The 57671-nt window shown below is 29.9% G+C and carries 53 protein-coding genes, 1 pseudogene and 2 riboswitches (2 of these 56 cut by a window edge); of the genes and pseudogenes, 46 read left to right on the top strand and 8 right to left on the bottom strand.

Going from position 1 to position 57671, the window contains the following annotated elements; all coding sequences use genetic code 11:
* The 7 genes from nagE to M2214_RS13565 all read left to right on the top strand — a co-directional run.
* Positions 1-656, top strand: the 3' portion of a protein-coding gene (gene nagE, locus M2214_RS13595) for an N-acetylglucosamine-specific PTS transporter subunit IIBC (protein WP_248479663.1). The gene continues 712 nt to the left of window position 1, outside the view; only the last 656 of its 1368 coding nucleotides appear in the window; its start codon lies off the left edge, out of view; the stop codon is at positions 654-656.
* Positions 657-705: 49 nt separating this feature from the next.
* Positions 706-1845 (top strand): N-acetylglucosamine-6-phosphate deacetylase, encoded by a 1140-nt coding sequence (nagA, locus tag M2214_RS13590; RefSeq protein WP_248479661.1) that lies wholly within the window; start codon positions 706-708, stop codon positions 1843-1845.
* Complete coding sequence (gene nagB / locus M2214_RS13585) at positions 1846-2601, top strand: glucosamine-6-phosphate deaminase (protein ID WP_248479659.1); 756 nt, start codon at positions 1846-1848, stop codon at positions 2599-2601.
* 11 nt (positions 2602-2612) lie between these two features.
* Positions 2613-3089 carry a PTS sugar transporter subunit IIA gene (locus M2214_RS13580; RefSeq protein ID WP_248479657.1) on the top strand — a complete coding sequence of 159 codons (477 nt, stop codon included), beginning with the start codon at positions 2613-2615 and terminating at the stop codon, positions 3087-3089.
* Positions 3090-3222: 133 nt separating this feature from the next.
* Positions 3223-4155 (top strand): DMT family transporter, encoded by a 933-nt coding sequence (locus tag M2214_RS13575; RefSeq protein WP_248479655.1) that lies wholly within the window; start codon positions 3223-3225, stop codon positions 4153-4155.
* Between the two features lie 264 nt (positions 4156-4419).
* Positions 4420-5430, top strand: a complete 1011-nt coding sequence (locus M2214_RS13570; RefSeq protein ID WP_248479653.1) for a ketoacyl-ACP synthase III — start codon at positions 4420-4422, stop codon at positions 5428-5430.
* A 52-nt stretch (positions 5431-5482) separates the two neighbouring features.
* Positions 5483-7273 carry a methyl-accepting chemotaxis protein gene (locus tag M2214_RS13565; protein WP_248479651.1) on the top strand — a complete coding sequence of 597 codons (1791 nt, stop codon included), beginning with the start codon at positions 5483-5485 and terminating at the stop codon, positions 7271-7273.
* 106 nt (positions 7274-7379) lie between these two features.
* Here the strand turns inward: M2214_RS13565 and M2214_RS13560 are convergent, their stop codons facing one another.
* Complete coding sequence (locus M2214_RS13560) at positions 7380-8429, bottom strand: YkvI family membrane protein (protein ID WP_248479648.1); 1050 nt, start codon at positions 8427-8429, stop codon at positions 7380-7382.
* A 542-nt stretch (positions 8430-8971) separates the two neighbouring features.
* Between M2214_RS13560 and M2214_RS13555 the strand changes: the two genes are divergently transcribed.
* The 13 genes from M2214_RS13555 to bioA all read left to right on the top strand — a co-directional run bounded on the left by M2214_RS13555 (position 8972) and on the right by bioA (position 22928).
* Positions 8972-9742 (top strand): LamB/YcsF family protein, encoded by a 771-nt coding sequence (locus M2214_RS13555; RefSeq protein ID WP_248479646.1) that lies wholly within the window; start codon positions 8972-8974, stop codon positions 9740-9742.
* Positions 9743-9755: 13 nt separating this feature from the next.
* The gene (locus M2214_RS13550; RefSeq protein ID WP_248479644.1) at positions 9756-10979 is read left to right on the top strand and encodes an NRAMP family divalent metal transporter; all 1224 of its coding nucleotides are present in this window, start codon (positions 9756-9758) and stop codon (positions 10977-10979) included.
* Between the two features lie 11 nt (positions 10980-10990).
* Positions 10991-11731 (top strand): 5-oxoprolinase subunit PxpB, encoded by a 741-nt coding sequence (gene pxpB, locus M2214_RS13545; protein WP_248479642.1) that lies wholly within the window; start codon positions 10991-10993, stop codon positions 11729-11731.
* A gap of 2 nt (positions 11732-11733) precedes the next feature.
* Positions 11734-12654: a 5-oxoprolinase subunit C family protein gene (locus M2214_RS13540; RefSeq protein WP_248479639.1), complete on the top strand. Its 921-nt coding sequence runs from the start codon at positions 11734-11736 to the stop codon at positions 12652-12654.
* Positions 12655-12795: 141 nt separating this feature from the next.
* A complete protein-coding gene (locus M2214_RS13535; RefSeq protein ID WP_248479638.1) occupies positions 12796-13473 on the top strand; it encodes a response regulator transcription factor in 678 nt (225 codons plus the stop codon).
* Positions 13473-14909 (top strand): sensor histidine kinase, encoded by a 1437-nt coding sequence (locus M2214_RS13530; protein WP_248479636.1) that lies wholly within the window; start codon positions 13473-13475, stop codon positions 14907-14909. The genes M2214_RS13535 and M2214_RS13530 overlap by 1 nt, the downstream gene beginning before the upstream one ends.
* 200 nt (positions 14910-15109) lie before the next feature.
* On the top strand, positions 15110-16327 hold the full coding sequence (locus M2214_RS13525; protein WP_330651502.1) for a DEAD/DEAH box helicase: 1218 nt from the start codon (positions 15110-15112) through the stop codon (positions 16325-16327).
* An 81-nt stretch (positions 16328-16408) separates the two neighbouring features.
* Positions 16409-17230: a L,D-transpeptidase gene (locus M2214_RS13520; protein ID WP_248479634.1), complete on the top strand. Its 822-nt coding sequence runs from the start codon at positions 16409-16411 to the stop codon at positions 17228-17230.
* 396 nt (positions 17231-17626) lie between these two features.
* Positions 17627-18955: a hypothetical protein gene (locus M2214_RS13515; protein ID WP_248479632.1), complete on the top strand. Its 1329-nt coding sequence runs from the start codon at positions 17627-17629 to the stop codon at positions 18953-18955.
* Positions 18956-19215: 260 nt separating this feature from the next.
* Positions 19216-19809, top strand: coding sequence for a biotin transporter BioY (locus M2214_RS13510; RefSeq protein ID WP_248479624.1), 594 nt, complete (start codon positions 19216-19218; stop codon positions 19807-19809).
* 35 nt (positions 19810-19844) lie between these two features.
* Entirely contained in the window at positions 19845-20825 is a 981-nt protein-coding gene (bioB, locus tag M2214_RS13505; protein WP_248479617.1) for a biotin synthase BioB, read from the top strand.
* 20 nt (positions 20826-20845) lie between these two features.
* On the top strand, positions 20846-21586 hold the full coding sequence (gene bioD / locus M2214_RS13500; RefSeq protein WP_248479615.1) for a dethiobiotin synthase: 741 nt from the start codon (positions 20846-20848) through the stop codon (positions 21584-21586).
* Between the two features lies 1 nt (position 21587).
* Positions 21588-22928 (top strand): adenosylmethionine--8-amino-7-oxononanoate transaminase, encoded by a 1341-nt coding sequence (bioA, locus tag M2214_RS13495; protein WP_248484874.1) that lies wholly within the window; start codon positions 21588-21590, stop codon positions 22926-22928.
* Positions 22929-22980: 52 nt separating this feature from the next.
* Here the strand turns inward: bioA and M2214_RS13490 are convergent, their stop codons facing one another.
* Positions 22981-24177 (bottom strand): alanyl-tRNA editing protein, encoded by a 1197-nt coding sequence (locus M2214_RS13490; protein WP_248479613.1) that lies wholly within the window; start codon positions 24175-24177, stop codon positions 22981-22983.
* A gap of 231 nt (positions 24178-24408) precedes the next feature.
* On the opposite strand from M2214_RS13490, the gene M2214_RS13485 reads away from it, so the two are divergent.
* Complete coding sequence (locus M2214_RS13485) at positions 24409-26073, top strand: ribonuclease J (protein WP_248479611.1); 1665 nt, start codon at positions 24409-24411, stop codon at positions 26071-26073.
* Positions 26074-26095: 22 nt separating this feature from the next.
* Here the strand turns inward: M2214_RS13485 and M2214_RS13480 are convergent, their stop codons facing one another.
* Positions 26096-26590: a GNAT family N-acetyltransferase gene (locus M2214_RS13480; protein ID WP_248479609.1), complete on the bottom strand. Its 495-nt coding sequence runs from the start codon at positions 26588-26590 to the stop codon at positions 26096-26098.
* A gap of 142 nt (positions 26591-26732) precedes the next feature.
* Between M2214_RS13480 and M2214_RS13475 the strand changes: the two genes are divergently transcribed.
* The 13 genes from M2214_RS13475 (at position 26733) to M2214_RS13415 (ending at position 43001) form a co-directional block, all read left to right on the top strand.
* Complete coding sequence (locus M2214_RS13475) at positions 26733-28070, top strand: muramidase family protein (protein ID WP_248479607.1); 1338 nt, start codon at positions 26733-26735, stop codon at positions 28068-28070.
* Positions 28071-28468: 398 nt separating this feature from the next.
* Positions 28469-29536 carry a leucine-rich repeat domain-containing protein gene (locus M2214_RS13470; RefSeq protein ID WP_248479605.1) on the top strand — a complete coding sequence of 356 codons (1068 nt, stop codon included), beginning with the start codon at positions 28469-28471 and terminating at the stop codon, positions 29534-29536.
* Between the two features lie 257 nt (positions 29537-29793).
* Positions 29794-30714 (top strand): aspartate carbamoyltransferase, encoded by a 921-nt coding sequence (pyrB, locus tag M2214_RS13465; protein ID WP_248479603.1) that lies wholly within the window; start codon positions 29794-29796, stop codon positions 30712-30714.
* Complete coding sequence (locus tag M2214_RS13460) at positions 30707-31129, top strand: aspartate carbamoyltransferase regulatory subunit (RefSeq protein ID WP_248479601.1); 423 nt, start codon at positions 30707-30709, stop codon at positions 31127-31129. Before pyrB ends, M2214_RS13460 begins: the two co-directional genes overlap by 8 nt.
* 507 nt (positions 31130-31636) lie before the next feature.
* The gene (locus tag M2214_RS13455) at positions 31637-32749 is read left to right on the top strand and encodes an ABC transporter ATP-binding protein (RefSeq protein ID WP_248479599.1); all 1113 of its coding nucleotides are present in this window, start codon (positions 31637-31639) and stop codon (positions 32747-32749) included.
* A gap of 41 nt (positions 32750-32790) precedes the next feature.
* Complete coding sequence (locus M2214_RS13450; RefSeq protein ID WP_248479597.1) at positions 32791-34317, top strand: glycine betaine ABC transporter substrate-binding protein; 1527 nt, start codon at positions 32791-32793, stop codon at positions 34315-34317.
* A gap of 540 nt (positions 34318-34857) precedes the next feature.
* On the top strand, positions 34858-35397 hold the full coding sequence (locus M2214_RS13445; protein WP_248479595.1) for a DUF5698 domain-containing protein: 540 nt from the start codon (positions 34858-34860) through the stop codon (positions 35395-35397).
* An 89-nt stretch (positions 35398-35486) separates the two neighbouring features.
* Entirely contained in the window at positions 35487-36104 is a 618-nt protein-coding gene (locus M2214_RS13440) for a HutD/Ves family protein (RefSeq protein ID WP_248479587.1), read from the top strand.
* 160 nt (positions 36105-36264) lie between these two features.
* Entirely contained in the window at positions 36265-37356 is a 1092-nt protein-coding gene (locus M2214_RS13435; protein WP_248479585.1) for a GerAB/ArcD/ProY family transporter, read from the top strand.
* 196 nt (positions 37357-37552) lie between these two features.
* Positions 37553-38644, top strand: coding sequence for a GerAB/ArcD/ProY family transporter (locus M2214_RS13430; protein WP_248479583.1), 1092 nt, complete (start codon positions 37553-37555; stop codon positions 38642-38644).
* Between the two features lie 274 nt (positions 38645-38918).
* Complete coding sequence (locus M2214_RS13425) at positions 38919-40409, top strand: histidine kinase (RefSeq protein ID WP_248479581.1); 1491 nt, start codon at positions 38919-38921, stop codon at positions 40407-40409.
* 35 nt (positions 40410-40444) lie between these two features.
* The gene (locus M2214_RS13420; protein ID WP_248479573.1) at positions 40445-41137 is read left to right on the top strand and encodes a response regulator transcription factor; all 693 of its coding nucleotides are present in this window, start codon (positions 40445-40447) and stop codon (positions 41135-41137) included.
* Positions 41138-41618: 481 nt separating this feature from the next.
* The gene (locus M2214_RS13415; RefSeq protein WP_248479571.1) at positions 41619-43001 is read left to right on the top strand and encodes a peptide MFS transporter; all 1383 of its coding nucleotides are present in this window, start codon (positions 41619-41621) and stop codon (positions 42999-43001) included.
* 182 nt (positions 43002-43183) lie between these two features.
* Here M2214_RS13415 and M2214_RS13410 read toward each other — a convergent pair whose 3' ends face one another.
* Both M2214_RS13410 and M2214_RS13405 read right to left on the bottom strand, forming a co-directional pair.
* Positions 43184-43897, bottom strand: a complete 714-nt coding sequence (locus M2214_RS13410) for an ABC transporter permease (RefSeq protein WP_248479569.1) — start codon at positions 43895-43897, stop codon at positions 43184-43186.
* Complete coding sequence (locus tag M2214_RS13405) at positions 43875-44318, bottom strand: lipoyl synthase (protein WP_326521600.1); 444 nt, start codon at positions 44316-44318, stop codon at positions 43875-43877. Before M2214_RS13405 ends, M2214_RS13410 begins: the two co-directional genes overlap by 23 nt.
* Positions 44319-44821: 503 nt before the next feature.
* Here M2214_RS13405 and M2214_RS18370 point away from each other — a divergent pair.
* From M2214_RS18370 to M2214_RS13360, 9 genes and pseudogenes are all read left to right on the top strand, one after another.
* Positions 44822-45196, top strand: a pseudogene (locus M2214_RS18370) (pyridoxal-phosphate dependent enzyme); the annotation flags it as partial.
* Positions 45197-45253: 57 nt separating this feature from the next.
* Positions 45254-45371: riboswitch (SAM riboswitch) on the top strand.
* A 66-nt stretch (positions 45372-45437) separates the two neighbouring features.
* Positions 45438-47084, top strand: a complete 1647-nt coding sequence (locus tag M2214_RS13395) for a nitrite/sulfite reductase (protein WP_248479567.1) — start codon at positions 45438-45440, stop codon at positions 47082-47084.
* 73 nt (positions 47085-47157) lie between these two features.
* Positions 47158-47754, top strand: a complete 597-nt coding sequence (gene cysC, locus M2214_RS13390) for an adenylyl-sulfate kinase (RefSeq protein ID WP_256466683.1) — start codon at positions 47158-47160, stop codon at positions 47752-47754.
* Positions 47755-47783: 29 nt separating this feature from the next.
* On the top strand, positions 47784-49475 hold the full coding sequence (locus M2214_RS13385) for an adenylyl-sulfate reductase subunit alpha (RefSeq protein WP_248479565.1): 1692 nt from the start codon (positions 47784-47786) through the stop codon (positions 49473-49475).
* Positions 49459-49773 carry a 4Fe-4S dicluster domain-containing protein gene (locus M2214_RS13380; protein WP_248479556.1) on the top strand — a complete coding sequence of 105 codons (315 nt, stop codon included), beginning with the start codon at positions 49459-49461 and terminating at the stop codon, positions 49771-49773. Before M2214_RS13385 ends, M2214_RS13380 begins: the two co-directional genes overlap by 17 nt.
* Before the next feature lie 22 nt (positions 49774-49795).
* Positions 49796-50584, top strand: a complete 789-nt coding sequence (cysQ, locus tag M2214_RS13375; protein WP_248479548.1) for a 3'(2'),5'-bisphosphate nucleotidase CysQ — start codon at positions 49796-49798, stop codon at positions 50582-50584.
* Positions 50581-51462, top strand: a complete 882-nt coding sequence (cysD, locus tag M2214_RS13370) for a sulfate adenylyltransferase subunit CysD (RefSeq protein ID WP_248479545.1) — start codon at positions 50581-50583, stop codon at positions 51460-51462. Before cysQ ends, cysD begins: the two co-directional genes overlap by 4 nt.
* Before the next feature lie 9 nt (positions 51463-51471).
* Positions 51472-53223, top strand: coding sequence for a sulfate adenylyltransferase subunit 1 (locus tag M2214_RS13365; RefSeq protein WP_248479543.1), 1752 nt, complete (start codon positions 51472-51474; stop codon positions 53221-53223).
* An 8-nt stretch (positions 53224-53231) separates the two neighbouring features.
* Entirely contained in the window at positions 53232-53447 is a 216-nt protein-coding gene (locus tag M2214_RS13360; protein ID WP_248479541.1) for a DUF2061 domain-containing protein, read from the top strand.
* Positions 53448-53622: 175 nt separating this feature from the next.
* Positions 53623-53737, top strand: a riboswitch (SAM riboswitch).
* Between the two features lie 532 nt (positions 53738-54269).
* On the opposite strand, the gene M2214_RS13355 is transcribed toward M2214_RS13360, so the two are convergent.
* The 3 genes from M2214_RS13355 to M2214_RS13345 form a co-directional block, all read right to left on the bottom strand.
* The gene (locus tag M2214_RS13355; RefSeq protein ID WP_248479539.1) at positions 54270-55070 is read right to left on the bottom strand and encodes an ABC transporter permease; all 801 of its coding nucleotides are present in this window, start codon (positions 55068-55070) and stop codon (positions 54270-54272) included.
* The gene (locus M2214_RS13350; protein ID WP_248479532.1) at positions 55048-55809 is read right to left on the bottom strand and encodes an ABC transporter ATP-binding protein; all 762 of its coding nucleotides are present in this window, start codon (positions 55807-55809) and stop codon (positions 55048-55050) included. The genes M2214_RS13355 and M2214_RS13350 overlap by 23 nt, the downstream gene beginning before the upstream one ends.
* A 321-nt stretch (positions 55810-56130) precedes the next feature.
* Positions 56131-56310 carry a hypothetical protein gene (locus M2214_RS13345; protein ID WP_248479530.1) on the bottom strand — a complete coding sequence of 60 codons (180 nt, stop codon included), beginning with the start codon at positions 56308-56310 and terminating at the stop codon, positions 56131-56133.
* A 2-nt stretch (positions 56311-56312) separates the two neighbouring features.
* Between M2214_RS13345 and M2214_RS13340 the strand changes: the two genes are divergently transcribed.
* From M2214_RS13340 to M2214_RS13330, 3 genes are all read left to right on the top strand, one after another.
* Positions 56313-56630: an aminotransferase class I/II-fold pyridoxal phosphate-dependent enzyme gene (locus M2214_RS13340; protein WP_248479522.1), complete on the top strand. Its 318-nt coding sequence runs from the start codon at positions 56313-56315 to the stop codon at positions 56628-56630.
* Positions 56631-56799: 169 nt separating this feature from the next.
* The gene (locus M2214_RS13335) at positions 56800-57012 is read left to right on the top strand and encodes a hypothetical protein (RefSeq protein ID WP_248479520.1); all 213 of its coding nucleotides are present in this window, start codon (positions 56800-56802) and stop codon (positions 57010-57012) included.
* Positions 57013-57369: 357 nt separating this feature from the next.
* Positions 57370-57671, top strand: partial view of a trimethylamine methyltransferase family protein gene (locus tag M2214_RS13330; protein ID WP_248479518.1) — the beginning only. The gene runs 1129 nt beyond the window's last position; 302 of the gene's 1431 nt are visible here — the first part of the coding sequence; it begins with the start codon at positions 57370-57372; the stop codon falls past the right edge of the window.

Raw genomic sequence — 57671 nt, 5'->3', positions numbered from 1 at the left:
CAGCTCTTGCTATGTATACTTGTGCTAAAAAGGAAAATAAAAAGGCTGTAGGAGGAATGTTATTATCAGTAGGATTTACTTCTTTCTTAACGGGAATAACAGAGCCGCTTGAATTTATGTTTATGTTTATAGCACCTGTTTTATATGTAATACATGCTGTTTTAACAGGTTTATCTATGGCGGTAACTTATATGTTTGGAATTCGTCATGGATTTGGATTCTCAGCTGGAGCAATAGACTATTTTGTAAATATGAACTTAGCTACTAATGGATGGTTGTTAATACCTTTAGGGATAGCATTCTTCGTATTATACTATGTTATATTTGTATTTGCTATAAAGAAATTCGATATTAAAACTCCAGGTAGAGAGGATGTATCAGAAGATAGAGACTCTAATGTTTCTAATAAAAACAGTGATATGGATGAGTTAGCAGTTGAATATTTAAAAGCATTAGGTGGAAAAGAAAATATAGTTGAGCTAGACTCTTGTATAACACGACTTAGGCTTGTTGTTGACGATGCTTCTAAAGTAGATGAAAATAAATTAAAGTCATTAGGAGCATCGGGAGTTATAAAGGTTAACAATAAGAGTATGCAAGTCGTAGTGGGAACTAAGGTTGAACTTTTATCTTCAAGAATGAAGAAGCTTATATAAGCTTCTTCATTCTTATTAAAATAAAAAGCTAAAACAGGAGATGGTTATAGTGAGAGCTATTATAAACTCAAAAATAATACTAGAAGATGAAGTTTTAGAAGATAGTGTTATTGTTTATAACGATAAGATAGTAGATATAGTTAAGAGTAATGAGTTTGAAAATGTAAAAGTCGACAGCATTATAGATGCTAAAGGGAATTATGTAAGTGCAGGCTTTATAGATCTTCATATACATGGGTCTGGCGGATATGATACTATGGATGCTACAAAAGAAGCCTTAAATACTATATCTAAGACTATAATCCAAAATGGTGTCACATCTTATTTGCCAACCACTATGAGCATGTCAAAATCAGATATAAAAAATGCACTGGATAATATAAGAAACACAAAAATTACAGGTGGGGCAAAGTCTGTTGGAGTCCATCTTGAAGGTCCATTTATAAATCCTAAATACAAAGGTGCGCAAAATGAAAAATATATAATAAATCCTGATTACGAGTTTATAAAGAATTATCTAGATATAATAAGAATAATAACATTTGCACCAGAGAAAGATGAAAACTTTGAGTTTATTAACAAAGTGAAACAACATAAAAATGTAGTTTTATCTATGGGACATACTGATGCAACATTTGAACAAGCAATAGAAGCTATTCAAAATGGAGTAACCTATGTGACTCACGCTTTCAATGCTATGACTGGGCTGCACCATAGAAATCCAGGTGTTATAGGAGCTTTATTTGCAAATGATATATACTGTGAGCTAATAGCTGATACTATACATGTTCACAAAGGAATATTTCAATCATTCATAGACATGAATAAAAAGGAAAAAGTAATACTTATAACTGACTCTATGAGAGCTGGGTGCATGAAATGTGGAGAGTATGAACTTGGAGGACAAAGGGTAATAGTAGATGAAATAAGTGCAAGACTTGAGGATAACACATTAGCTGGAAGTATATTGAAATTAAACGATGCAGTTAAGAACATAAGAGACAATACGAAATACAAAATAAATGACATTATTAATATGGTAACAGTTAACCCTGCTAGAGCAATAGGCCTATATGATGAAATAGGAAGTATAGAAAAAGGAAAAGCAGCAGATTTGGTAATATTTGATGAAAATATAAAAATTTTAACAACAATAATAAATGGAGATACTTTATACGAGGTGATATAGATGAGAATTATATGTGTTGACAATTACGATGATATGAGCAAAAAAGCTGCTAATATAGTCGCAAGTCAGATAATATTAAAGCCAAATAGTGTATTGGGACTAGCTACTGGATCAACTCCAATAGGTATGTATAAACAGCTTACAAAAGCTTATGAAGATGGGCATATAGATTTTGAAAAAATAACTACATTCAATTTGGATGAATACTTTAATCTAGACAAAAAAAATGAACAAAGCTATTACCACTATATGAAAAAGAAATTATTTGAAAAAGTAAACATAAATATGGAAAACATCAACATACCAAACGGTATGGCTGATAATATAGATGAAGAATGCTTGGAATATGAAAAGAAGATAAGAAACAAAGGTGGAGTAGATATTCAAGTGCTAGGTATAGGAAGGAATGGGCACATAGGGTTTAATGAACCAGATATTAAATTCGAAGCATTAACTCATATGGTAAAATTGGATGAGCAAACTATAGAGGATAACTCGAGATTTTTTGATTCAATAGAGGAAGTTCCAACGAAGGCTATAAGCATGGGAATTAAGACTATTATGAGAGCTAAAAAAATAGTACTTCTCGCAAGTGGAAAAGAAAAAGCAGAATGTATATATGAGGCAATATACGGGAATATAACACCTAGTATACCAGCATCGGTACTTCAGCTTCATCCAGATGTTATATTCGTAATAGACAAGGAAGCAGGTTCAAAATTAAATTTAGAAGAAATAGATAAACAGTATTTATAGGAGGGGACTAGATGTTAAATTTTTTTAAGAAAAAGAATAACCAAATTATCATAAAATCTCCATTTGAAGGAGAAATTGTAGATATAACAAATGTAAATGACCAGATGTTTTCTGGTAAAATGCTTGGAGATGGAGTTGCTGTAATCCCATCTAGCAATAAAGCAGTGGCACCTTGTGATGGAGAGATTACTCAAATATTTCCTACAAATCACGCTTTTGGAATAACTACTAAAGAAGGATTAGAAATACTAGTTCATATAGGCATCGATACTGTGAATTTAAAGGGAGAAGGTTTTAAAAGAATATTAGAAGCAGGAACATCTGTTAAAAAAGGAGACACTGTTGTAGAAGCTGATTTAGACTATATAAAAAATAAAGGAAAAGACACTATAACTCCTATAATAATAACTAACATGGATAAAGTAGAATGTTTAGATAAAAATCTTAAAAATATAGAAAATGTTATGGATATAACTTTGAAAAAATAATAAAGATAATATAAAAGCCTATACTATTCATATAAATAGTATAGGCTTTTGTATTTTGTGAAAACATTTTCCACAAAATACCTTAATGGTGTTATAATCATAGTGCATAAAAACACAATTTGAGGTGGGAAGTATGGATAATATAGATAAGCAAAAAGGATTTATATTAGTTATTATAGCTGCTGCATTTTGGGGATATATGGGTGTTCCTACTAGAAATTTAGGAAATTTAAATTTTGATCCGTTTGAAATTTCTTTTTTTAGAACTTTAATTGCATCAGTATTTTATTTTTTATATTGTTTAAAGAAAAAACCGAATAGCCTGAAGGTTGATTATAAAGGAATAATATTTTTTATGATTTATGGAATAAGTGCATTTACATTAACCTTTATATCCTACAATATATCCATAAATTATGTTTCTGTATCTATAGCGACTGTTTTAATGTTTACATGCCCAGTTTGGGTAGTGGTTTTATCTCACTTTTTATTTAATGAAGAGATAAATAAAAATAAATCAATAGCTATAATACTGAACTTATTTGGTTGCTTTATGATATCGAAGGGATACGAATTCAGTAATTTTTCAATTAGTATAAAGGGAATAATATTTGGACTTATATCTGGATTTTCATTTGCACTTCAAGGAGTACTTGCTAAGATAGTTGATGAAAAATATGATAAGGACTGTCTTTTAGCATATTCATTTTTATTTGGAACTTTATTTTTAATATTTTTCGTAGATTTTAAAAATACTGTAAATATATTCAAAGGTACAAATGACATGTACTTTATAATAAAAAACATTATAGGAGTAGGTCTTTTTAATACTGTAATAGCTAATGGATCTTATGTAAAGGCAGTCGAGTACTTAGAGGCGAGTGTTTGCAGTATAATAGTGTCGCTAGAACTTGTAGTAGCTGCAATTGTAGCATATTTTGTATTTAACGAAGCTCTTGAGGTTCTTCAAATAATAGGTATGATTATGGTTATATTATCTATAGTTGTGATTAATGTTAAGAAAAAAGAAAAGATAGATGAAGATGTCGAAAATGCAGAAATATAAAGTTAAACTTAATTCAGTTGGAGTTTTTAATCCAACTGAATTTTTTGCGTAAGTGCTCCTTTCGGATAAACTATTAAATATATTAGTGTTTAGCAAAAAAATAGATTCATTAAAATACCGATACTTAATCAAACTTTTGATATAGTACTTTGGTCACTTTGATTTAATTGTTTTTTGTATTATAATGTAATAAAAAGTAATATAAAACCAAATGAACTAACATATGGGTTCGAATTTTGTCTAAAATTGATAGGAGGATTTAAAGTGGGGTACACAAATGTAAAAATTAAAGGAATAGGAGCTTATCAGCCGTGTAACATTATAAGCAATAAATACTATATACAAGCTTTTAAAGAAATAGCTGTAGATGTAGAAAATATATTGCAAAAAACAGGGAAAAATAAAAGAGGAATAATAAATAACGTAAATGAAAATTCATTAACAATGGCAATAAAATCTGCAGAAAAAGCATTAAAAAATGCAAATATTTCTGCTGAACAGCTAGATATGATAGTATTTGTATCTGATACTCCTGAGTATTTGAGCCCTTCCAATGCTCTAATTATTGCTAATAAAATTAATGCAAAAAATGCAAATGTTGTTTATGATATGAATGCTAATTGTCTTGGTATGCTCGTAGCATTAGATCAAATAAGCTGTGTAATGAAAATGAAAGAAGATATAAAATATTCTTTAATAGTAAGTGGTATATATGCATCTTCAATATCAAGAGAAGATTGTTTAGTTACTTATCCTATGGTAGGTGATGCAGCTGCAGCAATAATTCTAGAAAAAAAAGAAGAGGAGATTCAAAGAGGAATTATTGAATCTAAATATTTGACATTTTCCAAATACTATGAAAATGCTATGTCTCCTGCTTGTGGAATGACTAAAGCAAGAAAAGATGAAGTTACTGAATACGATAGAAAAATGAAGTGGATACCTTTTTCTATGGATTTCTGTCCAGATGTATGGGCAAAAATGATAAAGGAATTTGCAGATAAATATAAATTTCAAATTAGCGATATAGATAATTTCTTTTTATCTCAACTTACAGTTAATTATTTAAAGAAAACAGCTAAACTACTAGACATTGAAAAATATGAGGATAAGTTTCCTTATATAGGAGATGTATATGGTTATACTGGAGCTACAAGTCCAATTATTGCTCTACATTATGCTTTACAAACAAAAAATATAAAAGAAGGAAGTAAAGCTATTTTTGCTTCAGTTGGAACGGGATTAATTCTAAACTCTATCTTGTATATATTCTAAAGTAACGTTTTAAGTAAAAATATATATTTAACTTATGAAAGGATATTATATTATGAAAGCTAAAAACTTATATTGGAAATTAACACTTAATTTAGAAGCAACTACATACTTGGTTTTGCTTCCTTTTGCAATATACAATATATATGTATTAGGAGGATTTTGGGGTGATAATTTATATTATCATTGTTTTTCATTGTCTTTAGCAGTTGGTTTAAACTTGTTAGTTGGATTAGGTCTTAGAAAAAAGTTTATATATAATGATTTAAAATCACTTTATGAACTAAAAGATTTAAACGGTGAAGACGTAGTTGCTATTAAAAGAAGTTTATTAAAACTTCCTCTTAAAGAAGGTATTACTATGTTTTTTAGAGGTATGTTTGGTCTATTTAGTATTATGATTATTACTAATTTTTTTATTTCTGTAACTAAAATTCAATACATAGCATCATTAATATTGGGTACCATTTTTGGCTTAACTGGCTTTGTCCTAAATTATATAAATTCCGAAAAATTTATTATGAATATTTTTATTGATAATAAATTAGAAAATACTGAAGATGTAAACGATGCATACATAAAATTTGGACTATCAACAAAAATATTTATAGGCATTTTATCTGTAGTATTTTTAGGCATCAGTACATACTCGTACTTAATTTACGAGATCAATACCGGTATAATAAATCCTGATAAATATGCTGTTCATTTATTAATTTCTGCTTGCTGTATAATTTATGTTACAATGACTTTTTCATATGTTTTTATTAATAATATTAAAAATAATATAATGCATATGGAAAATGCAATAAATAATATTGCTAAAAATAATTTAGATATAGACATAGTTAGTGTTTCATCGGATGAGATTGGAAATATGAGTAGAAAACTTCATCAAATGAAAGAAAACTTAAAAAAACTCATTATAAATATTTCAAAGGAATCTGAAAATATATATACATATTCAGTGAATTTAACAGAGACCATTAATGAAACTGTAAAATCTATTAGTGAAGTTTCTTATGTTATAAATGAGTTGTCAAGTGGAGCAACTAATCAAGCTCAAGATTCACAAATAGGAGTATCTAAGCTATGTGATTTAGGAAAAAAAATTAATAATACTACAGAAAATTCTAATATAGTGAAAAATAGTGCAGAACAAGTAGACAAAGCTAGCAAAGAGGGCTTTGAGTCAATGATAGTTTTAAAGGATAAATTTAATATCAATGCTAACTTATCAACAGAAATGTCTAATGATATAAAATTATTAGCAGCAAAATCATCTGAAATAGTACATATAGTTGATACTATTAAATCTATAGCTAGTCAAACTAACTTATTAGCTTTAAATGCATCAATAGAAGCCGCTAGAGCAGGTAAACATGGTCAGGGATTTTCAGTAGTAGCTGAAGAAATTAGAAAACTTGCTACAGAATCAGATAATGCTACAAAAGAAGTTGAAACTATTATTGATGAAATGCAGAAACAAATGCAAATCACAGAATCAAGTATTCAAAAATCAAATATATTAGTACAGGAAACAAGTAATTCTGTTGAAAATGTAGCCAAATCATTTAATAAAATTGAAGAAATGATACTAATTTCAGTAAAACAAGTTAATGATTTATCTAACAATATTTTGCAGATTAATGAATATAAAGAGACTGTTTTTGGTTCAATTGAAAACATAGCATCAATAGCTCAAGAATCTGCTGCATCTACTGAAGAAGTAAGTTCTAGTATGGAACAACAAAGATACACTGTAGAAGAAGTATCAATAATATCTAGTAACTTAGAAAAAACAGCTCATTATTTAAAAGAAGAAGTTAATAAGTTTAGATTTTAATTAAATTATATTACTTTCCCAAAAAAGTAGAATGGCCTCACCTTTTAGGATGAGGCCATATATTATACAAATTTTACAAGTGAAGATTTTTGATTATCTACAAAAATCATCTCACTATACTACCTTTAAATACAAGCTTTAAGAAAGCACATATTATTATCAAAAAGCTTATATATCCGAATATAGGGTATAGAATCATTATTAAATTTGAAAATCCAAATTTAGCTAAGAATATAGATATTACACAAAATAAAAAGCATAATTTCTTTTGATCTATATTAAATATCGGTTTTATCCTAGTTATAATTCCAAATCCATTTCCTATTGCGGTTGTAAACATTGCAAACCAAAGTATTATAGAGTATAAATATTTTCCCCTGTAATTTGAGTAACTCGATATATTTAGCATTGGAAGTTCTAAGGTAGATATATCGTTATAAAGTATAAGTGATGGCATTAGTATGAATAAAGCTAGTATTCCAAGAAATAATCCTCCAAGTATACCTCCCTTTATAGCATTTTTTTTGCTGTCAACTAAAGACCCAACTGATGTAAGTATGACTAAAGCTGGTATCATATTATACCCAACATAAGTTACAGATGATATTATGAATTTGTAATCATTAGATGTATTAATGTGGTTTAGGACATTTATATTTATACCTTCATGTAAAATAACATTTGATCCTATATACACTATTGAAATTAATAAGAAAGGAACTATTACCGTGTTTACGGTGGATAATCCTTTTACACTGAAAATAAATGTTATAAATGTGGCTATTGCCATAAATAATATACCTATATTAGCATCTATATTGTATTGCTCCTGAAATATAGCGCCGCTTCCTGCGAGCATTATACAATAGCCAGCTATTAGGAATAGTATAATTAAAAAATCTATTACTTTGCTTATACTCTTACCGAATATCTTTTCTAAGAGTTGATTGTAGCTATATATATTATTTGTATGAGCTGCTGAAAGGATTATACTTCCTATCAAGCAGAATAAAGATGTTGCGATTATTATACCTATTAGACCATTTACTCCGAACTTTCCAAAAAAGTTCATAATTTCTTGTCCTGAAGCAAATCCTGCACCTATTATGGTGCCTACATAGATACTTGCTATTTTGATATATGAGTTATCTTTCATATTAAATCCCCCTTAAAAACATAATCATTATTTAATTTTATGTAGATATAAAATAATAATTACACTATTAACAAGTGTTGTAATCAAAAATATATATGTAACTATTTTTCGATAATGAGTAGGAAATTATATTCCTAATTTAAAAATCTTGTATAAAATTGGATATTAATGAAAATATACTAAAAATGCAATGTTATAACTAGGTATATTCAATTGTTGAATAGGAGTTATATATATGTTTGGAGAAAAATGAAAAAAATATAATTTGAAATATTATTAATTCTTGAATTATGAATGGCAAGAAAAATGAAGATGAACTTTTTAACGTTGAAAAATCAAAGGGTTTGGGTGGGTAAAGTGAAGGCGTGAAAAAATGTAGGAAAACACAAGAATGCCATAAAATGAAATTTATATATAAAAAATTGCAAAATCACATGAAAAAGTGTTTGCAGAATTATGAAATTATGATAGTATAATAAACAAGAATTGCAATGTAAGAAAAAGGAATGGTTGAATCGGCATGGAATTGGGGGGGGATTTGATTGAGAAAAGTAGATCTAAATAGTGATATAGGAGAAAGTTTTGGATCTTATAAGATCGGATTAGATGAAGAAGTAGCAAAATATATTACCTCTTCAAATATTGCATGTGGATGGCACGCGGGTGATCCTATCATAATGGATAAAACTATTGATATATCAAAAAAAGAAGGTGTTAAAGTAGGAGCACATCCAGGCTTTTTTGATTTGATGGGATTTGGAAGAAGAAATATATCTGTTACAAGTGAAGAATTAAAAGCTTATATTAAATATCAATTAGGAGCAATTATGGCAATTGCAAAATCAAAAGGAGAAAAAATACAACATATAAAACCTCATGGGGCAATGTATAATATGGCGGCTAAAGATAGTGGATTAGCCATGGCAATAGCTGAAGCTGTATTTGAAGTAGACAAAAATATTATATTGGTAGGTCTTTCAGGTAGTGAAATAATTAAAGCTGGGGAAAACGTTGGCATTAAAGTTGCTAATGAGGTATTTGCAGATAGAGCATACAATTTTGATGGGACCTTAGTGTCCAGAAAATTAGAAGGTGCATGTATACATGATACAAATGTAGCTATAAGTAGAGCATTAAGAATGGTAAAGGAAGGGAAGGTAACAGCTGTTAATGGAGAGGACATTGAAATAAAAGCAGAGACTATATGTGTTCATGGAGATAATCCTAAAGCTATAGAATTTGTAAAAAAAATTAAGGAAAGACTTGAAAGTGAAGGAATTACAGTAACTTCAATGTCAAACTTTATTAAATAAGGGGGTTGTGAAAATGAATGGGGTTAAAGCATCTTCAAAAACAAATATGGTAAAAAGAAATTTAGGCAGTATTATTGGGGCAGCTTTCATAATGGCAACATCAGCTATTGGACCAGGTTTTTTAACACAAACAGCTGTATTCACTGAGCAATTTAAAGCAAGCTTTGGTTTTGTAATACTTGTATCAATTATTCTTGATATTGGGGCTCAAATGAATGTATGGAGAGTAATTGGTATATCTGGCATGAGAGGTCAAGATATTGCTAATAAAGTAGTACCGGGTCTTGGGTATTTTGTTGCAGTAATTGTTGCTTTAGGAGGACTTGCATTTAATATTGGAAACATTGGAGGGGCAGCACTTGGATTAAATGCTCTTACAGGAATTAATATAAACATGGGAGCAGTAATTAGTTGTATTATAGGTATTATTATTTTCTTATCAAAAGATGCAGGAAGTTTAGTTGATAGATTTACAAAAGTATTAGGTATTTTAATGATTTGTATAGTTGTTTATGTAGCTTTTGTTACAGACCCTCCTGCTGGTGATGCACTTGTTAAAAGTGTTAATCCAGAAAATCCAAAAGCATTAATTTTTCCAATTATTACTCTTTTAGGAGGAACAGTAGGTGGATATATTACTTTTGCAGGAGGACATAGATTAATAGATGCAGGAATTACAGGAGAAGAAAATGTAAAAGAAATTACAAAAGGTTCTGTGATTGGAATTGTAATAGCATCTATAATGCGTGTATTTTTATTTTTAGCAGTACTTGGCGTAGTTAGCAAGGGATTAGCTCTTGACCCTTCAAATCCAGCGGCTTCAGCATTTAAACATGGAGCAGGAATGATTGGATATAAATTTTTTGGAATAGTACTTTGGTGTGCAGGGATTACATCTGTTGTAGGGGCTGCATATACTTCTGTATCATTTTTAAAAACTTTGCATCCATCAATAAATAAGAATGAAAAATATTTTATTATAGCTTTTATTATAATATCTACATGTATATTAACATTAATAGGAAAACCAGCAAAACTATTAGTATTAGCAGGTGCATTAAATGGATTAATACTTCCGATTACAGTAGGAGTTATGTTATTTGCTTCAAAACAAAAAAGTATTGTTGGAGATTATAAACATCCTACATGGCTTTTAGTGTTTGGAATATTTATAGTTATTTTAGCTTCATATGTAGGAGTAAAATCTTTACAAAACATACAACTGTTGATGCATTAGGGGGAGATATTATGTATTTAAAGCCAAAATATTCATTTGCAGGGGATAGAGCTTTAGTAATAGAGTACGGGGAAGAAATATCACCAAAAATAAATTCAAGAATAAAAGTAATGACAAGCGCTATAGAATCATCTAAATTAAAAGGAATAATTGAAGTGGTGCCTACTTATTGTTCGTTAATAGTACACTATAATCCTTTTGATATAGACTATTATACTTTAATGGATAAATTGGATAAATTAGAAAATAGAATTAATAATATTGATTTTTGTGAATCAAGGATTATAGAGATTCCAACTGTATATGGTGGAAAATATGGAGTTGATATTGAAGAGGTAGCAAAAACTAATGGATTATCATTAGAAGAAGTGATAAACGTTCACACATCTAAAGAGTATTTAGTATATATGTTAGGATTTACACCAGGATTTGCTTATTTAGGAGGAATGGATAAAAAAATAGAAACTCCAAGACTTAAAACACCTAGAATAAAAATAGATGCAGGATCTGTTGGTATAGCAGGAAGTCAAACTGGAATATATCCAATAGACAGTCCGGGAGGATGGCAGTTAATAGGAAGAACCCCTTTAAAATTATATGATCCATATAATGAAAATCCTATTTTATTAAAGTCAGGAGATTATATTAAATTTACAAAAATTAGTGAAGAAGAATACTTAAAAATAAAAGAAGAAATAGAAAATGGAACGTATGAATATAAAATATATACAAAACAAAAAAGGAGTGCTTAAGTTTGGGAAGTATAAAAATAATAAAACCTGGACTATTGACTACAGTACAAGATAAAGGTAGATACAGCTACCAAAAGTTTGGCGTTCCTGTATCGGGTGTTATGGATTCTTTTTCTCATAGAGTTTCTAATTTATTGGTTGGAAATGATTTGTTTGAAGCTGTTTTAGAAGTTACTCTTTTGGGACCTGAAATTGAGTTTTTAGATGATTGTGTTATTTCTATTACAGGAGGAGATTTATCTCCTATGATAAACAAAAAAAGCATATATATGTGGAAAAGTATGTATGTTAAAAAAGGAGATATATTATCTTTTGGTCAAATAAAAAGTGGATGCAGAAGTTATATTTCTTTTGCTGGAGGAATTGATGTACCTTTAGTTATGGGAAGTAAATCAACATATATAAAAGGAAAAATAGGTGGTTATGAAGGAAGATCGTTAATGTCTAACGATATATTAAAGATTGGCAGTATAAAAGATAATTTTAAAAACTTAAAAGGAAGAACTATACATTCAAATCACAAACCTGTGTATACTAATGAGTTTGAAGTTAGAGTTATTTTAGGTCCTCAAGATAATTACTTTACAGATAAAGGAATAAATTCTTTTCTTTCCAATCAATATGTTGTTACAAATGAATGTGATAGAATGGGATATAGATTGGATGGAGAAAAAATAGAACATATAAAAGGTGCAGATATTATTTCTGATGGAATAGCTTTTGGAGCCATACAAGTCCCTGATAATGGAAAACCTATAATAATGATGGCTGATAGACAAACAACAGGTGGATATACTAAAATTGCACATATTATCAGTTATGATTTATCCAAAATAGCGCAGGCTAAACCAGGTGATAAAATAAATTTCAAGTCAATAAGTATTGAAGAAGCTCATAAAATACTGAAAAGCAGCTTTTATTAAAAAAGACATGAAAATCTATAATTCTAAGATTTTTATGTCTTTTTTTTGTGTTTATATCCATAAAAATAAAAGATAGGTTATAATAATTGTTATAGAATAGACTATAATTTACATCTTACTAAATAAAAAGGAGATTGAGATATGTCTGTAAAAAAGATATTAATAGCTGATGATGAAAAGAGAATGAGAAAGTTAGTATCAGATTTTTTGAAAAAAGAAGGATACTTTATAATAGAAGCTAATGATGGAGAGCAAGCTCTTGATATATTTGAACAAGAAAATGATATAGATTTAGTAATACTAGACGTTATGATGCCAAAATACGATGGGTGGATGGTTTGTAGAAAGATAAGAAATAAATCTAGTGTACCTATAATAATGCTTACAGCTAGAAGTGAAGAGTTTGACGAATTATTTGGATTTGAAATGGGAGCTGATGAATATGTAAAAAAACCATTTAGTCCTAAAATATTGGTAGCAAGGGTAAATGCACTTCTTAGAAGAAGCAAAGAAGTTGAAAAAGAGATTCAAGAGTTTGGAAAGTTAAAAATCGATGATAATGCTAAAGTAGTATATTTGGAAGATGAAGTGACAGAGCTAAGCCCTAAAGAATATGAACTATTGTTATATATGATAAATAATAAAGGGGTTGCACTTAGCAGAGAGCAAATACTTAATAATGTATGGGGGTATGATTATTTTGGTGAACTTAGAACTGTTGATACTCATATAAACAGACTTAGAATAAAGCTTGAAAATCAAAGTGATTTGATTCATACGGTAAGAGGTATAGGATACAGATTTGAGGTTGAGAAATAATGAAAAAATCTATAAGGACAAGATTATTTATAGGCATAACTAGTATAGTGGTTATATTTGTAGTTCTTTTATGGGGACTTAATTCTACTTTACTTGAAAAATACTATATAAACCAAAAGAAGAATATATTAATGAATGCAAGTGAAGAGATAGACTCTATATATACAGGAAATATAGATGATATATATATAGACCTTGAAATTATTCGAAACACAATAGGTGCAAGTATAATGATAATAAGTCCAAATAGGCATGTTAAGTATACATCGGCTGGAATGTATGCAAAGAGGGCATTTAATCCTATGTATTCAAACCGTATGATGAATATTAATAATAAGTATGTATTTGCATTAGAATCTGATAAAAAGCTAAATATCGATTTTTTAGCACTTAGAACTATATTAAAAAATAAAGATATATTAATACTTAAAATTCCTATGCCAGCTATATCTGAAAGTGCAAGCATAGCTAATAAGTTTATGATATTTACTGGACTATTAGCAATAATAATAGGAATAATATGGGCTTTAATTTTTTCTAAAAAATTTACTAATCCTGTGCTATATATAAATGATATAACTAAAAATATTGCAAACCTTAATTTTTCTGAGAAATGTGTAGTAGATACAGACGATGAGCTTGGTCAGCTTGCCAATAACATAAACTATCTATCAGGTGAACTAGATAAGGCTATATCAAATCTGTATCAAGAAAATCAAAAACTGGAAGAAGATATAGAAAGAAAAAGAAAGGTAGACAATATGAGAAAAGAGTTTATATCTAGTGTCTCACATGAGCTCAAAACCCCAATATCTTTAATACAAGGATATTCAGAAGGATTAAAGGAGAATGTTATAGAAAGTGAAGAGGACAAAGAGTTCTACTGTGATGTAATAATAGATGAGGCTAAAAAGATGGATGTATTAGTTAAAGACCTTTTAAATCTTTCTCAGATAGAGTCTGGATATTTTAAACTAGAAAAGACAAAATTTAATATATGTGATTTAATAGACCAAACTATTACTAAGTATAAGAATATATTCGATAAAAAAAATGTGGATTTAAGATTGGATAAAAACTATATAGGAAATGTTTTTGCAGATAATATTAGAATAGAACAGATTTTAGTCAATTTTATTAATAATGCAATAGATCATGTTGATGACAACAATATTATAAAAATAATTGTAAATGAAGATAATAAAAAAATAAGAGTAAGTGTATTTAATTCAGGAAAACATATATTAAACGAGGATATAGATAATATATGGACTAGCTTTTACAAGGCAGATAAGGCCAGAACTAGGGAATATGGAGGATATGGGCTTGGATTATCGATAGTAAGGGCTATTCAAGAACTTCACAAAAATGAATATGGTGTTTCGAATGTCGAAAATGGAGTTATATTTTGGTTTGATGCAGATAAATGTTTATAAAGTAGGTAAATTTGTGTTAAAATAAAATTTGGCATTGAAAACATATATGGGGTTTATGACTACACTAAAGTAGATTCATTTGATATCGGTGATAAGATGAAGACTTTAGGATGTCTTCATAAATCCTATATACAAACGATTGGGATATTAGCGTGAATTAAAGAATTTAAATATAAATTAAAAGAGGAATGATATTTATTATGAAATTTTCAAATCTTGGGATAAGTAAAGCGTTAGAAAATGTATTACAAGAAAATAGAATAACAGAGCCTACACCTATTCAGGAGCAGAGTATACCTGTGATATTAAAAGGTAAGGATGTAATGGCGCAAGCTCAAACGGGAACGGGAAAAACACTTGCCTTTTTACTTCCTATATTAGAAAAGATTGATCCTAATAAAGGTGTAGTACAAGCCTTAATAGTTACACCTACAAGAGAGCTTGCTATTCAGATTACTAATGAAGCTAAAAAATTACAAGAAGCTAAGGAAATTAATATACTTGCAGCTTATGGTGGTCAAGACGTTGAAAAACAGATTAACAAGCTAAAGGGAGGAGTTCACTTAGTAATAGGTACTCCTGGAAGGTTAGAAGATCATCTTAGAAGAAAGACTATAAACTTTAAAAACTTAAAAACACTTGTACTTGATGAGGCAGATCAAATACTTGATATGGGATTCATACATGAGATTGAAGAAATAATTAATAACAGTAATAAGTCAAGACAGACATTGTTTTTCTCTGCAACTTTAACTAAAAAAGTAAAATCTTTATCAGGAAGATATATGAGAAAACCTGAATTTATAAAGGTTGAAAGTAAAAAGGTAACTTTAGATGAAATACAACAAATAGTTATTGAAACTACTGATAGATTAAAACAAGATGCACTTTGTCATGCTATAGATGAGCACAGACCTTTTATGGCTATAATATTCTGTCGTACAAAGCTTCGTGCGCAAAAGCTTAATGAAGCTTTAAATGAAAGAGGATATGACTGCGATGAACTTCATGGTGATTTAAGTCAACCTAAGCGTCAAAGAGTAATGAAGAAATTTAGAGATCTTAAGCTACAATTTTTAGTAGCAACTGATATAGCTGCTAGAGGACTTGATATAGAAGGTATGAGTTATGTATTTAATTACGATGTGCCAGAAGATGCAGAAAGTTATATACATCGTATAGGAAGAACTGGTCGTGCTGGTAAAGATGGAGTAGCTATTACTTTCGTTGCTCCTAAGGATCAAAGAACACTTGCTGATATAGAGCAGGGAATAGAGATGAAAATACAAAAACAAAGATATGAAAAAGAAGGTAGTGAAAATTCTTTCGTAGAGGTTAAAAAATCATCTAAGTCTAAGAAAAGAGATTTTTCTAAAAAAAGTAATGGATTTAATAAAAATAGAAGAGGTAGAAGATAGTTAAAATAATATATTAGTTATAAAAAAATATAAACATCATATATTTACAATATAGATTTTTTCACGAAAGGGAGAAATGAAATGATTAAATTTAAATCATGTGTATTGTATTTATTGGTGTTTATATTTTTTTTGTCTTCAACATCTTATGCTGAACCTATTATGAGTGCTCAAATTGTTACTGAAAAGGAGACAGAGCTTACAGGAAATTTACTGAAATTTAAGGCTTTTAGTAAGGGAAGTAAGTTGACATATAAGTGGAGTATATTAAAGGATTCATATGTTATTTATACAAAAGAGTATAGTAACAGTAATGCATTTGAATATCCTGTTACATGTGAAGGAGTTTATTATGTGGGGGTTAGTATTAAAGATAGGAATGGAAATATTGTAACTTGTGAATCTAAAAAAGTGAATGTGGTGAATAAAATAAAAGTAGAGCCTGCTAAGGTTAAAACAGCAGAGGAAATAGAGATAGAAAGTTTACAGAAATATGTAAATAAAACCAAGAATTTGACTAGTCAAACTGATAGACTTATATGGGTGAATACTGAGAAAAATATGGTATATGTATTCAAAGGTAAGGCTAAAGAGTGGAAGCTTGAGAAAAAGATGGTTTGTACAGATGGGAAAGCATCTACTCCTACTGTTAAGGGGAATTTTACTGTTAAGAGTAGGGCTCCATGGCTCATTTCATACAGCGGAAAGGTAAGAGCTAAATACAAGGTCAACTTCTACGGGAATTATTATTTTCATTCAATATTATTTGATTCAAAAGGGAAAAAAATAGTAGATTCAAGACTTGGAAAATCTTTATCGCATGGATGTATAAGACTTAGTGTTGAGAATGCGAAGTGGATATATGATAATGTAGCTGATAAAACTGCTGTTCATGTAAATTAATGTGTCTAATCGAAAAATGAAGCTTATTGAAATAACTCTACTTAGTCAATATTTTAATAAAACTAAAGATTGAGTCTTATTAAATATTCTAAAACTTCTTAAACTCCCTATGGTCAAACAAAGAAGTTTCTTAACGAATATTTAAATGCCTCTATCTAAGTTTTATAGAAAAATATTAACCAAAAGTAGCTAACATTTCAATAAGCTTCATTTTTAAGTTTGGATGGTTATAAATTGAGTAGATTTAGAAAATAACTCTCTTATCAAATCTATAAATATATATCAAAAATACAAAGAAACACTTATATACATAACTTAGAATTAGATATGAAATTTTTAATGTTTGTAAAAATATGGTATAATAATTCTGCTGAAAACTACAAGGGGGATTATCGTATGAAGTTGAGTAAGAAAAAAATATGTATAATTATAATAGATTTAATGGTATTACTTTCAATTTATTGTTCTAATAAATACTTTGATATGAAAAATGCTGTTAATGAAGATATATATTATAATTTTGAAGAATTTAAGGAAGAAGTTCAGGCTCTAAATGAAAATATATCTTGCGTTTTAACAGTTAAAGATAATTACAAGAATAAAGAGTTTATAAACAAAGATAAAATTTGGAATTATCATAGATCTAATTGGATGGTAGAAGATATAAAGGGAAATTTACATATGTATAAATATATATGGAATGTATATTTATATGTAGATGAAAATATAGAAGTTATATTAAGTGATAATAATATAAACGATAAAGAAAGAGAGTATTTAACAACACTTGAAGATTATAACAACGAGCTTTTAAAAGAATGTAAAAAAATAATGGGTAAACTATACGATGAAGAGGTTTTTGATATTGACTATGAAGGGAAGATAGAGAAAAAAATAATTAAAAAACAACATGAATTTTCTAAAAAAGCAGATGAAATTTTAGAACAAGAAAAGTATAAGATACTTATAGATTATAAATTAAAAAACAAAGTAGCTGAAAATATAAATATAGAAGATGATTTTGGACAAATAAAGAGTTATTGTGAAGGTGTGTTCTCAAAGGTTGTACCAGATACTACTCTTAATTATAATAATAAAGATGAAAATAAAAATGAGTATGTATTTAAAAATTATAAGGAACGTAATTATCTGGAAAAGAATATATATGATGAAACTGAATATGAACTAACGTATGATAGAACTATTAAAGATATTAAAATAAATGCAGTTAGTTACACAACACATCAAAAGGATAAGGTATATAATGAGCAGGAATTAGATAAAATAGCTCAAAATATAGTAAATAAATTTAGTAATAAGGTTTATTTGTATGACAAAGAAATAAGATATGACAAAGAATCAGAATTAGCAAATGTTATAGATGAAATAACATATAGATATATACAAAAAAACGATGACAGATATCTTGAAGGAAGTAAGATATCTATAACTATCAAAAAAAATAAAAAAATAACTGATTTTTATCTAGGAAATTCAAACAAGAATATAATTCCCGCATCTATAACTAAAAAAGATATTGAAAGCAAAGTAGATGGGGAGATATTAGATATTATAACTATTGTAAATACAAAAGGAAAAGTAGAGTACGAGGCTCATATAAAATATAATGGCATAATATATGCAGCAGTATTTGATGGATATGATGGAAGTCTTAAATACTATGGAACTGATATTAGAGATTACGGAAAGATTAATAATTATTAAAATTTATTTTAATTAAATTCGAAAATAATACCATCTTTTTATAAAGTAATTATTTTATAAAAAGATGGTATTATTTTTTTGCATAAAATTTAATCGTATTATATAAGGTTTGTTACTATACAAGATACTATTACTTATATCGTGTAAAATATTACCATATAATAATTGTAAACTTAAACTTAAATTGGGTTGACAATGTGAACTGAACTATGTAAAATAACATCATAAACAAATATTTGGTAAAAGGAGAGAGTAATAAGATGAAAATTAAGACGAGAGATATGATTTTGATTTCAATGTTTGCTGCTTTAACAGCAATAGGGGCATTTATAAAAATTCCTACACCAATAGTTCCATTTACTCTGCAATATTTATTTTGTGCATACTCAGGAGTTCTCTTAGGAGCTAAGCATGGTTTATATTCACAGTTATTATACGTTGGAATTGGATTGATGGGAATCCCTATCTTTGCTAATGGTGGAGGACCTACATATATTTTTCAGCCTACATTTGGATATTTATTAGGATTTATATTATGTGCTTATGTAATTGGCAAATCAACGGAGAAATTAAAAAAAATTACTTTTATGAAAATTATTAAGCCAGTTTTACTAGGGCTATTTTGGGTTTACTTAATAGGAGTTTCTTACCTGTACATGATTGTTAATGTTTATCTGGGAAAAGCAATGACAGTAAAGGCGGCAATAGCAGCAGGATTTACACCATATATAATTTCAGATTTAATTCTTAGTGTAATAATAGCATACTCAGCTGTTCGTGTAATACCAGCATTAAGAAGAACGACTTCGATTGAAAATCAAACATTAAAAAATAAAACAGAACAGTTACTTTAGCTTTTAAAATTATATTTTGAGGTGATTAAGATAATATGAAAAAATTTATGGAAGAAGTAATACAGAAAGTTTTAGATGGTAAGGAAATAACATACGATGAAGCATTAAAAATAATCAATATTGATGAAAAAGATATAGAAATTCTAGATTTACTTTTTTTGGGAGCTAATAAAATAAGAGAAAAATATGTAGGTAACAAAGTTGATTTATGTACAATAATGAATGCGAAGTCAGGTAGATGCTCTGAGGATTGCAAATATTGCGCTCAATCAGCTCATTACAATACAGGTATTACAGAATATAGTTTATTAAATTATGATGAGATTTTAGAAAGAGCTTTAGAAGTTCAAGATTCAGGAGCTCACAGATTTTCACTAGTTACTAGTGGTAGAGAGATAAGTTGTAACGAAGAAATAAATAAACTAGTAGATATATACAGAAGACTAAAAGTAGACACCGATCTTAAGTTATGTGCATCACATGGGATAGCAACATTTGAACAATTATTAAAGCTCAAAGAAGCAGGAGTAAGTATGTATCATCATAACGTAGAGACTAGTAGTGATAACTATAAAAATATATGTACAACTCATGATTATGAGGAAAGAATACAAACTATAAAAAATTCTGTAAAAGCAGATCTTGAAATCTGTTGTGGTGGAATTTTTGGTATGGGAGAATCCAAAGAAGATAGAGTTAAAATGGCGTTTGAAATTAAATCTCTAGGGATAACTTCGATACCATTAAATATACTAATGCCTATAAAAGGAACTCCATACGAAGATTTAAAGGTCATATCCCCATTAGAAATTCTTAAGAGTATGGCATTATTTAGATATATTATACCTAACTCATATATTAGATATGCTGGAGGCAGAATGGCATTAAAAGATAAACAAAGCTTAGGTTTTAAAGCGGGAGTAAATGCTGCATTAGTAGGAAATTTTTTAACTACAATAGGAAGTGATGTTGAAAATGATAAAGAAATGATAATTTGTGCTGGATTAGAGATATAAGAGGATAAAGGGGTGGTTTTTTGAATAAAGGTATTTTTATAGTCGGGATTGATACTGATGTTGGAAAAACATTTATAACAGCAGGGATAAACTATATTTTAAGAAAGAATAATTATAACGCTATTAGCTTCAAACCTGTGCAAAGTGGTGGAATAGTAAAAGATAATAAATTAATATCGGGTGATGTAGAATTTATAAAAAAAGTATCTGAAGTTAATGAAGACTATGAAATAATGAATTGTTATTGTTTTAAAGAAGCTGTATCTCCACATCTTGCATCCGAAATAGAGAATATACATATAGATAAAAATAAAATAATAAATCATTATAAAAAACTATATGAAACATATGACTTTTGTATAGTAGAAGGGGCAGGTGGCAGTATAGTCCCGTTAATAAGAGATAAATATTACATTTATGATCTTGTAAAAGACTTAAATATTCCTGTGATGATCGTAACAACAATAGGAGTAGGAGCTATTAATCAAACTGTACTAACGGTGAATTTCCTAGAAAGTTTAGGAATACAAATAAGAGGATTAATAATAAATAAATATACTGGAACTTATTATGAAGATGACAATATAGAAGTTATTAAGTCAATAACAGGGTTAGATATAATTTCTGTAATAAATAAGTTAGACTTAGATGAAAAAGAAGAATTTATTTTAAAAGCAAGAAAAGAATTTGATAAAAATCTGGATATAAATAAAATATTGAATTTGTTCAAAAGGAAAGATAGGGGGATTTGCAGTGAGTAAAATGAATGAACTTCAAAGGAAAGATTTAAAATATATCTGGCATCCATGTTCTCAAATGAAAGACTATGAAACATTTGACCCGATAGTTATAAAACGAGGAGAAGGAGTTTTTCTAGAGGATATGAATGGGAAAAGATATTTAGATGCTGTTTCATCATGGTGGGTAAATTTATTTGGGCATTCTAATAAAAGGATAAATGAAGCTTTATATAAGCAGGCTAATAAACTTGAGCATGTTATGCTTGCAAATTTTTCTCATGAAGCAGCTATTGAGCTTGCTGAAAAAATAGTAGATATAACTCCAGATGGTCTAAATAAAATATTTTTTGGTGATAATGGATCTTCAGCAGTAGAGATAGCTTTAAAATTAAGTTTTCAATATCATCAACAAATAGGAAAAAATAAAAAAACAAAATTTGTTAAGATATCAGATGCATATCATGGAGAAACACTTGGTGCATTATCAGTTTGTGATGTGGATCTTTATAATAAGGTATTCAATCCTTTGTTGTTAGATGTTATTAAAGTACAAGGTCCTGATTGCTATAGATGTCCATATGGATTAGACCGAGAAAATTGCAAATCTGAGTGTTTTGAGAATATGGAAAAAACTATTGAAAAACAACATGAAGAAATAAGTGCTATAATAATAGAACCTATGGTACAAGGGGCAGCGGGTATGAAGATATATTCTTCAGAATATCTAAAAAAACTAAGAAAATTATGCGATGAATATGATATTAACTTAATAGCTGATGAAGTAGCTGTAGGGTTTGGAAGAACGGGGAAAATGTTTGCATGTGAACATGCTCGAATTTCACCAGATATTATGTGTTTATCTAAAGGTTTAACAGCAGGATATATGCCCTTAGCATTAACTTTGATGACAGATAAAATATATAATGCTTTTTATGATGATTATCCAAAGCTAAAGGCTTTTTTACATAGTCATAGTTATTCTGGAAATGCATTGGGATGCTCTGTTGCAGTAGAGACGCTTAATATATTTAAAGATGAAAAAGTTATTGAAAAAAATATAATTAAGTCTAAGTTATTAAGAGAAAAAGTAGAGAATATATTAAATGAACTACCGAATGTCGGAGAATATAGACAATTAGGTATGATAGGTGCTATTGAGCTTGTTAAAGATAAACAAACTAAAGAAGGATTTGACTGGAAGAGTAGAGTTGGTTATCAGATTTATAAAATAGCTCTTAAAAAAGGTGTACTATTAAGACCGTTAGGAAATGTTATATACTTTATGCCACCTTATGTTATTAATGATAAAGAGATGGATTTAATGGTAAATACAGCAAGGGATTCTATACTTGAATTTTTTTAGTTGATAGGAAAGGGAAACTTTCCTATCAATTAAATTAAACTTAGATAGATCACTATGCATTTAAAATCTTCATATAAGCATAATCAAGAGCTGAATCTATATTATTACCTTGCTTTCCCCCACCTTGAGCAGAAAATTCATTTCCCCCACCTCTACCATCGATAAGTGTAATCGCATCTTTTAACAATTCATTCATATTACTATTTTTTATATTCTTGGATTTCATAAATAATAAGTTTGACTTATCCTCTCCTTTAACTCCAAGCAGAGCAACAACATTATCAAAAGAAGTCAGTTTAGAACCTATAAGATTTACAGTTTTTACACTTTCATTGTCGTAAACTTTCTTTATGATTTTTATTCCCTTAGTATCTTCACAGTTTCTAAGCATATCTTCTATTTCGTAATCTGCTATTTTAGATTTTAATTTATTATTTTCAGATAAAGTCTTTTTTAGTTCTTTAGTCAACTTTTCTATTTGAATTAAAGCAGCCTCAGTATCACAAGTCAAAGAGGAGCATACAGTAGATGTAAACTCGCTTTTGTTAAAGTAATCTCGTATAGCACGATTTCCACATAAAAACTCTATTCTCGTACAATCCTTGTATTTTTCCCATTTAGTTATCTTTATAACTTGAACCTCAATAGTAGAACTTGGATGAATTCCACAACATGCATTGACATCAAGATCATCGATTTTAACTATTCTTATTTGGCCATCTAAATTTGAAGGCATCTTTCTTATATTCATTTTTTTTAGCTCTGATCTAGTAGGGTATAAAAACTCTAATAGTATATTTTGAAGTATTATATCATTTGCAAGCTTTTCAACTTTTTCTATTTGAGACTTGTCCAAAAACTTTTGAATATCTACTGTACAATAATTTTTCCCTAGATGAAATCCAACAGTAGGTGCATTGAATAATTCTACAAAAGAAGCTGATAGAATATGCTGTCCTAGATGCTGCTGCATATGATCAAATCGTCTACCCCAATCTATTGAACATTTGACCTTATTCTTTTTATTAGGTTTTTTATCAGCAACATGGTATATATGATTGTCTTCTTCGTATACATAAGTTATTTTGGCATCTTCGATAAATCCTGTATCACTAGGCTGGCCTCCTCCTTCTGGATAAAAGCAGGTTCTGTCTAGCTCTATATGAGATTTACCTTCTTTCTCGATTACATCCAGTATAGTTGCAGTAAAAGATTTCTGGTATTGATCTTCATAAAAAAGTTTTTCCAATATAATCCCTCCTTAGTATATAGATATCATTGTACTATAAGTATATATTTTCAACAATAAGATAACAATTAAAAGCAAGTGTTAGTATTTTAAGATACATATTTTTGAATTTAGTAAGGTATGAAAATGATAGATGAATTTCAAAAAAGTATTCTTTTGAAATTTTTAGTATAAAGACTTTTTTATAAGGAAAACTTATAGTATTAAGCAATTTAAAAAGGAGGATAATAAATGGAAAATGAAAAATGCGTAAAAGTAATTCCTCTAGGAGGACTTGGAGAGATTGGAAAAAATATTACTGCATTTGAATATGAAGATGAGATTGTAGTTATAGACTGTGGTATAGCTTTTCCAGATGAGGATATGTACGGAGTTGATATGATAATTCCGGATATAAGCTACTTATTAAAAAATGAAGATAAGGTAAAGGGAATATTTATAACTCATGGGCATGAGGATCATATAGGAGCTATACCGTATATACTAAAACAGCTCAATGTTCCACTTTACGGAACTAAGCTAACGCTTGGAATTATAGAGAATAAACTAAAAGAACACAATTTGCTATCAAGCTGTACACTTAATCCAGTTAATGCTTCAGATGTTGTAGAACTGAATCATTTTAAAATGGAATTTATAAGGGCTACTCACAGTATAGCAGATTCTTGTAGTATAGCTATTCATACTCCTGTTGGAACTATACTTCATACAGGAGATTTTAAGATAGATTATACACCTATAGATTACCTTCCTATGGACCTAAAAAGGATTGCTGAGTTAGGAAATGAGGGTATACTTCTTCTTATGGCAGATAGTACAAATGTAGAGAGAAAAGGACATACACTATCAGAAAAATCAATAGGAGAAACCTTAATAAGAGTCCTAAGACGTGCAAGAGGAAGGGTTATAGTAGCTACATTTGCGTCCAATGTTCATAGAATGCAGCAAATAATAAATGCATCTATAAGATATAATAGGAAGGTAGCATTTAGTGGAAGAAGTATGGTCAATATATCTCAGGTAGCAAGAGATTTAGGATATCTTCATATACCAGATGAATATATAATAGATGTAGATGAAATAGATGATTATGAAGACAAGAATATAACTATAATAACAACTGGAAGTCAAGGAGAACCTATGGCGGGTCTTTCTAGAATAGCTTTTTCTAATCACAGACAGATAAAGATAAAACCAGATGATTTATATATAGTATCAGCATCTCCAATACCAGGGAATGATAAGCTTATATCTAAAGTTATAAATGAATTATACAGAAAAAATGTAGAGGTTATATACAAGGATTTAGAGGATGTTCATGTATCTGGACATGCATTCCAAGAAGAATTAAAGCTTATGCATTCTTTGACTACACCTAAGTACTTTATGCCTGTTCATGGAGAATACAGACATTTAAAACATCATGCAAATCTTGCAAATAAACTTGGAATGAACAGAAATGATATATTTACATTAGAAACAGGAGATGTTTTGAAGCTATCAAAGGATAAAGCTGAAAAAGGTGACAAAGTTAGAACTGGAAGTGTATTCGTAGATGGTTTAGGAGTAGGAGATGTAGGTAACATAGTTCTTAGAGATAGAAGAAATCTAGCTCAAGATGGAATGATGAATATAGTGGTCACAATAGAGAAAGAGACTTATAGCGTAATAGCAGGACCTGATATAATAAGTAGGGGATTTGTATACGTTAAAGAATCTGAGGAATTAATAAATTCAGTTAAAGAAATTGCAGCTCAAGAACTAGATAGATGCTTAGAAAACAATATAACAGAGTGGTATGCTCTTAAGAGAAATATGAAAAAATCAATAGAGAGATATTTATACGAAAAGACAAAGAGAAGACCTTATGTAATACCTATAATAATGGAAATCTAAAAAATAGCCTATTTTAAATAGGCTATTTTAGTACATTTTCATAACATATAAAAGTATCTTCTTTTCCTTCAAATTGAACTTTACCTACAGGATTAAATCCGCATTTTCTAAATAGATTATCCATTTTATCATTTGATGAATGAGTATCAGTTTTTATATGATTTATATTTTTATCTACAGCTATTTCTTTTGCAAAGTTTATCAACTTAGTACCTATACCTCTTCTTCTGAATTTAGGATTAACAGCCATCCTATGAATAACAGCAGCCTTTTCATTTAAAGACCAATCTAGTTCATCGTATTCTTTTGTTTCGTTGTAGTCAACACATATAAATCCAGCTATATTGCCGCCAATTTCTTTTATATATAGAGTGTTATTGTTTATATCATTTTTAAAGGTATTGTTGTTGGGGTAATTATCATCCCACTGATAGTTGTTAGATGAATTCATATCTTTTACAGTTTCTTTTATTATATCCATAATATTATCTAAATCATTTAAAGTGGCTTTTCTCATAATAAAAAGGTCTCCTTATCGATCAAAATTTATTATATGTAGTATAGCAAATAAGGATATGGACTTGCAAGGATATATGTTGTGTATAAACCCTGCCAAATTGATAATAATAAAAATATTATCATATACAGAGGTGAATAAAATGGATTTTATTAAAAACTATAAGCTAAAACAAGAAAATGGAGAGTATCTATTAGTAATATACTTAAATAATATTAATACAGAGTTTGCAGATGAGCTAGATAAAATAAGAGAAAATGAAAATTCTAATTTTATAGATCAAGTACAACAATATATAAAGACTCAGTTTCCTAATCTTAAAATAGCTATGTGTAAAGTTATGCTAGGTTCTATGTTGATCACATCATTTGCTGTTCCAAGTACACAAGTATTCGCAGCTACTAATCAATCAAGTATAAATCAAAACTCTTTTATAGACTATAAGGTTCAAAGCGGAGATAGTTTATGGTCTATTGCTAATAAATTTAATGTGTCTATTAGTGAAATAAAATCTGTAAATAATTTAACTAGTGATACTATATATGTTGATCAAAATTTAAAGATACCATCTAATAATGTTTATGTAGTAAAATCAGGCGATACATTGTATAAGTTATCTCAAACATATAATACAACTATTGATAAAATAAAAAAAGATAATAATCTAACTAATGATAACCTATATATAGGTCAAAAACTTATAATAAATCAAGAAAATAAAAGTGTTGATACTACTAAATACATAGTTAAAAAAGGAGATACTCTGTGGAAAATATCTCAAATGTTCAATGTATCAGTAGCTTCTTTAAAGAGCATAAATAACTTATCTTCAGATAATATATATGAAGGTCAAACGATTTATCTTAAAGGGAATGTAGAATCTAAAGAACCAACGATAACATATAAAACTCATAAGGTTCAATCTGGTGAAACTACTTGGAGCATAAGTATTGACAATGGAATTCCTATGCAGGAATTACTAGATGCGAATAACTTAACAGCAAATAGTCAACTTAGTATAGGGCAAGAATTGAGAGTTCCGGTTCACAACATACCTATAAAAGAAACAATGGGAAGTCAGTATGGAGAATATCTAGATTGGTGGACTGAGGCACAGTATATAATGGCGATTAACGATGTAGCTAAAGTTACGGATATAGAAACTGGAAAATCTTTTATGGTAAAAAGAACTATAGGAGCAAATCATGCCGACTGTGAACCATTGACAAGTAATGATACGGATATAGCAAAGCAAGTCTGGGGAGGATATTCGTGGAATACTAGAGCTGTTTTAGTTGAAGTAGATGGAAGAAGAATTGCAGCATCAATGTCATTTATGCCTCATAGTGTACAGTATATAACGGATAATAATTTTGAAGGGCATTTTGATATACATTTTTTAAATAGTACTAGACATAAAGATGGACTGGTAGACGAGTATCATCAGGAAAAGGTTAGGATAGCAGCTGGATTAGAATAATAAATATTACAAAAATAATCGAATTTATGTGCTGAACCCAAAATAAAGGGAATTAAAATACCGCTCATGTATTAAATATTTTTAATAAAACTAACTATTACATCTTATTGAATATCTTAAAAGTTCTAAACTCCCTAACGGTCAAACAACGAACTTTCTTAACAGATATTCAAACACTGTAATACAAGTTTTATACAAAAATATTTAAATCATGGGCTAACATTTTAATTCCCTTTATTTTTTAGTGGAGTTCTTAAATATTAAACGAGCTTAATCATTTATCAAAAAATCTAAAATCATATTGAAAAATTAAAGAATATAATAAACAAGACTTATGGTAAAAAAAGTAAAAGATGATATTATATAAATATAAGGTTTATATAATTAGGGGGAAGGTTATGGATAATATTAAAACCAGTAAAAAAGAGTTATGCTTGATTATGTTGATTATGATAGTGTATATGATTATTCAATTATTTTATATGAATTTATCATCAGATGGTAAATTCTCAGGTGTTTGGGCTGGTCTTATGGTAGGATCTATTATAAGTGAACTTATGAAAGAACCAAGAGAAGATATATGGAGGAAGATATTTATAAGGTGCAGTATTCCAATGATTATGATATTTAATTGTATGCTGTTTAGATTTTCAATATATATACCTAATTATATAATCTTGTTGAGTATATTAGGAGTTTACCTAATTTATTTATATAAAAAAAATCTTGATAAACACATAAGAATTTTATGTGGTATTATGCTATTTATATTAATATTATTCTTTTATACGGACTATTATATTAAATCAAACAATATAATAAAGGATATAAATTTTAGGAGATATATATCGAAAGAATATGATATAAAAGGAAAGATAGAACCTCATGATTTGGAGAACATTGAAAAGCTGATGATACATGGGTCAGCAGATATAAACAGTATAGAGGGGGTAGAGTATTTTACTAATTTAAAAGAACTAAATATTTCTGATGCTTATAGAATAAATGATTTTTCTCCTTTGGCGAAAAATGAGAGTCTCAAGGAGTTAGGATTATGGTATATGGATTTGAATGATTTGAAATCTATACCTGAAATTAATAATATAGAAGGCTTGAATATTTCACATCCTAGATATGGTAAACTGTATAATTTAAAAAACTTTCAAAACTTAAAAAAACTGCATATTAGGGGGATAGAATATACGAAAGATTTGAATTGTATAAAACCAGTTGAAAATATAAACGAGCTATATCTTGGAAGTTCCCAAATAGTTACTTTTGATGGTATAGAGAAATTTGAAAGTCTTGAAGAACTTTATTTAAATAGGATTTATCCACTTGATGTATCTAAAGTGTTCGAACTTAAAAATTTGAAGAAAGTAAGCATAGATGATTGCAATATACAAAAAAAGTATGCATTTATACAAAAACTAAAGGATAAAGGAATTGAAGTTGAAATGAAATAATATCCATATATAAACTTATAAAATATATTGACATACAATATGTATAATGGTACGATAATTATTAATAAAAACAAATCTTTAATACTGGTCCAGAGAGGCTGGGAAGGTTATAAATATGGATAAATATTAAATATGCATTTAATTGCGTATTTATATGAGTATGTCTGTAATTATGCCTTTCTATATAGAAAGGCATTTTTTAATATACAAAAAAATCTTTTAAAGTAGTCCAGAGAGGCTGTAAAGGAGGTAATATTATGTTAAAAGGAAGAAATTTAATCCAACCTAATGATTTTTCACTAGGAGAGTTAGACTCAGTATTAAGTCTTGGTGAAAAAATAATCCAAAACCCTGAGAAGTATACTGATGTTTGTAAAGGGAAGTTATTATCTACATTATTTTATGAGCCATCTACTAGAACTAGGTTCAGCTTTGAAGCTGCTATGCTTAGGCTAGGTGGAAGTTTAGTAGGTTTTTCTGAGCCGGGTTCATCTTCTGTATCAAAGGGAGAATCACTTGCTGACACTATAAGAACTGTTGGGTGCTATGCTGACATAATAGCTATGAGACATCCAAAGGAAGGTAGTGCCTACCTTGCATCTAAATACTCAAATATACCTGTAATAAATGCAGGTGATGGAGGACATCAACATCCTACCCAAACTCTTACTGATTTACTTACTATAAAATCTTTGAAAAAAGATTTAAATAATCTTACTATAGGGCTTTGTGGAGACTTAAAGTTTGGCCGTACTGTACATTCGTTAGTTAAGGCCATGGCTAGATATCAAAACACAAAGTTTATATTCATATCCCCATCTGAACTTAAGATTCCAGACTATATAAAAGAAGAAATACAGGGAAACTACTACGAAACTTCAAGCTTAGAAGAAGTAATAGACAAGGTTGACATACTTTATATGACTAGGGTACAAAGAGAGAGATTTGTAAGTGAAGAAGAATATCTAAGACTTAAAGACAGCTATATACTTACAAAAGATAAATTAAAAAATGCAAAAGAAGATATGCTTGTACTTCATCCACTTCCAAGAGTAAATGAAATATCAACTGAAGTAGATGATGACCCTAGAGCTGTGTATTTTGAACAGGCTAGATACGGAATGTTTGTTAGAATGGCTTTAATTATGAAGTTATTGGGGGTTGATGTAGATGCTTAATATAAATAGTATAAAAAAAGGCATAGTAATAGATCATATAAAGGCTGGATGTGGATATAAGATATTTAAACAATTAGGACTTCATAAGGCTGATTACTCAGTTGCACTTTTAAAAAATGTAAGTTCAAAGGCCATGGATAAAAAAGATATAATAAAAATTGAGAATGAAATAAATATAGACTTTACAGTACTTGGGATAATAGATCCTAATATAACTGTTAATGTAATAGAGGATGAGAAAATAAAAGAAAAAATAAAGCTTTCAATTCCTGAAAAGGTAAAAGGAATATTTAAATGTAAAAATCCAAGATGTATAACTACTGTTGAGAATATAGATGAAGTTGAGTTTATATTGGTCAATGAGGAAAAGAAAGAGTATAAATGTGAGTACTGCGAAAGTAGAACATCTTTGTAATTAATACTATATATTAAAAATAAGGCTCATAAAAATGATTTTAAGCAAAATCATTTTTATGAGCCTTATTTTTAATATATTTGAGATTCATTATTTGTATTTGTCAAGGAGAACATGAAATTAAAATTTAAAAAATTTTACAGGTTACAACTTATATGATATAGTAAAGTTGTTGCAAAAAAAATACTATTATTTTTTTATAGGAAATTATATAGTTTTGAATCTGTGGATAACATTGATTGAATATCTGCACTTGCAACTATTTTGAGCAACGGAGCCCGTAGGTATCGTTGGCGATATGAGTCAGTGCGTAGCAATTAGACGAATTTTTTATTTAATTCTTATAATACACATCTCAGTTCTAGCATATTTTTATATCTAGTTTCATAAATCTCAAATTTCAGATATTAAAAAATCTATATTTTCAATAAAAAACACAAAATATCTATTTGTGCAGATATAATTATTTTGCACTTTTTATTATGCATAAAAAAGGGGGTAGAAAGATTGATTAAATTCGAAAATATAAAAAAATCTTTTGATAAAAGTGTAGTAATCAATAATTTAAATTTAGAAATAAAAGAAGGAGAGTTTGTTGTATTCATTGGAGAGAGTGGATGTGGTAAAACTACAACAATGAAAATGATTAATAAACTTATAGAACCTACTGAGGGGAAAATATACATAAATGGAAAAGATATATCTAAGGTTAAGTCTACGGAACTTCGTAGAAATATAGGTTATGTAATACAAAGAGTGGGCCTATTTCCTCATATGACTGTTGGAGAAAATATAGAGTTAGTTCCTCTTCTTAAAAAATGGGAAGAAAAGAAAAGACATGAAAGAGCTAGAGAATTACTTGATTTAGTAGGGCTTCCTGCTAATGAATATTATGATAGATATCCGCATGAATTAAGTGGAGGACAGCAGCAAAGGGTAGGTATTGCTAGAGCTCTTGCTGTGAATCCAGATATAATACTTATGGACGAGCCTTTTTCGGCACTTGATCCTATAACAAGAGAGCAGCTTCAAGATGAAATGGTTAGACTTCAAGAGGAACTAGGGAAGACTATTGTACTAGTATCTCATGATATGGATGAGGCTATAAAGCTTGCAGATAAAATAGCTGTTATGAATGATTCAAAGGTTGTACAATACGCATCACCAGAGGAAATACTAATTAATCCTGCAAACGAATTTGTAGAAAATTTTGTTGGCAAGGATCGTCTATGGAGACAACCAGAAATGTTATCTTCTAAGGATATAATGATAAAGGATTATCCAAAGGTATTTACTGGAAGAAGTATAGTACAGGCTATAGAGAGAATGAAGGAAAGACAAGTTGAATTTTTAATAGTTATAGATAAGGAAAATAATTATCAAGGTTATGTAACAAGAAAAGAGTTTATTAATACAGATTCTAGTGTGAAGATGAAGGATATAAAGAATACTAGTGTTGAACCTATTAATGAAGATTTAAATTTAGTTGAGGTTATAGATATTATGAAGAAAAAGCATGTAAGATTCCTTCCTGTTACCAACAAAGAAAATGTAGTTAAAGGGGTAATAACTAAGAGTTCACTACTTAATGTTATATCTGATTTAATAAATATAGATTAAAAAGGGGTTGAGATTAGTTGTTTAATTATATGATAAATAATATGGGGCTAATTATACAAAAGTTAGTTGAACATATGGAAATAACCTTAATAGCAGTTTTATTTGCGGTTATTGTAGGTGTACCTTTAGGCATTATAGTTTCAAAAAGTGAGAAGTATGGAAGTATGATATTAGGAGCTGCTAATATATTTCAGACTATACCAAGTCTTGCTTTATTCGGATTTATAATCCCAATACCTATTATAGGCGGAATAGGATATAGACCTGCTGTTTTAGTATTGTTTTTATATGCATTACTTCCTATTATAAAAAATACATATATAGGTATTAATAGTGTTGATAGAGCGGTTAAAGAATCTGCAAAAGGTATGGGGATGACTTCAAGACAGATTCTTCTAATGGTTACTTTGCCACTTGCATTTCCTATAATTATGGGAGGGATTAGGGTTGCAACAGTTATTAATATAGGTACAGCAACAATTGCATCACTTATAGGAGCAGGTGGATTAGGGGATTTCATATTCAAAGGAATATCTATGAGTGATACAGGAATGATATTAGCAGGAGCTATTCCTACTACTGTACTTGCTTTATGTGTAGACTTTATATTAGGGATTGTAGAAAACAAATTACCTGTTAGAGCTGTTGGTCATATGATAACTAATAAAACTGTTATGAAAAAAGCTCTGATATTTACTATGATACCTGTAATATTAATAGGTTCTATATTTTATGCTAGAATAAATAAAAAAGACGATGTTATAACAATCGGGACTAAAAACTTTACAGAAGCAAGGATTATGGGAGAGTTGTTATCTGTATATATTGAAAATAACACTGATTTAGAAACAGATGTTATAGAGCTTGGTGGAACATTCCCAGCATTTAAGGCTTTGGAATCTAAAGAAATAGATATGTATGTAGAGTATACAGGAACAGGGTATGTTAGTATACTTAAAAAAGAAGGGGATATACCTTCATCTGATGAAGTATATAATATAGTTAAGAAAGAGTTTAATGATAAATATAACCTGAAGTGGTTTAAATCACTAGGATTTAACAATACATTCACTATGACTGTTAAAGAAGAATTAGCTGAGAAATATAATATAAATAGTTTTTCTGATTTAGCTAATCTTTCAGACAAGTTAAGATTTGGATCTACAGTTGAAATGCTAGAAAGACCGGATGGGTATCGTGGATTAAAAGAGCTTTATGGATTTGACTTTAAGGATATTAAGGCTTTAGAACCAGGTCTTTTATATAATGCTATAGATGAGAATAAAGTAGACGTTATAAATGCTTTTGCAACTGATGGAAAACTAAAGGAGTTAGGACTTAAGGTATTAGAGGATGATAAAGGCTACTTCCCACCGTATTATGCAGCTCCACTAGTTCATAATGAAACTTTAAAAGAATATAAAGAGCTTACACCTCTTTTAAATAATTTAGAAAATATATTAAGCGATGAAGAAATGCAAAAACTAAATTATAGAGCAGATGTTAAAAAAGAAGATTTAAATGTAATAGCTACAGATTTTTTAAAGGATAAAAATTTAATTAAATAAATTTATTCCTATTGGGTATGAATACCAGTAATCACGCTTATTAAAATAAGGCTATAAAAGCTAATATTTTAATAAGTGTGTTTTTTTATTGACTTTATCTTGGTTTTAGTGATATACTAGAAAAGTTGTTCTGTTGTTGCGGCGAAACAGAGTATAAGTATAAATAATTTTTCAAAATAATCTTATCGTTAGTTCTAAAATTATTATTAAGATACTTTTCATTTTATTCTTAACATAAAAAATAATATAGAATTGTTTTATGTTAAGGATTCTTAAAATATTCGAATTATTAAATCTGATTTATTCTATTTTAAATTTCCAATGTAAATTATTTAAATGAAAAAATTGTATAATTAACTGCATTTGAGTTTTAATATAATAACATGGATTACCATATGTTTACATAGTATTCATATTTAGTATAAAGGGTTAGGTTTTAATCATAGTGTTTTTTCGAATAACTCATTATTTACTAATATATATTATTAGTTTCTTTGCTGTGCGATACTTACAAATAAAAATAAAAAAGGAGGTACAACTATGACAAAAGAAGTTATATTTTCACTTATTGGTTTATTTCTAATAACGTCTTTTACCAATATTTTAGCAACATTAAAATCTATATTAATATCAAAAAAAATTATGAATCCAGTTTATTTTTTAGTATTTATAGATGCTATGATTTTTGCAATGGTAGTTAATAAAGTGACTAGTTCTGAAGGAATGCATTTTACTGTTGCATATGCACTAGGTAAACCTGTAGGAGTTTTTATAGGATCAAAAATTGAAGAACGTTTAGCACTTGGTATTTTGGAAGTAGATTTGTTTTTGAAGAATAAAGATAAAATGATTGAAATAGCAGAAAAACTTAGAGCGGTAGGTTATACAGTTAATAATTTTCTAGCTAGAGGTAATAACGGAGATGCAAGATATAAAGTTGAAGTCGTAATAAAGAGAAATGAATTTAAAGTGTTTCAAACTATTTTGAATGAATGCGGTGTTACTAATCCAACTCTAAAAATAAAGAATCTAAGTAAAGTAGATGGTAAAATCACCACAACAAGTATTCAAACGAATTAATAGATATTGATATCTATGCATAATATAAAGGTGATATACCTTTATCCAAAGAATTATATAATGATACGACCAAAACAGGGGGAATTAGGATGGAGGAAAATATTAAAATTATAAGAAAAAGTGAACACAAGACAACTGAGTGGTCTGGAGGGACTACAACACAATTGTGTATATATCCATATGATTCTGAGTATAAGGAACTTAATTTCAAGTGGAGGCTAAGCTCTGCAAGGGTTGATGTTGATGAATCAGTATTTACTCACCTACCTAATATTAAGAGAAAAATAATGATTTTAGATGGTGAATTACTTTTAGAGCATGAAGGTCATCATAGCGTGAAGCTTAAAGAATTCGAGCAAGATAGATTTTGTGGTGATTGGAAGACAAAGAGCTATGGAAGAGTTACAGACTTTAACCTTATGATGAATGACTGTGAAGGGGATTTAGAATATATGTGTGTTGATGAGTGTAGTTCTAAAAAAATCGTATTTGATATTAATAAACAAGAATATGATTATGTAGCAAATGTTTTGTATGTAGTGAGTGGGAATGTTAGTATAGAAATAGATTCACAAGCGACACTTTGTGAAGGAGATTTACTTTTAAGTTATATGGGAAAAGATGAAGAATCTAAAGAAGTAAATATTATTAATAAACTTGATAAAAATGCAAAATTTATTAGAAGTATAATATATTTTAGTAATTAGATTAACAGCCACCTGAGTTTAAAATTAGGTGGCTTTTGAAATTCAACAAGAGTTCTTTAATAAATTTGGTCAATTGGGGAAAAATATGAAACATACTATATAATTCAGTATTAAACTAAATGATTAATATGATAAGTATCTAAATTTGGAGGAATAGATAATGAATAAAGAAGTAATTTCAGATAAACAAGGGATATCAATTGTAACTTTGTTTATAATAGGGTCCAATTCTATATTTGTAATGGGACTTGAAGCTAAACAAGATGCCTGGTTAGCTTTTATTTTAGCAATGATTATGGTATTCCCTATGGTTATTATATATTCTCGTATTCACTACATATTTCCAGATAAAGATTTGTTTGATATTTTTGAAATTTGTTTTGGAAAGTTCATTGGGAAAATAATGATATTACTATATACATGGTTTGTATTTTTCTTTGCTTCTGATATTTTAGTAAACTATGGACAGTTTATTAGAATTGTTAATTTAGAAAATACTCCTCAAATCGTACCAATCATAAGCTTGTGTATTTTATGTGCTTGGGGAATAAAAGAAGGTATTGAAGTTTTGGGAAGGTGGGCAGAATTTTTATTGCCTATACCTATTATTTCTTTTTTTATTATGATACTATTGTTGACTCCAGATATGAATATGGACAATATGAAACCTACATTAGCTGAAGGATTTAAACCTGTTTTAGAAGGTGCTTTTAGTGCATTTACTTTTCCATTTGTTCAAACAGTAGTATTTACTATGGGCTTTTTCAGTTTTAAAACAAAGAAATCTCCTTATAAAATTTATATACTAGGGTTATTGATAGGAGGAATATTTTTATGCATACTTTCTATAATCAATATTTTAGTTATAGGAGTAGATGCTGCAACAAGAGTATATTACCCCACTCGTGCTACTGCTTCAAAAACAGAGTTGGGTAATTTATTTCAAGGAGCAGAAGTAATGGTATTTCTTACATTTATATTAGGTGGTTTTATTAAAATAAGTATACTATTGCTATGTATATGTAAAGGGATTACTAAAGTATTTGGATATAAAAAGTATAGATTTATCATAATACCTATTTCTTTATTAGTAATTAATCTATCGTATTTTCAATATGATAGCATACCATATTATTATGAATTTAATAAAGAGGTATGGCCTTACTATCATTTCCCATTTCAAGTTATTTTTCCTATTTTTATATGGATTATTGCTGAAATAAAGAATAAACGGTCAATTAAAGCACAATAGTATAATGAAATTTCGGTTAACGATACTTATTATTTTGAATTAAGCCATGGTTATTCATGGCTTTTATTAATGTATATTTATCTTCTTTTGTGTTTAGATGATATATTTTTATTGCAATATTTCAAGAAAGTTTCTATAAATTTAGTTAATTTGGAAAACATATATAATAGTTAACTAATATTTGGAGGAGCAACTAATGAATAAAGAAGCTATTTCTAATAAGCAAAGGATATACATTATAAGTTTATTTATAATGGGAAGTTCAATGATACTGACTACAGCAGGTGAAGCAAAAAAAGATATATGGGTAGCTCTTATTTTATCAATTTTGTCTGCTTTGCCTATAGTATTAATACATGCTCGTCTTCAATCACTTTTTCCTAATGAAGATTTGTATGATATCCTTGAACTTGTTTTAGGCAAATATATTGGTAAAGGAATCTGTATATTATTTATTTGGTTTTCATTCTTTTTAGGTGGATTAGTATTAAGAGTTTTTGGTGATTTTATTTATGTAGTTGCTCTTCCAGAGACTCCTGAAATTATACCAATGATATTTACTGGTGTATTATGTATTTGGATAGTTAAGGAAGGAATTGAAGTAATAGCTAAATGGAGCGAATTTTTTTTTATAATAATTATTGTTTTGATAGTAATAGTTTTCTTATTATTAATTGATAAAATAAACATAAATAATTTGCGTCCTTTATTTAATGAAGATTTAAATATAGTTATGGAAGCTTCTTTTCATGCATTTATATTTCCATTTACTCAAACAATTGTATTTACAACAATTTTTTCTTCATTTGATAAAAAAGCTTCTTACAAGGTGTATACATTAGGGATATTAATAGGATGGGTAGTATTATTTGTACTTTCTGTTAATGATATCTTAGTGTTAGGGGTTGCTGTTTCTAAAAATATGTACTTCCCGTCATATGCATCTGTTAGATTATTAGAAATAGGAGACATATCTGCTGGTTTTGAAATTGTTATAGCTGGTGCATTTTTAATTGCTGGATTTATAAAAGTAAGTATGTGTTTATTAAGTACTTGTAATGGAATTGCTAAAATACTTTGTTTTAATGATTATAAATTTTTAGTTACTCCAATTGGGTTATTGATAATTAATTTATCTTATTTTATTCATGATAGCATAATGGAAAAATCAAAATTCGCATTAGATATATATCCTTTGTATGCTCTTCCGTTTCAGGTTATTTTACCTATTCTTATACTCATTGCAGCTGAAATAAAAAAGAAACAATTAGTAGATAATTTAAAATAAGAAATATGTGTGTTACAAGTATTCTGAGCCTATAGTTAAAAGTACAAAGTAATCTTTAGCTATAGGCTCAAGTTATATAAGTTTGACTTTTAGAATTCTATTCAATAAAAAGTCAAAATAGTTAATATAATTTATCTTGGTTTCATGAAATAATTATATAAAAATAAATAAGAAGTCCATGCTTTAAGTATAGGAAAAAATGGTTTGATATAGAATTATAAAATAAGAAACTGTTAAGGCAGATAAAAGAAATTAATTTCGAGGTGAATGTATTTTGAATATAAAAAATATACAATCTTTTGAATGGGGACAAATAGAGTGGATTTATGAGCCTAATCCTAGCAATTCTATGAATATAATAAATGTAGGAATAACTACAATTTTTCAAAATAAGCGTCAAGATAGGCATATACATTATGGTAATGAACAAGTGATATATGTATTATCTGGAAAAGGAATTCAGCTTATTGAAGATAAAATCAGTAATATAAATTCAGGTTTGATCTATCATATTGAAGCAGGATCTGTTCATGAAACAATAAATACTGGAGATGAACCTATAAAACAACTTGTTATATCAGTTCCTGTTAATTATGAACAAAATTTATTACAAAAAAAGAGTACTATTCTTACTAAAAACACAACATATCAAGATATCACAAAAATCAATGATGAGATAAAAAATATATATGAAACAATAGCTGAACCATTAAAAATACCAATTTCTATTTTTGATTTAAACGGAAATATTATTATATCAGGTAGAAACTATCCTGAAATTTGCACATCTAAGTGTTCAGTTGATAAAAGCATTGAAAACTGTTGTATTTATAAAATTAAGAATGGATATGAATCACCTAATCATACAGATTTATCAGCTTTTGTATGTCCTTGTGGACTAACCGTATTCATTATGCCTATTATATTCAACAATGAAATTATTGGAACAATTAAAGGAGGACATATTCGAACATCTTCATGCAGTACTCAGTTAGACAACTATGGCTATACGGATTCAAGCTTTTCGGATGGACTACCTAATTCTTTACAGACTACACCAAAAGGGACGTTAAATGCTATAATTCAACAAATAAAAAAATTGGGTGTAGCTATAGAGAATGCTTATATTTTAAAAAACAAGGAAGAAGAATCATTAAAGTCATTAAAAGATGAAATGTTAGATATAAAGATTAATAACCATTTTTTATTTAATACGCTAAATAGTATAGCAAGTCTTGCTATAAAAGAAAATTCTTTAAAAACCTATGAAAGTATCATGAATCTTTCCAAAATGTTGAAATATACTTCAAAAAATCGAATCTACTTTATTCAATTAAAAGATGAAATTAGCTATTTACAAAATTATATTAGCTTGCAAGAGCTGAGATTTGGGCACAAGTTGGAAGTGAATTTTTATATTAAAACTAACATAGAAAATAAAACTATTCCATTCAATTGCTTGCAACCAATTATAGAAAACTGCTTTACTCATGGATTTAAAAATATGAAAAAAGATATGAAAATAGATATTATTTTAAAATTATATAAAAATAACTTAATAATTGAAATTAACGATAATGGAGAAGGATTAAATGAAGAAGATTTAAATAAGCTTAAAAATAAGATTAATAATTATGAAAAATATGAAATGAGTGGATTAATGATGGTTTATTCTAAGTTACAATTACTTTATGAAAATAATTGTAAATTTGAAATAAGTAGCTCGCTAAATAAAGGTATGAGCGTAAAAATAAGTTTAATTTAAAAATATATTATAGAGCTTATATAGGAGGAGTTAGAATGAGAACAGCCATTATTGCTGATGATGAAGAGTTATCTGTTGAACTTATAAAATATCTAATCAAAAAAAATGATTTACCCATAGAAGTTATTGGAGAGGCGTTTGCAGGAGATGAAGCATTAGATATGATAAATAAGTTAAAACCTGATATTGCCTTTATAGATATTAGAATGCCCATTTTAAACGGACTTGAAGTTATAAAAAAAATAAAAGATTTACAAAAACAATCTATTGATTTTATTGTTATTACTGCATATCGTTATTTTGAATATGCTCAACTATCTTTAAGGCTAGGAGCAAAAGATATACTACTTAAGCCTATTGAATCTGAGCAATTTGTTGAATCTGTAGAAAAAATATTAGAATATAAAACTTCAGACAACCAAATTTTAAACCAAGTACTAGAACACATACATAATAATTATCAAGAAAATATTGAATTAAAAAAATGCGCGGATAAATATCATACAAGTTCAAGTTATATTGCAAGAGTGTTTAAAAAACACTGTGGAGTAACATTTGTTACATATATAAATAATTTAAAGATTAAAAAGGCTCGTGAGTTATTAAAAGAGGGAGAATTGTCAATTAAAGAGGTAGCGCATAAAGTAGGTTATAATAATCTAAACTATTTTTATAAGATATTTAAAAAGAATACAGGTGTTACCCCAAATATGTTTAAACAATTATAAATTTATTATTCGATTTTGTTTAATAATAATAGATACAACTGATATTATGCTAGATGTTTTAAGAACTTATATGAGTGGAATAGAAAAGATATATATTAAAAAGTAGTGTATACTAAGAATAGATAGATAGAAAAAAATAACGCTTATTAAAATATTTCTACTAAATTAAGAATAGTAGTTATTATTTAATAAGCGTTTTTTATCTAGCTTTATACCATCAATGCATTACGTATAATGAAATTTATATACATATAATAGCGATTTATGAATAGATATCGAAGGTGTTCCTTGAAAATTTAGAAAATTTAAAATAATTAAAAAATTGGATTGCGTATAATATTATTTATATGGTAAAATAATTTCAAATATAGGATGAAAATTTTCCTTAATATTTTACATATCATAATGCAATCATTTAATGAAAATACGAAATCTTAAGGTTTAATCTAATCCTAATTATAAAATAAGGGGGGATTTAACAATGAGTGAAGCAGTTATTGAGAAAAAAGGTCATCCAGCGGGTTTTTGGCTGGTATCAACGCTTCAAATATTTGAAAGATTTAACTACTATGGTATGAGAGGTCTGTTGATGTTGTTTTTAACAACAACTGCAATTCAAGGGGGACTAGGACTTGATACTGTTACAGCGGCGACTATTTATTCTACATTTACTATGAGTGCATATTTTGCTCCACTATTAGGTGGATATATATCAGATACGTTTTTGGGAAAGAGAAGCACTTTCTTTATTGGTTCTATATTTATAGCTATTGGAACCTTCATGCTGTTTATGACTAATACAAAAACTATGTTGTATGGATCTTTAATGTGTATTGTAATTGGTAATGGTCTTTGGAAGCCTAATATAACTTCTATTGTAGGGGATTTTTATGATAATAATGACCCTAGAAAAGATGGAGCATATTCTATTTTCTATACATTTATAAATATAGGTGCTCTTTTAGCTCCTTTTATATGTGGTACAGTTGCAGAAAAAATATTTGCAAAAACAAATGGAACAGAAGTGATTAGTTATGGATATAAGTATGGATTCCTTACTGCATCTATAGGTATGTTAATTGGAACTGTAATATATATATTATTTGGTAAAAAATATCTTGGTGATGTTGGAAAATATGATGCATCTAAAAAACAAGCTAAAAATAAAGATTTAAATAAGTCAGAAAAACAACCTTTAACAAAGGATGAAAAGAAAAGAGTTTTTGCAATTTGTGCACTTTCTTTCTTTGTTATCATTTTCTGGGCTGCATTTGAGCAAGCAGGTTCCAGTTTAACTATGTATACACATGATTATATTAATAGAAATGTAGGTGGATTTGAGGTTCCAACAAGCTGGTTCCAATCTATAAATCCATTTTTATGTATAGTTTTAGGTCCTATATTTGCTATGTGGTTTATTAAGCTGTCTAAGCGTGAAAAAGGAGATATTCCTACAGCAACAAAAATGGGCTATGGATTAATTATTCTTGGTATTGGATTTGGACTTATGGCTGGGGCAGCTCTTGAGAGAGGAAATTCAACTGATATAGCAGTAAAAGCAAATATATTATGGTTATTTGGTGCATATACTATGCATACAGTTGGAGAAATGTTCTTATCTCCTGTTGGATTATCTATGGTTAGTAAGCTTGCTCCAAAGCAAATTGCCGCTATTATGATGGGGGTATGGTTATTTGCAACTGGTGTTGGTAATTATATTGCGGGTATGTCTGCAGCCTTTGTTGAATCGTGGGGAGGACTTCAAGTGTTTGGATTGGTAACAGTAATAACTATAGGTTCAGGAATTATTCTTTGCCTACTTAGTCCAATTTTCCAAAAGATTATGGTTTTAGATAACGAATAATTTAATATATTAATACCTTGTAGTTTTTTACTATAAGGTATTTTTTTGCCATTGAGTTTTATAATGTGTCATATAAAAATGATATATTATAAAAAGTGAAAGGAACACAGAATGCGTTTACATGTAGTATCAATATTCTTAGCCTATATCTAAATACTAAAAAATAGTATTTAGATATAGGCTTAAGTTTTATCTAGCTTAAATACTCGACCACTGTAAACGATCAAATAACCTATTCCATATCTTGATACCAAGAACTCTCCAACTATAACTCCAACCCATGACATACCAATATTGATCTTAACTATATTTATAATATTACCTATATTAGAAGGAAGAATAAGCTTTGTGAGTATTTGATATTTAGTTGCACCAAAGCTTTTTAGCATTTTAATTTTTTCTTCTTCAACGGTTATGAAGTAGTTATAGGCTGAAAGTATTGTAACTACTATTGATATGGTAACAATAACTACTATTCCAGTAATTCCAGCTCCAGCCCATATTATAAGTATAGGAGCAAGAGCCGTCTTTGGGAGAGCATTTAACACAACTAAGAATGGGTCTAGTATTTTAGCCAAGTTTTCATTCCGCCAAAGCATTATAGCTATTATTATCCCACCTACAGTTCCAAGAATAAACCCTAAAATAGTTTCATAAACAGATATTCCTACGTGTTTAAATATTTCTCCATTTGAAGAATATTTTATAAATAGCTTGAATATATCAGATGGCTTACTAGTTAAGAATACATCTATAAAGTTTAGATTAGCAGCTACTTCCCAAATGAGTACAAATAGCACAAGTACTAATATTTGATAGAGTATAATTTTTCTTTTGTTTGATTTAACTGATTTTAAATAAGCTTCATATTCGCTAGAGAAGTTTGTCTTTTTCATCGTTGATATTAGTGAGTATAATCAATAGTCTATTTAAGTATGGGATAGCATCTCTGCTGCATTGTATGAACTTCTTACTAAGGGCTTCGTCTTTATACTTCTTAAATATATGTGCATGAACATATTCAACAACAGGATAATGTTCTTTGCTTGGTGCTAGATATTGACCTATTGTCAAATAATCACATCCTACTTGCATTAAGTCTCTAAGCAAGTCTAACACCTCATCTTCTCTTTCTCCTAAGCCTACCATAATACCTGATTTTGTATATATACTAGGGTCTATCTTTTTCACATTCTCTAATACTTTTAGAGATCTTTCATATATGGCTTGTATTCTACAGAGCACTACAAGCTTGAAATGATGTGCATTTGTATTAAAATTAAAGGCAAAGCCATGCATAGTTACTCCTCTTTTCACAGCTAATCAGATAGCAACTATTTTATCATTGCCTACCCATCCTCCTGTACCTTTAGCTGCTGGGTCCTTTTCTTTAATAACATTTATTTCCCTAATTATAGTTTTCATATTAATTCCTTCTTAAATAATTTCTAGTAAATATATGGAATTTATGATGATTATATAAATGCAATATATCAATATGATATATCAATATGATAAAAATATCGATATGATTTTTTACTAGTACCTCTTTTTATAGGAATAGGGTTGATATCGTTTTTATTGGATGATTCATAGACTATCTGGTCTTTGACATAGGTATAGTCACCTATAATTGTTAAAGAAGTATGTTTAGAGACTACGTATAATAAATTATATATATAAAAAAATATCAAAATGATAAAAAATACTTGAAAAAGCCATAATAAGAGAATATAATTAAAAATAAATTAATATCAAAATGATAAAATTCAAAATTAAGGTGAGTGTAAACAGTTTGTAAGTATACAACGTATTATTTAATCCTGAGTATCCATATAGTAATAATTAAAAATAATAGTAATAATATAGGTGGTAAAATTATTGCAAAATTGGAACACTTCAACCCACTTGGAAGTGTAAAGGATAGAGTCGGCTATGCAATGATTATTGATGGTGAAGAGAAAGGCTTGATTAAGGAAGGAACAGTGCTAATTGAGCCGACAAGTGGCAACACTGGTGTGGGACTTGCTTTTGTTGCTGCATCCAAGGGGTATAAACTTATCCTTACAATGACTGATACTATGAGTGTAGAAAGAAGAAATCTACTTTCTGCTTTAGGGGTGGAACTAGTATTGACTCCTGGCGCAAAGGGGGTGAAAGGTACAATTGACAAAGCTTTTGAACTGGCTGAAAAATACGAGAATTCATATGCATGTCAGATTAACATTTGCACATTAAAAATTGAAAATAATTACTTATCAAGAGAGACGGAGGGAATAGGCCCTATGAAGTCCAGCAACAACTGTCAGTTGGAGAACTGCCAGTCACGTGCTAATTCCTGCAGTTAATAATTTTGCTGAAAGATGAGTCACTCATGTACTTCTTTAGGTAAAAATAAGGAGTGCTTTTTTATAAATAGAAAATAAGGAGGCAACAATGGTTAGAATACCGAAAGGCATAATAAATGCTCAATATGATTACATCGAAAAAGCGAAAGCCTACATAGGCGGGGAAATACCTTTTGAAGAGTTTAAGCATTATGCATCGCCTATGGGGGTATATGCTCAGAAACGCGAAGGGACATTCATGGTAAGGCCAAGGATATTTTCGGGCATCATCACTAAGGAAAAACTAGAAGCGGTTGTTGAAATAGCAAAGAGGTTCTCTGGTGGGGAAATCCATCTGACAACCCGTCAGGATATTCAGTTCCACGGATTGAGTATCGAGGATACAATTGAGATATTTGAAGTACTGACACCTCTTGGTCTCATTGGCAAAGGCGCTGGGGGGAATGCCATAAGAAATATTAACTGTTCACCTTTATCAGGAGTAGAGGTAGGAGAAGTGTTTGATGTTAACGAACATGCGAAAAAGGCAACTGAATTTATCTTGCAAATGGAGGGAATGACGAAACTTCCAAGAAAATATAAGATTGCAATCTCAAACTCACCAAAGGATACTGCTTTTGCAACAATATCCGATCTAGGTTTCATAGCTAAAATTCAAGACGGAAGAAGAGGTTTTGAATTGTATGGCGGTGGCGGTCTGGGCGGTGTTCCAGATATAGCCCTGAAGTTAGAAGCATTTATTCCAGAAGAAGAGATACTGTATCATATTGAAGCCATGAAAAGGTTGTTTGAAGACGAAGGGGACAGAACAAACAGGAATAAAGCAAGGATCAGGTTTATTAAATACCGTTTAGGTAATGAGGCCTTTACAGAAAAGTACAGGGTGTATGTAGAGAAAGTGAAGTCAGAGAAAGATCTCTATATAGAATTTAAATCGGATGTAGAGTTAGATAATAAATTAGGTGAAGGTACAAATAAAAGTTTCGAAGGACTGAGGGATTTCAGAGTAATTAATCAGAGAAACAAAGGTTATTACTCCTTATATTTGCACCCTGAAAATGGTGATTTGAATGTAGGAGATTTAGATAAAATTCTCGATATAACTGATTTGTTGGACTATGACGTGGAATTTAGATTGTCAAATTCTCAAGGAATTTATATTCGAAATGTAAAGGAGAAAGATGTAGAGAGTTTCATAAAGTCTATTTCTGCTTTTACCAAGGAAACAGATATTGAAAACTCCACGACCTGTACTGGAGCAAAAAATTGTAGAATCGGACTGTGTAATTCTCAGGGATTGCTGAAGGAAATCAATAAAGTCCTTGAAGGTTACAGTATTGAGTTTAAGAGCCAATTACCTAAAATCCATGTATCTGGTTGTAGAAATTCCTGTGGATGGCATCATATTGGTACTCTAGGTTTTTCTGGTGCGGCAATTAAAACTGAGAGTGGTTCGATTCCTGCATATACAGTTCATATAGGTGGGCGAGTAGGAAGCGAAATTTCAAAGCTGGGAGAAAACAAAGGTGTTTTACCAGCTCGAAAGGTACCTCGATTTGTTGATAGGTTGCTTGAGAGATTTGAAAAATGTGAAATTAAGGACTTTGATAGGTTTATTGATGTCAATGAAACCTTAATAATAACCCTGATTAATGAGCTTAAAACGGTAGATGACATTCCAAAAGATATAAAGTATTTTGACTTTGAAAATCAAAAACCTTATTTATCAAAATAGAAGCTAACTAGTAAGTGGAAATAGATGAAGATTTATAAATTTGAATAATGTGATGATAGGAGGTAAGGGGAAGGTGAATAAAGCTGAAAAAAATATTGTTTGGCATTCTATGAATATAACCAGAGATGATCGTGAAAAATCCTTAAAACAGACAGGTCTGTTGTTATGGTTTACTGGTCTTTCTGGATCGGGTAAGTCCACTATAGGTTCTGCAGTAGAGCAAAGACTATATGATCTCGGGAAAGCCACATATCTCCTTGATGGTGACAATGTCAGGCATGGATTGAATAAGGATTTGAGTTTTTCGGAAGAAGACAGGAAAGAGAATATCAGACGGATTGGTGAAGTTGCCAACCTCTTTGTGGATTCCGGTTTGATAATCATAGGTTCATTCATCTCCCCATATATAGAGGGTAGAGATCAAATAAGAAAATTATTAGGAAATAGGTTTATAGAGATATATGTGGATTGCAGTTTGGAGACTTGCGAGCAACGAGATCCCAAAGGCTTATATTCGAAAGCCAGAAACGGTGAAATTAAGCAGTTTACGGGAATTGATTCAGAATATGAAGTTCCGGTTAATCCCGAAATAGTAGTTAAGTCAGATGAAATGACTGTAGAAGAGTGTGTTGATAGGATTATCAAGTATATTGACGGGAAAGTCTTTTAAGAAAATAGAAAAAGAGAAAGGAAATGCTTATGAATTTGCAGATAAAAACATTACAAACAGATGTACTGATAATAGGTGGCGGTGCTGCCGGGTGCTTCAATGGGATAAAGCTGGCCGAAAACAGTAGTCTGCAAATCATTGTGGCTGACAAGAGCAATATTGTTAGAAGCGGTTGCCTTGCAGCAGGAGTAAATGCTCTAAATGCTTATATAGGCAAAGGTGAGACACCTGAAAGTTTTTTGGACTATGTTAGGGAGGATTCGGAAAAAGTAATACGAGAAGACCTTGTTTATTCCATAGCGCAACGATTAAATGATGTTACTAAGAAGATTGAAGCCTTGGGACTGCCGATTTTAAAAGATGACAACGGCGATTATGTTATGCGGGGGAAGCGTAGCATCAAAATTAATGGGGAGAATATTAAACCCATTTTGGCGGGGGCTTTAAATCAATTTGATAACATCAAGGTTTTAAATAATCTGGTTATTATTGATTATTTGATGAAAGATAACAAGGTTATAGGTGCTTATGGATTATCACTAAAAGATGCTTCGGTATATTTCATAAATAGTAAAATGACTGTCTGTGCAACTGGAGGTGCATCGGGGATATATAAGCCCAATAATCCAGGATTTTCAAAGCATAAGATGTGGTACAGCCCTTTTAATACAGGGGCAGGGTACGCAATGGGTATTAGAGCTGGTGCAGAGATGACTACTTTTGAAATGCGGTTCATAGCATTGAGATGTAAAGACACAATTGCACCAACTGGGACCATAGCACAAGGCGTCAATGTAGGGCAAGTTGATAGAAATGGGAATGAATATGTACCTCGCTACGGCAAGGGGACAACTCCTATACGCTTATTGAGCACAGTGAAGGAAAATCGCAAGGGCAATGGACCTTGCGCCTTGAATACGAAAAGCATAACAGAAGTGCAGGAAAAGGAACTGTTTAAAGCCTATCTGAATATGGCACCATCTCAGACCCTTAAATGGTTTGATTTGAATGAGTCTCCTTCAAAGTATAATGTCAAGATAGCAGGAACCGAGCCATATATTGTTGGAGGTCATACCGGTAGCGGGTATTGGGTTGATAAGACCAGGAAGGCAACGTTAAGGAACCTATATGCTATCGGCGATGTTGCCGGAGGCAGTCCAAAGAAATATGTGACTGGGTGTTTTGCAGAAGCTGAGATAGCAGCAGAATCAATTTTGAGAGAAATCGACGTAATCGAGCTAGATAAAACAGCTGATGAAATTGCTTTAGAGTTATTTGAATCAGTAAAAGGTAGATTGGAGTATGATCGAGATTCCTATATAAAGATTCAGTCATTAGAGAAGGAAATGCAGAGTGTCATGGACGAATTTGCAGGGGGTATCTCTACAGGCTATGAATACACATTAGGAAACTTACATATAGCGGAAGAGCGGCTTATGGAATTGATGAAGGAGGCAGTAGTTATGAAAGCCTCTAACCTTCATGAACTGATGTTTATATATGAAATCATAGATCGTTTATTTGTTGCAAATGTATTGCTAAAGCATATGGAAGCCCGTAAGGAAACCCGATGGAGAGGGTATCAAGAAAATCTAGACTTTAGTTATAAGGATGATGAGAACTGGCTTAAATATGTTAACTCAAGATATGTTAATGGCAATGTTGAAATTATACTTAGGAATCTTGTAGGAAAGGATGATGCTTATGAGCATCAGAATTAATCGAAATAAATGTATTAGTTGTTCAAAGTGCGAAAAAGTGTGTCCGGGTAATTTGATTCAAATGAATGATAAGAGGAAAGCTGAAATCAAGTATAAAGACCAATGCTGGGGTTGCACAGCTTGTCTTAAGGAATGCGGCCAAAAGGCAATAGAATTTTATTTAGGTGAAGATATTGGTGGGCGAGGATCATATTTGACTGCTAGAGTTAATGAAACTGAAGTTGAATGGACAATAACCAGTCCTAATGATAAAAAACATGTAATAGTGGTGAATAGGAAAGATGCAAATAAGTATTAACCTGGATTAAGGAGGGGAAGAGGTGCAATTTAAAAGAGAGTTGGAATTGGCCAAAACTTTGGCTATTGAAGCTGGAAAAGTGATTCTTGAAATCTATAAAACTGATTTTGATGTAGGTTACAAAGAAGATCAATCACCTCTTACCTTGGCGGATAAAGCTGCCAACGATGTGATTATTCCAAGACTAGAAGAAGAGTTTCCTGGGTATGGAATTTTATCTGAAGAATCAAAAGATGATGGATTGCGATTGAAGAAGGACTATTGCTGGATTGTCGATCCATTGGATGGCACAAAGGAGTTTATTAAGAAGAACGGTGAATTTACCGTGAATATAGCGTTATCCTATAATGGAATCTCAATATTAGGCGTTATCTACGCTCCTGTATTGAATGAGCTTTATTACGCAGTAAAGGATCGAGGTGCTTTTTATGAAAAGGATTCTCATATAGAACAAATTCATGTTTCTGAGCGTACAGAAGGTTTGAGAGCATTGGGCAGTCAATCTCACAGATCTCATGCGTTTAATGAACTTATGGATGCAAAAAAAGAGCAGGTTGAGTCTATTTTAGCAGTGGGAAGTTCTTTAAAAGGATGCATGATTGCGAAAGGTAGAGCCGAGATATATTACAGATTTGGATTGACCAGCGAATGGGATACGGCTGCTCAACAGATTATTGTTGAAGAGGCTGGAGGTATTTTCAAGCAGATGGATCATTCCGAGATGCGGTACAACAGAGTGAATACCCTTAACGAAAAGGGATTCTATATTCTAAATCACACGAGTAGTGGATTGTTAGGAGGCTTAATATGAATCATTTAGATAAATTGGAAAGCAGAAGTATTCACATACTTCGGGAAGCGTATAGTGAATTTAAGAATCTTGGGATGCTGTGGTCCATAGGAAAAGATAGTACTGTGCTCCTTTGGCTTGCACGAAAAGCATTTTTCGGACATGTGCCGATCCCGTTGATTCACATAGATACCCATTTTAAAATTCCAGAGATGATTGAGTATCGTAATAGGCTTGCTTTGGAATGGAGTTTGGATATGATCTATGGTGAAAATACTAAGGACCTAGAGGAAAAAAGAACATTCCCCGATGGTAATGTCACAAGGCTTCAATGCTGTAAAAATCTTAAGTCTGATGCTCTTAAGCATACTCTGAGCGGAGAGTGGACTAGATATAGAATAAATCATGACACTGGACTATATGACGTTGATAAGAATAAAGAGCCCTATACAGGTGTAATTGTAGGGGTTAGAGCGGATGAAGAGGGAAGCCGCTCGAAGGAGAGATATTTTTCCCCAAGAAATGTGAATAACGATTGGGATGTAGGGGATCAGCCTCCTGAGTTTTGGAATCAATACAAGACAGAGTTTGCCCCTGGAACTCACCTGAGAATCCATCCGCTGTTGGATTGGACTGAGTTGAACATATGGGAATATATCGAGAGAGAGAAAATTCCTGTGGTATCACTTTATTTTAATCAAGGTGAAGGGAAGAGGTATAGGTCACTGGGATGTTATCCATGTACTGGCGCTGTTGAGTCCGATGCGAGGAATGTTCAGGAGATAATTGAAGAATTGAAAACAGGAAAGTTTGCCAATATTGCAGAACGTTTTGGCAGGGCACAGGATAAGGAAGATGGCGGTGGTCTAGAAGATTTGAGACGTGACGGATATATGTAGGAGGGGAATATGATTAGAGAAATAGATAAGCAAAGGGAAAGGATGAACATTGTTATTGTCGGTCACGTAGACCATGGGAAAAGCACCATTATTGGTCGTTTGCTGGCAGATACAGGTTCTCTTCCAGAAGGAAAGTTGGAGATGGTCAAAGAGCGATGTAAAAGGAATTCAAAGCCTTTTGAATATGCCTTTTTATTGGATGCATTAAAGGATGAGCAGGAGCAGGGCATTACTATCGATGCAGCGAGATGTTTCTTTAAAACAGACAAGAGGGATTATATTATCATAGATGCCCCAGGGCATATTGAGTTCTTAAAGAACATGATAACCGGTGCATCGAGAGCAGAAGTTGCATTACTTGTTATCGATGCTAACGAAGGAATAAAGGAAAATTCCAAAAGACATGGCTATTTGCTGTCAATGCTAGGTATTAAGAAGGTAGCTGTTTTAGTAAATAAAATGGATTTAGTGGATTATAAACAGGATGTTTTTGAAGGTATTGTGAGCAATTATAGGACATTTCTTAAGAAAATCGATGTAGAGCCTCAGTGTTTTGTACCGGTAAGCGGCTTCTTTGGTGACAATATTGAAGTCAAGTCTGAAAATACAGAATGGTATAAAGGAGATTCTGTCTTAGAACTTTTAGACAGCTTTAGAACTGAAGATGCAGAGGATGACTTGCCTTTCCGAATGCCTGTTCAAGGTGTTTACAAGTTCACTAAAGATGGTGATGACCGTAGAATTGTTGCGGGATCAATAGATTCAGGGACTTTGAAAGTAGGGGACGCAGTAACATTCTATCCTTCAGGGAAAAAGAGTCGTGTAAAGTCAATAGAAGGTTTCAACGTTGAGAAGAAAGATAGCGCAAAATCTGGACAAGCCACAGGATTTACTTTAGAGGAACAGATTTATATAAAGCGCGGTGAGATTGTTATCCGTTCTGTTGAAGTTGCACCGAAATATTCAGAAAGAATAAAAGCCAATATTTTCTGGTTAGGAAGGCATTCACTCACTACGGACAAGACATATACATTTAAAATAGGCACTGCAAAAGTTCAAGGGCAGATTGAAAAAATTATTAAAGTGATGGATGCCTCAGATTTGAATATTGATGAGAAGGCTGTTGTAGATCGTCATGATGTTGCAGAGGTAATTATCAAGACTCAGAAGACTGTTGCTTTTGATTTAGCTTCAGAATTGGCCAATACAAGCCGGGTAGTAATCGTTGATGAGTACGAGATCTCCGGTGGTGGAATTATTATTGACCAGTTGGAAGCCGCACCTGCAGCTGGACAAGATAATGCTGGGATCATCAAGCTATCTAATTATGAGCGAAAGATTTCAAGAGAGACCAGAGCTGAGAAATTCAACCAGAAACCTACCTTGGTTCTTTTGGTTAGTGAACAATGGGATCGAGTATCCAAACTGTGTGATGCTGTAGAAGCAAATCTGTTTTTAAATGGAAGACAGACATATTACTTGAAGGCAGAGCACCGATTGTCCTTGGCTGAAGTTGTTGATTGGAGCAAGTTTCTATTAGATTCAGGGCAGATTGTAATAGCCGATGCAGAGGAAATAGGGTATGATTCCAGAGAAATTTTGGAGCAAGTTGATAATGATACACTTATTATAGATTTTGATGGCAATACTGAAGGGATAGCAGATTTATCACTAGCTATTGATATGCAGTCGGAAGAGGTTGTTGTTAGGGAAATTGCTAGACTGTTAAAGAAAAAAGGTAGAATTTTTAATATTGGGTAGGTGAAGACATGACTGGAAAGAGAAAAAGTTTTTTGAAGACAATAACATGGCGGTTTACGGCAACGTTAACGACGCTAATATTGGTTTATTTATTAAGCGGAGAATTAAAAGTGGCTGGAACCGTTGCTTTCTTTGAGGTTTTCATAAAGATGTTGCTTTATTATTTGCATGAAAGGATGTGGGAAAAGGTAAAGGTAAAAGAGATTGTGGAACATTATATATAACCCAAGTTAAAAATATTTTGCAAAAAACCATTAACATTATACCCTTGCCAGGTATACAACACATCTAATCAAGCTTCGGACCATCGAGTTTTTTGCTCGATATCCTTTCGGGATATTAAGTGCACAGTGTGACAACCGTTCCAGTAGGTACGGATGATTAATAACTTAATATTGACTCTTATTAAAAGTGGTGGAGGGACTGGCCCTGTGAAACCCGGCAACTGCTGTCAAGAAAAAACTTGACAGTCAAATGCTAAATTCTGCAGTTATTCGTAACTGAAAGATAAGGAATATCTTAATTGTTTTATACGAAAATCCAAGATCATTTTGTTATCAAAGTAGTCTTTTTTTAGGTGTGCCCAGCATAGGCGCAATCTATAGGGGTTCCAGTGCAAAAAATATTGAATTCTAGAGTAATCCTTTTTTTAATTTTACTTTATGTCACTAAACTAAATAATTTATTGATAAATTCAACTTTAGCAAGGGCACATCGATTTATACCATCAACTTGCCCTTGTTTTATCATATGAAAAGCTTCAATTCCTTTTAAAGTTTTTCTTGTTGTATTAAAGGATTCAAATCCTAATCTTGATTTTTTAACTATGATATCACATAAAAGTTTTTTGCACTAGAACTGTTAATCTTAAAGTCAATACTATTTTTTTCTTAAAATGATAATTAAAAAAGGGTCGATTTGCATAAGAAAATCTAACCCTTAATATAATTAAATCACCATTTTTTCAGTTTTAAATCTAATTTTAGGTTTGGACTTTACACATATTTAATTATATACTCCATTTTCAAATAAGCCTGATTTTTAAATTATCTAGCTTTATATCTTTTCTCAATTATATTAACTATTTGATACATCAATAGAGCACATATTGCAAGAACGAATACACCCATCATAACAAGATCTAGCTTAAATACCTGACCACCATAAACTATCAAATAACCTATTCCATATCTTGATACTAAAAACTCTCCAACGATAACTCCAACCCAGGACATACCTATATTAATCTTAACTATATTTATAATATTACCTACATTAGAAGGAAGAATAAGCTTTGTGAGTATTTGATATTTAGTTGCACCAAAGCTTTTTAGCATTTTTATTTTTTCTTCTTCAACGGTTATAAAATAGTTATAGGCTGAAAGTATTGTAACTACTATTGATATAGTAAGAGCTATAACTACTATTCCTGTAATTCCAGCTCCAGCCCATATTATAAGTATAGGAGCAAGTGCGGTTTTTGGAAGAGCATTTAATACAACTAAGAATGGATCTAATATTTTAGCCAAGTTTTCATTCCACCAGAGCATTATAGCTATTATTATCCCGCCTACAGTTCCAAGAATAAATCCTAAAACAGTTTCATATACGGATATTCCTACGTGTTTAAAGATTTCTCCATTTGAAGAATATCTTATAAACAGTTTGAATATGGCAGATGGTTTACTAGTTAAAAATACATCTATAAAGTTTAGGTTAGCAGCCATTTCCCAGATTAGTACAAACAGTACAAGTACTAATATTTGATAGAATATTATTTTTCTTTTATTGGATTTAACTGATTTTAAATAAGCTTTATATTCGCTAGAGTAGTTTGTCTTTTTCATCTATATCAAGCTCCTTCCATATAGTATTGAAATAATCTTTAAACTCAGGAGCCTCTCTTGATGAAAGAGGTGTTTTTTCGTCTTTCACTGTAAGATCTATCTTATATATATGTTTTATTGTAGCCGGTCTTTTGGATAAAACTGCTATTTTGTCTGCCATTGATATGGCCTCTGATATATCATGTGTAACCATTATAGTAGTCTTATTTTCATTCTTTATAATCTGAGCTATATCATTACACACCAAAAGTCTAGTTTGATAATCAAGTGCTGAAAAGGGTTCGTCTAAAAGAAGTATATCTGGATTAACAGCTAGTGTTCTAATCAAAGCAACTCTTTGTCTCATACCACCTGAAAGCTCTTTAGGGTAGTTGTTTCTGAACTCCCATATATCATAAAGCTTAAGAAGTCTTTCTATCTTTTGTAAAGCTTCATCGTTTAATTTCTTTTGTATTTCTAGTCCTATTTTTATATTATCAATTATAGTTCTCCATTCAAGCAGATGATCTCGTTGGAACATATATCCTATTTTGCCGTTCAGTATAACTTCTCCTTTGGTAGGAGTTATAAGGCTTGATAATATGTTCATTATTGTAGATTTACCGCAACCAGACGGACCAACAAGTGCTAGAATTTCTCCTTCTTCTAAATTTAAATTAATATCTTTTAAAACTTCAAGTTCCCCTTCTAGAGTATAGTAATTCATAGAAAGATTTTTTATTTGAACAATAGGATTCACGTACTCACCCCCGAGATGATAATACATAGTATAGTTTATATTATTAATGTAGAGGGAATTTTGTACCTAGAATAGGTGTATAAATTAATTTACGCAAAATGATAAAGTACTTATAAATAATTTAAAGATAAAGATTTTGGCTTAGCAGTAATAGTTGTAGTGGTAAATAATAACGGAGACACAAAAAATGCTATATCGAAGGAAAAAGAACAAAAATGATTTTATATGACCAAACTATTAAAAATATGTACTTTTATACTACTTAAATACAATTATAAAATAGTAACCTTGTAGTGTAGAATTCAATAAAAAGACTAATTGTCAATAATTCCAATGTGAATTTATAGAACTTCTTTTAAGTTTATTGAAAGGAGTTTTATTATACAAATAAATATAATAATATTCTTCAATAAGATTAAAAGATAAAGTTATATTTGATTTATATGTATTTGCTATGCTGCTTTCTACTAAAAAAGCAGTTTCAAGTATTTCTTTAATCATATTTGGATTCATTAATAAATCTTTTGATACAACAATCTACTAATGAAGGAGATAAAATAATAATTCAACAGCCTGTATATAGTCCATTTGCTAATGTTGTTAACGATAACAATAGAGAATTGGTTGTAAATTCTTTGAAGAAGGATGAAAACGGAAGGTATGTAATGGATTATGAAGATTTAGAAAGTAAAATAGATAAAAATGTTAAATTATTTATTCTTTGTAATCCTCATAATCCGGTTGGTAGAGTATGGGAAAGAGAAGAACTTGTAAGATCAGGGAAAATTTATTTAAAGAATAATATCACTATGTATTTCTGATGAAATACATAGTGATATTATTTTTGAAGGCTATAAACATACACCATTTGCGTCTATTAGTGAAGAATTTGCTAAAAATAGTATAACTTATATTGCATCAACTAAAACATTTAATATAGCAGGACTTCAAACTTCAGTAGTAGTTTTACCAAATGAAGATGATTATAAGATGTTAGATAAAGCTTTTACTACAATAGATATAAAGAGAAATAATTGTTTTAGTCTTGTAGCTACTGAAGCCGCTTATAATAATGGAGAAGAGTGGTTAGAAGAGTTATTGCAATATTTAGAAGGAAATGTAGATTTTTCAATTGATTATGTTAAAACAAATATTCCGCAGATAAATGTAGTAAAACCAGAAGGAACTTATTTAGTAAAATGATTTTTGTTATATCATCACATACTAAAAGTCGAGTTTGATAATCTCATGCTGAAAAAGGTTCATTAAGAAGTAAAATATCAGGATTTACTCATAGTCTTTTAATCAAAGAAACTCTTTATCTTATACCACCTGAAAGATCTTTAGGATAGTTATTTTTGAACTCCCACATACCATAAAGCTTAAGAAGTTTTTCTATCTTTTCTAAAGGATTCAAATCTTAATCTGAATTTTTTTACTATGATATCACATAAAAGATTTTTGTAGCAAAACATCATAAAAGTAGTTTTATAATAATAGAATAGTATATCAAGAAAAATTAATTCTTGGGGGGAAAATTAATGTAAGGGGGTTGTTGTTATGGATTATAAAAAAGAATTATTAGCAGTAGAACAAATTCACCAAGCAAGTTTAAAAATACTTGCTGAAATTGGGGTTGAGTTTGGTAGTAAGAAAGTAGATGAAATCTTCAGAGCAAATGGGTTCAGACAAGAAAATGGAAGAACATATTTTACTGAGGAACAAATTAACAAGTATTTAGATATGGCAACTAAAGAATTTACTATTTATGGAAGAGATGAGAATTATTTTATCAATATAAACACAGAGGATGTAAATTATTGTCCTGGTTACGGATCGCCATTGATAACTAATGCAGATGG

The sequence above is a fragment of the Tepidibacter aestuarii genome (assembly GCF_934924865.1).
Taxonomy (GTDB): Bacteria; Bacillota; Clostridia; order Peptostreptococcales; family Peptostreptococcaceae; genus Tepidibacter_A; species Tepidibacter_A aestuarii.
This window is presented reverse-complemented; position numbering and strand designations above follow the sequence as displayed.

What these genes read in the sequence shown, in the direction of transcription:
- nagB (WP_248479659.1), top strand. Translation starts at nt 1,846, where the DNA reads ATGAGAATTATATGTGTTGACAATTACGATGATATGAGCAAAAAAGCT.
- M2214_RS13580 (WP_248479657.1), top strand. Translation starts at nt 2,613, where the DNA reads ATGTTAAATTTTTTTAAGAAAAAGAATAACCAAATTATCATAAAATCT.
- M2214_RS13575 (WP_248479655.1), top strand. Translation starts at nt 3,223, where the DNA reads ATGGATAATATAGATAAGCAAAAAGGATTTATATTAGTTATTATAGCT.
- M2214_RS13565 (WP_248479651.1), top strand. Translation starts at nt 5,483, where the DNA reads ATGAAAGCTAAAAACTTATATTGGAAATTAACACTTAATTTAGAAGCA.
- M2214_RS13560 (WP_248479648.1), bottom strand. Translation starts at nt 8,429, where the DNA reads ATGAAAGATAACTCATATATCAAAATAGCAAGTATCTATGTAGGCACC.
- M2214_RS13550 (WP_248479644.1), top strand. Translation starts at nt 9,756, where the DNA reads ATGAATGGGGTTAAAGCATCTTCAAAAACAAATATGGTAAAAAGAAAT.
- pxpB (WP_248479642.1), top strand. Translation starts at nt 10,991, where the DNA reads ATGTATTTAAAGCCAAAATATTCATTTGCAGGGGATAGAGCTTTAGTA.
- M2214_RS13535 (WP_248479638.1), top strand. Translation starts at nt 12,796, where the DNA reads ATGTCTGTAAAAAAGATATTAATAGCTGATGATGAAAAGAGAATGAGA.
- M2214_RS13530 (WP_248479636.1), top strand. Translation starts at nt 13,473, where the DNA reads ATGAAAAAATCTATAAGGACAAGATTATTTATAGGCATAACTAGTATA.
- M2214_RS13525 (WP_330651502.1), top strand. Translation starts at nt 15,110, where the DNA reads ATGAAATTTTCAAATCTTGGGATAAGTAAAGCGTTAGAAAATGTATTA.
- M2214_RS13520 (WP_248479634.1), top strand. Translation starts at nt 16,409, where the DNA reads ATGATTAAATTTAAATCATGTGTATTGTATTTATTGGTGTTTATATTT.
- M2214_RS13515 (WP_248479632.1), top strand. Translation starts at nt 17,627, where the DNA reads ATGAAGTTGAGTAAGAAAAAAATATGTATAATTATAATAGATTTAATG.
- M2214_RS13510 (WP_248479624.1), top strand. Translation starts at nt 19,216, where the DNA reads ATGAAAATTAAGACGAGAGATATGATTTTGATTTCAATGTTTGCTGCT.
- bioB (WP_248479617.1), top strand. Translation starts at nt 19,845, where the DNA reads ATGAAAAAATTTATGGAAGAAGTAATACAGAAAGTTTTAGATGGTAAG.
- bioA (WP_248484874.1), top strand. Translation starts at nt 21,588, where the DNA reads ATGAATGAACTTCAAAGGAAAGATTTAAAATATATCTGGCATCCATGT.
- M2214_RS13485 (WP_248479611.1), top strand. Translation starts at nt 24,409, where the DNA reads ATGGAAAATGAAAAATGCGTAAAAGTAATTCCTCTAGGAGGACTTGGA.
- M2214_RS13480 (WP_248479609.1), bottom strand. Translation starts at nt 26,590, where the DNA reads ATGAGAAAAGCCACTTTAAATGATTTAGATAATATTATGGATATAATA.
- M2214_RS13475 (WP_248479607.1), top strand. Translation starts at nt 26,733, where the DNA reads ATGGATTTTATTAAAAACTATAAGCTAAAACAAGAAAATGGAGAGTAT.
- M2214_RS13470 (WP_248479605.1), top strand. Translation starts at nt 28,469, where the DNA reads ATGGATAATATTAAAACCAGTAAAAAAGAGTTATGCTTGATTATGTTG.
- pyrB (WP_248479603.1), top strand. Translation starts at nt 29,794, where the DNA reads ATGTTAAAAGGAAGAAATTTAATCCAACCTAATGATTTTTCACTAGGA.
- M2214_RS13460 (WP_248479601.1), top strand. Translation starts at nt 30,707, where the DNA reads ATGCTTAATATAAATAGTATAAAAAAAGGCATAGTAATAGATCATATA.
- M2214_RS13450 (WP_248479597.1), top strand. Translation starts at nt 32,791, where the DNA reads ATGGGGCTAATTATACAAAAGTTAGTTGAACATATGGAAATAACCTTA.
- M2214_RS13445 (WP_248479595.1), top strand. Translation starts at nt 34,858, where the DNA reads ATGACAAAAGAAGTTATATTTTCACTTATTGGTTTATTTCTAATAACG.
- M2214_RS13440 (WP_248479587.1), top strand. Translation starts at nt 35,487, where the DNA reads ATGGAGGAAAATATTAAAATTATAAGAAAAAGTGAACACAAGACAACT.
- M2214_RS13435 (WP_248479585.1), top strand. Translation starts at nt 36,265, where the DNA reads ATGAATAAAGAAGTAATTTCAGATAAACAAGGGATATCAATTGTAACT.
- M2214_RS13430 (WP_248479583.1), top strand. Translation starts at nt 37,553, where the DNA reads ATGAATAAAGAAGCTATTTCTAATAAGCAAAGGATATACATTATAAGT.
- M2214_RS13420 (WP_248479573.1), top strand. Translation starts at nt 40,445, where the DNA reads ATGAGAACAGCCATTATTGCTGATGATGAAGAGTTATCTGTTGAACTT.
- M2214_RS13415 (WP_248479571.1), top strand. Translation starts at nt 41,619, where the DNA reads ATGAGTGAAGCAGTTATTGAGAAAAAAGGTCATCCAGCGGGTTTTTGG.
- M2214_RS13410 (WP_248479569.1), bottom strand. Translation starts at nt 43,897, where the DNA reads ATGAAAAAGACAAACTTCTCTAGCGAATATGAAGCTTATTTAAAATCA.
- M2214_RS13395 (WP_248479567.1), top strand. Translation starts at nt 45,438, where the DNA reads ATGGTTAGAATACCGAAAGGCATAATAAATGCTCAATATGATTACATC.
- M2214_RS13385 (WP_248479565.1), top strand. Translation starts at nt 47,784, where the DNA reads ATGAATTTGCAGATAAAAACATTACAAACAGATGTACTGATAATAGGT.
- M2214_RS13380 (WP_248479556.1), top strand. Translation starts at nt 49,459, where the DNA reads ATGAGCATCAGAATTAATCGAAATAAATGTATTAGTTGTTCAAAGTGC.
- cysD (WP_248479545.1), top strand. Translation starts at nt 50,581, where the DNA reads ATGAATCATTTAGATAAATTGGAAAGCAGAAGTATTCACATACTTCGG.
- M2214_RS13365 (WP_248479543.1), top strand. Translation starts at nt 51,472, where the DNA reads ATGATTAGAGAAATAGATAAGCAAAGGGAAAGGATGAACATTGTTATT.
- M2214_RS13360 (WP_248479541.1), top strand. Translation starts at nt 53,232, where the DNA reads ATGACTGGAAAGAGAAAAAGTTTTTTGAAGACAATAACATGGCGGTTT.
- M2214_RS13355 (WP_248479539.1), bottom strand. Translation starts at nt 55,070, where the DNA reads ATGAAAAAGACAAACTACTCTAGCGAATATAAAGCTTATTTAAAATCA.
- M2214_RS13345 (WP_248479530.1), bottom strand. Translation starts at nt 56,310, where the DNA reads ATGATTAAAGAAATACTTGAAACTGCTTTTTTAGTAGAAAGCAGCATA.
- M2214_RS13335 (WP_248479520.1), top strand. Translation starts at nt 56,800, where the DNA reads ATGTTAGATAAAGCTTTTACTACAATAGATATAAAGAGAAATAATTGT.